Source organism: Fredinandcohnia onubensis (assembly GCF_002734285.1).
In the GTDB taxonomy this organism is placed as follows: domain Bacteria; phylum Bacillota; class Bacilli; order Bacillales; family Bacillaceae_L; genus Ferdinandcohnia; species Ferdinandcohnia onubensis_A.
On sequence record NZ_NSEA01000006.1, the window covers coordinates 1 to 56,568 of the forward strand.

Annotated in this window: 68 protein-coding genes, 1 rRNA gene, 1 pseudogene and 2 other annotated features (1 of these 72 only partly in view); all 70 genes and pseudogenes read left to right on the forward strand. The window is 39.0% G+C overall.

The annotated features are described in order from the left end of the window. Positions 1–70: 70 nt before the first annotated feature. Positions 71–186 (forward strand): 5S ribosomal RNA (gene rrf, locus CKJ95_RS07050). Positions 187–1,224: 1,038 nt separating this feature from the next. Continuing rightward, positions 1,225–1,926 carry an MgtC/SapB family protein gene (locus CKJ95_RS07055; RefSeq protein WP_099352711.1) on the forward strand — a complete coding sequence of 234 codons (702 nt, stop codon included), beginning with the start codon at positions 1,225–1,227 and terminating at the stop codon, positions 1,924–1,926. A gap of 185 nt (positions 1,927–2,111) precedes the next feature. Then, on the forward strand, positions 2,112–2,573 hold the full coding sequence (locus CKJ95_RS07060) for a CtsR family transcriptional regulator (RefSeq protein WP_099352712.1): 462 nt from the start codon (positions 2,112–2,114) through the stop codon (positions 2,571–2,573). Positions 2,574–2,601: 28 nt separating this feature from the next. Further along, positions 2,602–3,147 carry a UvrB/UvrC motif-containing protein gene (locus tag CKJ95_RS07065; RefSeq protein ID WP_099352713.1) on the forward strand — a complete coding sequence of 182 codons (546 nt, stop codon included), beginning with the start codon at positions 2,602–2,604 and terminating at the stop codon, positions 3,145–3,147. 3 nt (positions 3,148–3,150) lie between these two features. Then, on the forward strand, positions 3,151–4,239 hold the full coding sequence (locus tag CKJ95_RS07070; protein WP_099352714.1) for a protein arginine kinase: 1,089 nt from the start codon (positions 3,151–3,153) through the stop codon (positions 4,237–4,239). A 6-nt stretch (positions 4,240–4,245) separates the two neighbouring features. Further along, positions 4,246–6,699, forward strand: a complete 2,454-nt coding sequence (clpC, locus tag CKJ95_RS07075) for an ATP-dependent protease ATP-binding subunit ClpC (RefSeq protein WP_099352715.1) — start codon at positions 4,246–4,248, stop codon at positions 6,697–6,699. Positions 6,700–6,905: 206 nt separating this feature from the next. Then, positions 6,906–8,273 carry a DNA repair protein RadA gene (radA, locus tag CKJ95_RS07080; protein WP_099352716.1) on the forward strand — a complete coding sequence of 456 codons (1,368 nt, stop codon included), beginning with the start codon at positions 6,906–6,908 and terminating at the stop codon, positions 8,271–8,273. A gap of 279 nt (positions 8,274–8,552) precedes the next feature. Further along, the gene (locus CKJ95_RS07085; RefSeq protein ID WP_099352717.1) at positions 8,553–9,644 is read left to right on the forward strand and encodes a PIN/TRAM domain-containing protein; all 1,092 of its coding nucleotides are present in this window, start codon (positions 8,553–8,555) and stop codon (positions 9,642–9,644) included. 34 nt (positions 9,645–9,678) lie between these two features. After that, positions 9,679–10,365 (forward strand): 2-C-methyl-D-erythritol 4-phosphate cytidylyltransferase, encoded by a 687-nt coding sequence (gene ispD / locus CKJ95_RS07090; protein ID WP_099352783.1) that lies wholly within the window; start codon positions 9,679–9,681, stop codon positions 10,363–10,365. 43 nt (positions 10,366–10,408) lie between these two features. After that, a complete protein-coding gene (ispF, locus tag CKJ95_RS07095) occupies positions 10,409–10,891 on the forward strand; it encodes a 2-C-methyl-D-erythritol 2,4-cyclodiphosphate synthase (protein ID WP_099352718.1) in 483 nt (160 codons plus the stop codon). Positions 10,892–10,959: 68 nt separating this feature from the next. Then, positions 10,960–12,417, forward strand: a complete 1,458-nt coding sequence (gltX, locus tag CKJ95_RS07100; RefSeq protein WP_099352719.1) for a glutamate--tRNA ligase — start codon at positions 10,960–10,962, stop codon at positions 12,415–12,417. 46 nt (positions 12,418–12,463) lie between these two features. After that, positions 12,464–12,724, forward strand: a binding site (T-box leader). Between the two features lie 181 nt (positions 12,725–12,905). After that, positions 12,906–13,574, forward strand: a complete 669-nt coding sequence (gene epsC / locus CKJ95_RS07105; protein WP_099352720.1) for a serine O-acetyltransferase EpsC — start codon at positions 12,906–12,908, stop codon at positions 13,572–13,574. Then, entirely contained in the window at positions 13,555–14,952 is a 1,398-nt protein-coding gene (cysS, locus tag CKJ95_RS07110) for a cysteine--tRNA ligase (RefSeq protein ID WP_099352721.1), read from the forward strand. Before epsC ends, cysS begins: the two co-directional genes overlap by 20 nt. Before the next feature lie 3 nt (positions 14,953–14,955). Beyond that, positions 14,956–15,363, forward strand: coding sequence for a Mini-ribonuclease 3 (locus CKJ95_RS07115; RefSeq protein ID WP_099352722.1), 408 nt, complete (start codon positions 14,956–14,958; stop codon positions 15,361–15,363). Positions 15,364–15,380: 17 nt separating this feature from the next. Beyond that, the gene (rlmB, locus tag CKJ95_RS07120; RefSeq protein ID WP_099352723.1) at positions 15,381–16,124 is read left to right on the forward strand and encodes a 23S rRNA (guanosine(2251)-2'-O)-methyltransferase RlmB; all 744 of its coding nucleotides are present in this window, start codon (positions 15,381–15,383) and stop codon (positions 16,122–16,124) included. 5 nt (positions 16,125–16,129) lie between these two features. After that, the gene (locus tag CKJ95_RS07125; RefSeq protein ID WP_099352724.1) at positions 16,130–16,639 is read left to right on the forward strand and encodes an NYN domain-containing protein; all 510 of its coding nucleotides are present in this window, start codon (positions 16,130–16,132) and stop codon (positions 16,637–16,639) included. A gap of 131 nt (positions 16,640–16,770) precedes the next feature. After that, positions 16,771–17,424, forward strand: coding sequence for an RNA polymerase sporulation sigma factor SigH (gene sigH / locus CKJ95_RS07130; protein WP_010284984.1), 654 nt, complete (start codon positions 16,771–16,773; stop codon positions 17,422–17,424). A gap of 385 nt (positions 17,425–17,809) precedes the next feature. After that, the gene (gene rpmG / locus CKJ95_RS07135) at positions 17,810–17,956 is read left to right on the forward strand and encodes a 50S ribosomal protein L33 (RefSeq protein WP_099352725.1); all 147 of its coding nucleotides are present in this window, start codon (positions 17,810–17,812) and stop codon (positions 17,954–17,956) included. 36 nt (positions 17,957–17,992) lie between these two features. Beyond that, complete coding sequence (secE, locus tag CKJ95_RS07140) at positions 17,993–18,175, forward strand: preprotein translocase subunit SecE (protein WP_099352726.1); 183 nt, start codon at positions 17,993–17,995, stop codon at positions 18,173–18,175. Between the two features lie 150 nt (positions 18,176–18,325). Beyond that, positions 18,326–18,859, forward strand: a complete 534-nt coding sequence (gene nusG, locus CKJ95_RS07145; RefSeq protein WP_099352727.1) for a transcription termination/antitermination protein NusG — start codon at positions 18,326–18,328, stop codon at positions 18,857–18,859. A 168-nt stretch (positions 18,860–19,027) separates the two neighbouring features. Then, positions 19,028–19,453: a 50S ribosomal protein L11 gene (rplK, locus tag CKJ95_RS07150; protein WP_010285014.1), complete on the forward strand. Its 426-nt coding sequence runs from the start codon at positions 19,028–19,030 to the stop codon at positions 19,451–19,453. 157 nt (positions 19,454–19,610) lie between these two features. Beyond that, positions 19,611–20,300, forward strand: coding sequence for a 50S ribosomal protein L1 (gene rplA / locus CKJ95_RS07155; protein WP_099352729.1), 690 nt, complete (start codon positions 19,611–19,613; stop codon positions 20,298–20,300). A 62-nt stretch (positions 20,301–20,362) separates the two neighbouring features. After that, positions 20,363–20,491: a sequence feature (ribosomal protein L10 leader region), on the forward strand. A gap of 76 nt (positions 20,492–20,567) precedes the next feature. After that, entirely contained in the window at positions 20,568–21,068 is a 501-nt protein-coding gene (gene rplJ, locus CKJ95_RS07160; protein WP_099352730.1) for a 50S ribosomal protein L10, read from the forward strand. A gap of 61 nt (positions 21,069–21,129) precedes the next feature. Further along, positions 21,130–21,492 carry a 50S ribosomal protein L7/L12 gene (gene rplL / locus CKJ95_RS07165; protein ID WP_099352731.1) on the forward strand — a complete coding sequence of 121 codons (363 nt, stop codon included), beginning with the start codon at positions 21,130–21,132 and terminating at the stop codon, positions 21,490–21,492. A gap of 105 nt (positions 21,493–21,597) precedes the next feature. Continuing rightward, positions 21,598–22,203 carry a class I SAM-dependent methyltransferase gene (locus CKJ95_RS07170; RefSeq protein ID WP_099352732.1) on the forward strand — a complete coding sequence of 202 codons (606 nt, stop codon included), beginning with the start codon at positions 21,598–21,600 and terminating at the stop codon, positions 22,201–22,203. A 449-nt stretch (positions 22,204–22,652) separates the two neighbouring features. Next, complete coding sequence (gene rpoB / locus CKJ95_RS07175) at positions 22,653–26,222, forward strand: DNA-directed RNA polymerase subunit beta (RefSeq protein ID WP_099352733.1); 3,570 nt, start codon at positions 22,653–22,655, stop codon at positions 26,220–26,222. A gap of 67 nt (positions 26,223–26,289) precedes the next feature. Beyond that, entirely contained in the window at positions 26,290–29,886 is a 3,597-nt protein-coding gene (gene rpoC, locus CKJ95_RS07180; protein WP_099352734.1) for a DNA-directed RNA polymerase subunit beta', read from the forward strand. 141 nt (positions 29,887–30,027) lie between these two features. Then, entirely contained in the window at positions 30,028–30,276 is a 249-nt protein-coding gene (locus tag CKJ95_RS07185) for a 50S ribosomal protein L7ae-like protein (protein WP_099352735.1), read from the forward strand. A gap of 106 nt (positions 30,277–30,382) precedes the next feature. Then, positions 30,383–30,805: a 30S ribosomal protein S12 gene (gene rpsL / locus CKJ95_RS07190; protein ID WP_099352736.1), complete on the forward strand. Its 423-nt coding sequence runs from the start codon at positions 30,383–30,385 to the stop codon at positions 30,803–30,805. Between the two features lie 38 nt (positions 30,806–30,843). Further along, complete coding sequence (gene rpsG / locus CKJ95_RS07195; protein ID WP_099352737.1) at positions 30,844–31,314, forward strand: 30S ribosomal protein S7; 471 nt, start codon at positions 30,844–30,846, stop codon at positions 31,312–31,314. A gap of 138 nt (positions 31,315–31,452) precedes the next feature. Further along, on the forward strand, positions 31,453–33,531 hold the full coding sequence (gene fusA / locus CKJ95_RS07200; protein ID WP_099352738.1) for an elongation factor G: 2,079 nt from the start codon (positions 31,453–31,455) through the stop codon (positions 33,529–33,531). Positions 33,532–33,650: 119 nt separating this feature from the next. After that, positions 33,651–34,841 (forward strand): elongation factor Tu, encoded by a 1,191-nt coding sequence (gene tuf, locus CKJ95_RS07205; RefSeq protein WP_099352739.1) that lies wholly within the window; start codon positions 33,651–33,653, stop codon positions 34,839–34,841. A 365-nt stretch (positions 34,842–35,206) separates the two neighbouring features. Next, complete coding sequence (gene rpsJ, locus CKJ95_RS07210; protein ID WP_003354783.1) at positions 35,207–35,515, forward strand: 30S ribosomal protein S10; 309 nt, start codon at positions 35,207–35,209, stop codon at positions 35,513–35,515. 44 nt (positions 35,516–35,559) lie between these two features. After that, positions 35,560–36,189 (forward strand): 50S ribosomal protein L3, encoded by a 630-nt coding sequence (gene rplC / locus CKJ95_RS07215; RefSeq protein WP_099352740.1) that lies wholly within the window; start codon positions 35,560–35,562, stop codon positions 36,187–36,189. A gap of 25 nt (positions 36,190–36,214) precedes the next feature. Then, the gene (gene rplD, locus CKJ95_RS07220) at positions 36,215–36,838 is read left to right on the forward strand and encodes a 50S ribosomal protein L4 (RefSeq protein ID WP_099352741.1); all 624 of its coding nucleotides are present in this window, start codon (positions 36,215–36,217) and stop codon (positions 36,836–36,838) included. Further along, entirely contained in the window at positions 36,838–37,125 is a 288-nt protein-coding gene (rplW, locus tag CKJ95_RS07225) for a 50S ribosomal protein L23 (protein WP_099352742.1), read from the forward strand. The genes rplD and rplW overlap by 1 nt, the downstream gene beginning before the upstream one ends. A gap of 26 nt (positions 37,126–37,151) precedes the next feature. Next, complete coding sequence (gene rplB, locus CKJ95_RS07230; protein WP_099352743.1) at positions 37,152–37,982, forward strand: 50S ribosomal protein L2; 831 nt, start codon at positions 37,152–37,154, stop codon at positions 37,980–37,982. 57 nt (positions 37,983–38,039) lie between these two features. Continuing rightward, positions 38,040–38,318: a 30S ribosomal protein S19 gene (gene rpsS / locus CKJ95_RS07235; RefSeq protein ID WP_099352744.1), complete on the forward strand. Its 279-nt coding sequence runs from the start codon at positions 38,040–38,042 to the stop codon at positions 38,316–38,318. A 17-nt stretch (positions 38,319–38,335) separates the two neighbouring features. Further along, positions 38,336–38,677, forward strand: a complete 342-nt coding sequence (gene rplV, locus CKJ95_RS07240) for a 50S ribosomal protein L22 (protein WP_010285059.1) — start codon at positions 38,336–38,338, stop codon at positions 38,675–38,677. A 3-nt stretch (positions 38,678–38,680) separates the two neighbouring features. Continuing rightward, complete coding sequence (rpsC, locus tag CKJ95_RS07245; RefSeq protein ID WP_099352745.1) at positions 38,681–39,337, forward strand: 30S ribosomal protein S3; 657 nt, start codon at positions 38,681–38,683, stop codon at positions 39,335–39,337. Position 39,338: 1 nt separating this feature from the next. Then, complete coding sequence (rplP, locus tag CKJ95_RS07250; RefSeq protein ID WP_099352746.1) at positions 39,339–39,773, forward strand: 50S ribosomal protein L16; 435 nt, start codon at positions 39,339–39,341, stop codon at positions 39,771–39,773. Further along, positions 39,763–39,960: a 50S ribosomal protein L29 gene (gene rpmC, locus CKJ95_RS07255; protein WP_010285065.1), complete on the forward strand. Its 198-nt coding sequence runs from the start codon at positions 39,763–39,765 to the stop codon at positions 39,958–39,960. The genes rplP and rpmC overlap by 11 nt, the downstream gene beginning before the upstream one ends. Before the next feature lie 28 nt (positions 39,961–39,988). Next, positions 39,989–40,252 carry a 30S ribosomal protein S17 gene (rpsQ, locus tag CKJ95_RS07260; protein WP_099352747.1) on the forward strand — a complete coding sequence of 88 codons (264 nt, stop codon included), beginning with the start codon at positions 39,989–39,991 and terminating at the stop codon, positions 40,250–40,252. A 47-nt stretch (positions 40,253–40,299) separates the two neighbouring features. Then, the gene (rplN, locus tag CKJ95_RS07265; protein WP_058000134.1) at positions 40,300–40,668 is read left to right on the forward strand and encodes a 50S ribosomal protein L14; all 369 of its coding nucleotides are present in this window, start codon (positions 40,300–40,302) and stop codon (positions 40,666–40,668) included. 37 nt (positions 40,669–40,705) lie between these two features. Beyond that, positions 40,706–41,017, forward strand: coding sequence for a 50S ribosomal protein L24 (gene rplX, locus CKJ95_RS07270; RefSeq protein ID WP_099352748.1), 312 nt, complete (start codon positions 40,706–40,708; stop codon positions 41,015–41,017). 24 nt (positions 41,018–41,041) lie between these two features. After that, positions 41,042–41,581 carry a 50S ribosomal protein L5 gene (rplE, locus tag CKJ95_RS07275; RefSeq protein WP_099352749.1) on the forward strand — a complete coding sequence of 180 codons (540 nt, stop codon included), beginning with the start codon at positions 41,042–41,044 and terminating at the stop codon, positions 41,579–41,581. Positions 41,582–41,594: 13 nt separating this feature from the next. After that, on the forward strand, positions 41,595–41,780 hold the full coding sequence (gene rpsN, locus CKJ95_RS07280; RefSeq protein WP_010285078.1) for a 30S ribosomal protein S14: 186 nt from the start codon (positions 41,595–41,597) through the stop codon (positions 41,778–41,780). A gap of 30 nt (positions 41,781–41,810) precedes the next feature. Further along, the gene (gene rpsH / locus CKJ95_RS07285; protein ID WP_099352750.1) at positions 41,811–42,209 is read left to right on the forward strand and encodes a 30S ribosomal protein S8; all 399 of its coding nucleotides are present in this window, start codon (positions 41,811–41,813) and stop codon (positions 42,207–42,209) included. Between the two features lie 28 nt (positions 42,210–42,237). Next, positions 42,238–42,774: a 50S ribosomal protein L6 gene (gene rplF / locus CKJ95_RS07290; protein ID WP_099352751.1), complete on the forward strand. Its 537-nt coding sequence runs from the start codon at positions 42,238–42,240 to the stop codon at positions 42,772–42,774. 32 nt (positions 42,775–42,806) lie between these two features. Next, entirely contained in the window at positions 42,807–43,169 is a 363-nt protein-coding gene (rplR, locus tag CKJ95_RS07295) for a 50S ribosomal protein L18 (protein WP_099352752.1), read from the forward strand. Between the two features lie 22 nt (positions 43,170–43,191). Then, positions 43,192–43,692, forward strand: a complete 501-nt coding sequence (rpsE, locus tag CKJ95_RS07300) for a 30S ribosomal protein S5 (RefSeq protein ID WP_099352753.1) — start codon at positions 43,192–43,194, stop codon at positions 43,690–43,692. A 12-nt stretch (positions 43,693–43,704) separates the two neighbouring features. After that, entirely contained in the window at positions 43,705–43,887 is a 183-nt protein-coding gene (gene rpmD / locus CKJ95_RS07305; RefSeq protein ID WP_010285086.1) for a 50S ribosomal protein L30, read from the forward strand. Positions 43,888–43,920: 33 nt separating this feature from the next. Continuing rightward, complete coding sequence (rplO, locus tag CKJ95_RS07310) at positions 43,921–44,361, forward strand: 50S ribosomal protein L15 (RefSeq protein ID WP_099352754.1); 441 nt, start codon at positions 43,921–43,923, stop codon at positions 44,359–44,361. Continuing rightward, positions 44,361–45,653: a preprotein translocase subunit SecY gene (gene secY / locus CKJ95_RS07315; RefSeq protein ID WP_099352755.1), complete on the forward strand. Its 1,293-nt coding sequence runs from the start codon at positions 44,361–44,363 to the stop codon at positions 45,651–45,653. Before rplO ends, secY begins: the two co-directional genes overlap by 1 nt. Before the next feature lie 60 nt (positions 45,654–45,713). Next, the gene (locus CKJ95_RS07320) at positions 45,714–46,364 is read left to right on the forward strand and encodes an adenylate kinase (protein ID WP_099352756.1); all 651 of its coding nucleotides are present in this window, start codon (positions 45,714–45,716) and stop codon (positions 46,362–46,364) included. Further along, entirely contained in the window at positions 46,365–47,111 is a 747-nt protein-coding gene (gene map, locus CKJ95_RS07325) for a type I methionyl aminopeptidase (RefSeq protein WP_099352757.1), read from the forward strand. Positions 47,112–47,141: 30 nt separating this feature from the next. Next, positions 47,142–47,305: pseudogene (locus tag CKJ95_RS23765) on the forward strand (KOW domain-containing RNA-binding protein); the annotation flags it as partial. Beyond that, positions 47,283–47,501 (forward strand): translation initiation factor IF-1, encoded by a 219-nt coding sequence (gene infA, locus CKJ95_RS07335; protein WP_010285101.1) that lies wholly within the window; start codon positions 47,283–47,285, stop codon positions 47,499–47,501. The pseudogene CKJ95_RS23765 and the gene infA, both read left to right, overlap by 23 nt. 32 nt (positions 47,502–47,533) lie before the next feature. Further along, positions 47,534–47,647, forward strand: coding sequence for a 50S ribosomal protein L36 (gene rpmJ / locus CKJ95_RS07340; protein ID WP_003156543.1), 114 nt, complete (start codon positions 47,534–47,536; stop codon positions 47,645–47,647). A 23-nt stretch (positions 47,648–47,670) separates the two neighbouring features. Further along, positions 47,671–48,036 carry a 30S ribosomal protein S13 gene (gene rpsM / locus CKJ95_RS07345; protein ID WP_099352758.1) on the forward strand — a complete coding sequence of 122 codons (366 nt, stop codon included), beginning with the start codon at positions 47,671–47,673 and terminating at the stop codon, positions 48,034–48,036. Between the two features lie 19 nt (positions 48,037–48,055). Beyond that, a complete protein-coding gene (rpsK, locus tag CKJ95_RS07350) occupies positions 48,056–48,445 on the forward strand; it encodes a 30S ribosomal protein S11 (protein ID WP_099352759.1) in 390 nt (129 codons plus the stop codon). A 313-nt stretch (positions 48,446–48,758) separates the two neighbouring features. Then, positions 48,759–49,703 carry a DNA-directed RNA polymerase subunit alpha gene (locus tag CKJ95_RS07355; RefSeq protein WP_099352760.1) on the forward strand — a complete coding sequence of 315 codons (945 nt, stop codon included), beginning with the start codon at positions 48,759–48,761 and terminating at the stop codon, positions 49,701–49,703. 119 nt (positions 49,704–49,822) lie between these two features. Continuing rightward, positions 49,823–50,185 carry a 50S ribosomal protein L17 gene (gene rplQ, locus CKJ95_RS07360; RefSeq protein WP_099352761.1) on the forward strand — a complete coding sequence of 121 codons (363 nt, stop codon included), beginning with the start codon at positions 49,823–49,825 and terminating at the stop codon, positions 50,183–50,185. Positions 50,186–50,582: 397 nt separating this feature from the next. Beyond that, positions 50,583–51,422 carry an energy-coupling factor ABC transporter ATP-binding protein gene (locus tag CKJ95_RS07365; protein ID WP_099352762.1) on the forward strand — a complete coding sequence of 280 codons (840 nt, stop codon included), beginning with the start codon at positions 50,583–50,585 and terminating at the stop codon, positions 51,420–51,422. Then, positions 51,398–52,273: an energy-coupling factor ABC transporter ATP-binding protein gene (locus CKJ95_RS07370; protein WP_099352763.1), complete on the forward strand. Its 876-nt coding sequence runs from the start codon at positions 51,398–51,400 to the stop codon at positions 52,271–52,273. Before CKJ95_RS07365 ends, CKJ95_RS07370 begins: the two co-directional genes overlap by 25 nt. Next, positions 52,270–53,061 carry an energy-coupling factor transporter transmembrane component T family protein gene (locus tag CKJ95_RS07375; RefSeq protein ID WP_099352764.1) on the forward strand — a complete coding sequence of 264 codons (792 nt, stop codon included), beginning with the start codon at positions 52,270–52,272 and terminating at the stop codon, positions 53,059–53,061. Before CKJ95_RS07370 ends, CKJ95_RS07375 begins: the two co-directional genes overlap by 4 nt. Positions 53,062–53,072: 11 nt before the next feature. Then, positions 53,073–53,825 (forward strand): tRNA pseudouridine(38-40) synthase TruA, encoded by a 753-nt coding sequence (truA, locus tag CKJ95_RS07380; protein ID WP_099352765.1) that lies wholly within the window; start codon positions 53,073–53,075, stop codon positions 53,823–53,825. 171 nt (positions 53,826–53,996) lie between these two features. After that, complete coding sequence (rplM, locus tag CKJ95_RS07385; protein ID WP_099352766.1) at positions 53,997–54,434, forward strand: 50S ribosomal protein L13; 438 nt, start codon at positions 53,997–53,999, stop codon at positions 54,432–54,434. 20 nt (positions 54,435–54,454) lie between these two features. Next, a complete protein-coding gene (gene rpsI, locus CKJ95_RS07390; RefSeq protein ID WP_099352767.1) occupies positions 54,455–54,847 on the forward strand; it encodes a 30S ribosomal protein S9 in 393 nt (130 codons plus the stop codon). A gap of 1,117 nt (positions 54,848–55,964) precedes the next feature. Continuing rightward, positions 55,965–56,568: the 5' portion of a squalene/phytoene synthase family protein gene (locus CKJ95_RS07395; RefSeq protein ID WP_099352768.1), read on the forward strand. It continues 209 nt past the right edge of the window; the window shows 604 of its 813 coding nt (coding positions 1–604); it begins with the start codon at positions 55,965–55,967; the stop codon falls past the right edge of the window.

Sequence of the window (56,568 nt, forward strand, 5' to 3'; positions counted from 1 at the left end):
ACCAAAATACTTCGAAAACATGAATGCACGTACGTTATCTAGTTTTGAAGGAATGAATCCTTCAACATAGTCTAGTGGCGATAGCGAAGAGGTCACACCCGTTCCCATACCGAACACGGAAGTTAAGCTCTTCAGCGCCGATGGTAGTTGGGGCATTGCCCCTGTGAGAGTAGGACGTCGCTAGGCAACTAAAAGATCAACCGTTATGGTTGGTCTTTTTTTGTGCATAGAAAAATAGTAAAGAATCGGATCTATTAATGGTATATCGTAAACGGTCTAATCGGTATATTGTCATTTTGAAAAATGATAAGTGCTATACTGCAAATGGCCTAATCGGTATATCGCCATATTGAGAAACGATAAATGCTATACCGTAAACAGCCTAATCGATATATCACCAACTCGAGAAACAATAAATGCTATACCGCAAACGTCTTAAATGGTATATTGTCATATCGAGAAACAATAAGTGCTATACCGTAAACAGCCTAATCGGTATATCACTAACCCGATAAACGATAAATGCTATACCGCAAACAGCTTAAACGGTATATCACTAACCCGATAAACGATAAGTGCTATACCGCAAACAGCCTAATCGGTATATCACTAATCCGATAAACGATAAATGCTATACCGTAAACAGCTTAAACGGTATATCACTAACCCGATAAACAATAAGTGCTATACCGCAAACAGCCTAATCGGTATATCACTAACCCAAGAAACGATAAATGCTATACCGTAAACAGCTTAAACGGTATATCACCAACCCAGAAACAATAAATACTATACCGCAAACAGCCTAATCAGTATATCGCTAGCTCGCAAAAACGATAAATACTATATCGCAAGCAGCATATAAACGATAAACCAGCAGTACCATCGAAGCCTCTATTGATTTACTTTAAACATACTATAAAATATTCCTCAGCTCCTCCAAAAAACCGACCCTTTTTAATCTTAACTCCCCATAACCATGTTAAATTTTACATACTCATGAATATCAATAATTTATATCAGTTTGTTTATGATAAAAATGTCTTATTTATAAGTATTAATTACTATTCTAAAAAAATGGGTCCTCAGAAATCATAATTTAATTGATGAATCGTATACTTATAAAACACTAAATTTTTTTCTTGTTTAAAAAAGGGGATTTAGATTGCCTATCGAATAACTAATAAAAGGTTTTTGCATATATATAAAAGGGGAGGATGTAACATGATTGATTTTATTGCATCGTTCCAAACAGAAGAATTTTTAACGATGTCGATACGGATTTTTTTAGCGGCGTTATTGTGCGGGTTAGTTGGATTGGAGAGAGAGGTACATAAACACCCTGCTGGGTTTCGTACACATTTGCTAGTTGGGGTCGGCTCTTGTTTAATGATGTTGATGTCTATTTATGGGTTCCAGCCTTATTTAGAAATGAGTACAAACGTACGTTTTGATCCAGCGCGAATTCCTTCCTATGTTATTAGTGGTATTGGATTTTTAGGTGCTGGTACCATTCTTGTTAGGGATGCAACTGTACGGGGGTTAACGACTGCTGCTTCCATTTGGGTGGTTGCTGGTTTAGGGTTAATTATCGGTTTAGGCATGTATGCTCCTGCCATATTAACAACAATAGTTGTTTTATTGAGCCTAATTTTTCTTAATCGATTTGAGGAATTCTTCTTTAAATCCAGAAAAAGAAAAGTTGTTCATATCATTATCAATGAAGATATATCTTCATTTTCTTCAATCCTACAACTATTTAAAGATAATGATTTTCGGGTAAGGGATTTTAATATTAAGTACTCGAAGGATAAAATTAATAATAATTGCCAGTACACGATTGATGTTGAAGTCGGAAGTAAAAATGAACGTTTGCGATTGTATGAAGAAATGTCAAAACAAGAAATGGTGCAAAAAATTTTCTAATTTGGTGTTTAGGGGAGTACTAGATTTGGAAAGTATAGGATAGTAAATGCCTTGAAAATGATTGCCTAAATAATTTTGACGTTCAATTTGAAAAGCGAAACAGTTGAAAAATTAGTGCGGTCATTTTATATTATAGTTATAGTCAAATATAGTCAAAGTCAAGGTCAAGGTGAGGTGTGGTCATAATGAGGAATATATCTGATATCATCGAACACTATCTAAAAAGTGTTCTTGATACAAGTGATCGAGCTATAGTTGAAATAAAAAGAAGTGAGATTGCCGATAAATTTGAATGTGTCCCATCTCAAATTAACTATGTAATAAATACACGATTTACGCTAGAGAGAGGCTATTTAGTTGAAAGTAAACGTGGTGGTGGGGGTTATATTCGTATTATGAAGGTAAAAACGAATAATGATTCTCAGTTGATTAATCAACTCGTTCGCCTTATAGACAAACGGATTTCTCAAACGAGTGCTGAAGATGTGATTTTGCGTTTAATTGAGGAGGAAGTGATCTCGAAAAGAGAGGCGAAGATCATGCTAAGTGTAATTGACCGTTCCGTCCTGTTTCTTGAGCTTCCTCATCGGGATGAGTTGAGAGCACGTATGTTAAAGGCAATGCTAACATCCCTCATGTATAGATAATAAGGTTAGAAGTAGGAAGGTGCTTAACATGATATGCCAAGAATGCAATCAACGTCCTGCGACATTACATTTTACAAAGATTATTAACGGTGAAAAGACAGAGGTTCATATATGTGAACATTGTGCTCAAGAAAAAAGTGAGATGTTTATGTTTCCAGGCACATCTGGTTTTTCAATAGATAACTTATTAGCAGGACTTCTACAATTTGAACCACTTGCAGGTTCAAAGCAAAATGCTTTTCAACAAAATGAGGTTTTACAATGTCAAAACTGTAAAATGACTTTTCAACAATTTGCAAAGGTAGGTCGGTTTGGCTGCTCGCATTGCTATCCAACCTTTGAAAAACAACTTACCCCAATCTTAAAACGTCTGCATAGTGGTAATACACATCATACAGGGAAAATTCCAAAACGAATCGGAGGCTCCTTCCATATCCGGAAAGAGATTGAACAATTAAAGCAAAAGATGCAGGAATATATTTCCCTAGAGGAATTTGAAAAGGCTGCAGAAGTTCGTGACCACGTAAGGGCTTTAGAGAAAAAGCTAAGTGGTTACAAAGAGGGGGAGGTTTAATCAATGTCACTTGAGCATTTTATCAATCAAGCCTTAAGCTCTTGGATGAGTCAAGAAGGGCCGGATTCGGATATTGTCTTAAGTTCAAGGATCAGGCTTGCTCGAAATTTGAAAAATGTCCCCTTTTCAACGGTTTATTCGAATGAAGAAGCTCAGCAAATTGTGGAAGTCTTCCAAAAGGGCTTTTCAGGGAAGCGGTTTCCGTCAAATGGAGAAATGGAGTTATTAAAAATGATGGAGCTTCAGCCTATTGAAAAGAGGGTGCTTGTTGAAAAACATTTGATAAGTCCACATTTAGCTGAGGACTCTCCGTTTGGGGCTTGTCTTTTATCTGAAAATGAAGAAATTAGCATTATGATTAATGAAGAAGACCATATTCGAATACAATGTTTATTCCCAGGGTTACAATTAACTGAAGCTTTACGGGTTGCAAATAACCTGGATGATTGGATTGAAGAGCATGTCGATTACGCGTTTGATGAAACAAGAGGTTATTTAACCAGTTGTCCGACGAATGTAGGGACTGGGATACGTGCTTCTGTGATGATGCATCTGCCAGCACTTATCTTAACTCATCAAATGAGTCGAATTATCCCGGCAATCAATCAACTTGGCCTTGTCGTAAGGGGAATATATGGTGAAGGCAGTGAAGCGTTAGGAAATATCTTTCAAATTTCTAATCAGATTACGCTTGGAAAGACGGAAGAAGATATTGTTGAAGATTTAGAGAGTGTTGTTGCCCAGCTAATTGCGCAAGAACGTTCTGCACGAGAAGCTTTGGTAAAAACCTCTAATATTCAGTTGGAGGACCGAGTATTCCGTTCCTATGGGGTTTTAGCTAATAGTCGGATCATTGAATCGAAGGAAGCAGCTAAGTGTTTATCAGATGTCCGATTAGGTATAGATCTAGGCTATATAAAAGATATATCAAGAAGTATCCTTAATGAACTCATGATTTTAACACAACCTGGTTTCCTACAATCATATGCTGGTGGGGCATTAAGGCCTAATGAAAGAGACGTTAAAAGAGCGTCTATCATTCGAGAAAGATTGAAGCTAGAAAATAATAAGACTACTGACCATGGAGGGTGATGGGTTATGATGTTTGGCAGATTTACTGAGCGTGCACAGAAGGTATTAGCGTTAGCTCAAGAGGAAGCTGTGCGATTAGGGCATAACAATATTGGAACTGAACATGTATTATTAGGTCTTATTCGAGAAGGCGAAGGAATCGCTGCAAAGGCCTTACTTGCACTAGGATTAGGACCTGAAAAAATTCAAAAAGAGGTTGAGGCTTTAATCGGCCGTGGTCAAGAGGGATCACAGACAATTCATTATACCCCACGTGCCAAAAAGGTAATCGAGTTATCCATGGATGAGGCTCGTAAGCTTGGTCACTCCTATGTGGGTACAGAGCACATCCTCCTGGGTTTAATTCGTGAAGGGGAAGGCGTAGCTGCACGAGTATTAAACAATCTTGGAGTGAGCTTAAATAAAGCTCGACAGCAGGTTCTTCAGCTATTGGGAAGCAATGAGTCATCATCAGGACATCATGGTGGAGGTTCTGCAAATGCCAATACCCCAACCCTTGATAGTTTAGCACGTGACTTAACTGCGATTGCAAGAGAAGGCAGCCTTGATCCAGTTATCGGCCGTAGTAAAGAAATTCAACGTGTAATTGAGGTACTTAGCCGTCGTACGAAAAACAACCCGGTACTAATCGGGGAGCCTGGTGTTGGTAAAACGGCAATTGCAGAAGGATTAGCTCAACAAATTATCAATAATGAAGTACCGGAAACGCTTCGTGATAAACGAGTAATGACCCTTGATATGGGTACAGTGGTTGCGGGTACTAAATACCGTGGGGAATTTGAAGACCGCCTAAAAAAGGTAATGGATGAAATTCGTCAAGCTGGCAATATCATTCTATTTATAGATGAACTTCATACCCTAATCGGAGCAGGTGGAGCCGAAGGGGCAATTGATGCGTCAAATATCTTAAAACCATCACTTGCTCGTGGTGAACTACAATGTATTGGTGCTACAACATTAGACGAATATCGAAAATATATTGAAAAGGATGCTGCTTTAGAGCGACGCTTCCAACCAATTCAAGTGGATGAACCAACTGTAGAAGAATCTATTTTAATTTTAAAAGGATTACGCGATCGTTATGAAGCGCATCATAGAGTATCAATCTCAGATGAGTCTATCGTTCAAGCTGTTAAACTGTCAGATCGCTATATTTCAGACCGCTTTCTGCCAGATAAAGCAATTGACTTGATTGATGAGGCTGGTTCAAAGGTTCGTCTTCGTTCATACACTGCACCACCAAATTTAAAGGAGCTTGAACAAAAGCTTGAAGAGGTTCGAAAGGAAAAGGATGCAGCGGTTCAAAGTCAAGAGTTTGAAAAAGCGGCATCATTACGTGATTCCGAGCAACGCCTTCGTGAGCAGTTAGAAGAAACGAAGAAAAACTGGAAAGAAAAACAGGGGCAAGAGAATTCTGAGGTTACAGTAGATGATATCGCAATGGTCGTATCAAGCTGGACTGGGGTCCCTGTATCAAAGCTAGCACAAACTGAAGCGAATAAATTATTAAACATGGAAGAAATCCTCCACTCACGTGTAATCGGTCAGGAAGAGGCAGTTAAAGCAGTTTCCAAGGCAGTTAGACGTTCACGTGCAGGATTAAAAGATCCGAAGCGCCCAACGGGTTCATTTATTTTCCTTGGCCCAACAGGTGTAGGTAAGACAGAACTGGCTCGTGCTCTAGCTGAATCTATTTTCGGCGATGAAGATGCAATGATTCGTGTGGATATGTCTGAGTACATGGAGAAGCATTCTACATCTAGACTAGTGGGTTCACCTCCAGGGTATGTCGGCTATGAAGAGGGCGGTCAATTAACTGAAAAGGTCCGTCGTAAGCCATACTCTGTCGTCCTACTAGATGAGATTGAAAAAGCACATCCAGATGTGTTTAATATTTTACTTCAAGTGCTTGAGGACGGCCGTTTAACTGATTCCAAGGGGCGCACCGTAGATTTTAGAAATACGATATTGATTATGACTTCAAACGTCGGAGCTAGCACATTAAAACGCAACAAGTATGTTGGTTTTGCACTTGAAGATGAAAAACAAGATTATAAAAACATGAAGGATAAGGTAATGGAGGAATTGAAGAAAGCATTCCGTCCAGAATTCCTCAATCGTATTGACGAAATCATCGTCTTCCACTCACTAGAGAAGAAGCATCTGAAGGAAATTGTAACACTCATGTCAGATCAGTTAACGAAACGTCTAAAAGAGCAAGACTTTGAGCTTGAGTTAACAGAAGCCGCTAAAGATCGAATTGCTGAGGAAGGCTATGATCCTGAATATGGGGCACGTCCATTACGCCGTGCAATTCAAAAACAAATTGAAGACCGTTTGTCTGAAGAGCTATTACGCGGTAAAATAGAAAAAGGAAAGAAAATTGTAATGGACTTTGATAACGGAGAATTTGTTATTCAAACGAAGGAAGTCGAAGAAACAAAAGAAACAGTGAAATAACATGTAATTTGTAAAAGAGGTATACATTAAATTGTTTGTGTATACCTCTTTTTTCTAAACAATGTCTAGCTCCTGACGCCATCGGCTCGAGGTCACAAGCTTATCGCTTCTGAAGGCAAAAAGCGCCTTCTTTCAGCGCTTATCTTGTGCTTGTCGCCGATTAACGGGCGTCTTGCGCTTTTCTAATAAAGAAAGGATTAATGACGATGGCAAAAACAAAAACGAAATTCACCTGTCAATCCTGTGGCTATGAAACACCGAAATGGATGGGAAAATGTCCAGGATGCGGTGCGTGGAATTCATTGGTCGAGGAAACCTTGCATAAGCCAGCTAGAAAAGGTGCTTTTACTCATTCAAGTCCCACAGTTCAACGAAAGCCTTCACCAATCACTTCAATCGAGTCAGAAAATGAACCAAGAATGTATACAGCAAACCAAGAATTTAATCGCGTACTTGGTGGCGGAATCGTAAGAGGTTCACTTGTCCTAATTGGGGGAGACCCAGGTATAGGAAAGTCTACCTTACTGCTACAAGTATCCTCTCAATTAGCCAAACAAGACAAAGTTTTATATATTTCCGGAGAAGAATCGGTCAAGCAAACTAAGCTACGTTCTGATCGCCTAGGTGTTTCCTCTGATCAATTGTATGTCTTAGCGGAAACGGACCTCGAATTTATTTCCCAGACAATTTCTGAGCTTAAACCTTCTTTTGTAGTCATTGACTCCATTCAGACGATTTATCACTCTGATATTGCCTCTGCTCCTGGTAGTGTGTCACAGGTGCGTGAATGTACAGCAGAGTTAATGCGAATTGCAAAAACAAATGGGATTGCTATTTTTATCGTTGGTCATGTTACGAAAGAGGGAAATATTGCAGGCCCACGTTTATTGGAGCATATGGTTGATACTGTTCTTTACTTTGAGGGGGAACGTCATCATACATACCGAATTTTACGTGCGGTGAAAAACCGTTTTGGTTCAACCAATGAAATGGGTATTTTTGAGATGAAGGAAACAGGCCTTGAAGAGGTCGCAAATCCATCTGAAATTTTTCTAGAAGAGCGTTCTGCAGGATCTGCAGGATCAACGGTTGTTGCCTCAATGGAAGGGACGCGACCAGTCCTCGTTGAAATTCAGGCATTAATTTCACCAACTAGCTTTGGAAATCCACGACGAATGGCAACTGGAATTGACCAAAATAGGGTTTCGTTATTAATGGCTGTATTAGAAAAAAGAGCAGGTTTTCTTTTGCAAAACCAAGATGCCTATTTGAAGGTCGCAGGTGGAGTGAAATTAGATGAACCAGCAATAGATTTAGCTGTTGCTTTAAGTATTGCTTCAAGTTTCAGAGATCAAGCAACAAATCCGGCAGACGTTATTATTGGAGAGGTTGGTCTAACCGGTGAGGTAAGAAGAGTTTCTCGTATCGAGCAGCGGGTCCAGGAAGCAGCAAAGCTGGGTTTTAAGCGAGTAATCCTTCCTGAACGTAATCTTGGTGGATGGACCATTCCAAAGGGCATTGAAGTTATCGGCGTAAGTGATATTAGGCAGGCTATTCAACATACACTAGGATAGCTTAAATATTGGTATAAAAAAATCTAGTGAAAATGAAACATCTTTGCTTCTTTTTACGTATAGTAAGTGTGAACAAATGGACATACCACTTTCTTGACGTGCCGCTTATACTGATTAAATTTTTTTTACAGGAGCAGTAATAATTTTAGTAGGATTTTAAAATAATATATAGGTATCGTTTACACGTCTATGTCATTCTGTTTACATTTTGAAAAAAGCTATTTATTGTAGGTTTCAATTATTATAAAGTGATTATAATGAATAGGAGGAGGTGAAGGAATGTTAAAACGTATTGTGCAGCTATTTTTTCTAATCGTCGGAGGTATGATAGGAATTGTATATCTACCGGATTTACTTAAGCTGTTAAATATCGACAATATTCCATACTTAAATAACTCATATACGCTTGCGATTTTAGGTGCTATTATATTATTTATTGTTACTTTTTGGTTAGTAGATTATATCGTAGGTCTAATTAAATGGCTTGAAGAGTCATTGATCAAAGCTCCTGTTACAGATGTGTTATTTGGAAGCCTAGGTTTAATTTCAGGATTAATTGTTGCATTTTTAATTGTGATTCCATTAGACCGTATTACATTTTCAGTCGTAAATACAGTGCTTCCTATTTTCATAACCCTGCTTTTGGGATACTTAGGTTTCCAGGTTGGTTTTAAAAAGCGGGATGAGCTTGTGAACTTATTCTCTATTAACCGTGCTGGGAAGAAAAAGGGCTTAGAGGACGAGGAAGTTAACCAACAGGCCAAAAAACTTAAAATTTTGGATACAAGTGTAATTATTGATGGACGTATTGCAGATATTTGCCAAACCGGGTTTCTTGAAGGAACTATTGTCATTCCACGATTTGTTTTAGAGGAACTTCAGCATATTGCGGATTCTTCAGACGTGTTAAAGCGAAACCGTGGTAGAAGAGGTTTGGATATTTTAAACCGAATTCAAAAAGAACTATCAATCAAGGTAGATATTTATGAAGGTGACTTTGACGATATACAAGAGGTTGATAGTAAGTTAGTGAAACTTGCAAAATTAACGATGGGTGTAGTCGTGACAAATGACTTTAACCTTAACAAGGTTTGTGAGTTGCAAAATGTAGCAGTATTGAACATTAATGACTTAGCAAATGCTGTAAAACCTGTTGTGTTACCGGGTGAAGAATTGAGTGTGCAGGTCATTAAGGATGGAAAAGAACATAATCAAGGTGTTGCTTACTTAGATGACGGCACAATGATTGTCGTTGAAGAAGGTCGTGATTATATCGGAAAACGCATTGATGTACTTGTAACGAGTGTGTTACAAACATCAGCGGGTCGAATGATATTCGCAAAACCAAAGCTGCTTGAAAAAGCTTTATAATTGAATACTTAAACATCGATAGGGGCGCTACATGGTGAATTATCAGGTTATAATTCCTGCTGCTGGTCAAGGAAAGAGAATGAATGCAGGAAAGAATAAACAATTCATCGAATTGCAATCAATACCAGTAATTGTTCATACTTTAAGAGTTTTTGAACAGGATCCAATGTGTTCAGGAATCATTCTAGTGATCAACAAGGATGAACAGCTAATCTTTGAAGAATTGCTTCAAACATATCGCATTCAAAAGGTTGTTTCTTTGGTTCAGGGTGGCAGTGAACGACAGTATAGTGTTTATAATGGCTTACTAGCAGCGAAAAATACAGATATTGTGTTGGTTCATGATGGTGCCAGACCTTTTCTGAAACAAGAGCATGTTCATGAGTTAGTAAGTTTGGCAGCAGAAAAGGGAGCGGCTGTTCTAGCGGTTCCCGTAAAGGATACAATTAAACGCGCCTCTAGTGATTTATATGTGGAAGAGACAGTTGAACGTTCTAGCTTGTGGGCAATCCAAACCCCACAAGCTTTTCATGTTTCTATCTTACAAGAAGCACATGAATTAGCTAGAAAAGAAGATTTTCTCGGCACAGATGAAGCGAGTCTCGTTGAAAGAATTCCGAAACAAGTTTATATTGTTAGAGGCGATTACTTAAATATTAAACTTACGACTCCAGATGACTTAATTTTTGCTGAAGCAATCTTACAAAACTGGACAAGCTAAATTTTTTCTGGAGTAAACAACTTGATAAAAAGGGGGAGAACCCATGTTTCGTATTGGGCAGGGCTTTGATGTTCACCAATTGGTTGAAGGACGCCCGTTAATTATAGGTGGAATTACAATCCCATATGAAAAAGGATTATTAGGCCATTCTGATGCAGATGTATTGTTGCACACAGTATCTGATGCCTGTCTTGGTGCGATTGGTGAAGGAGACATAGGCAGGCATTTTCCGGATACAGACCCGAATTTTAAGGATGCTGATTCTGCAAAACTTCAACAGCATGTATGGGAGCTGGTGAGGAAAAAAGGGTATAGGCTTGGAAATATCGACTGTACCATTATTGCTCAAAAGCCTAAAATGGCACCGTATATTGAACAAATCAGAGGACGAATTGCCGAATTGTTAGAAGCAGACCCATCACAGGTGAATGTAAAAGCCACAACAACTGAAAAATTAGGCTTTGCGGGTCGTGGTGAGGGAATTGCAGCACAAGCTACAGTGCTATTGTTAAAGGAGGATAACTAATTCTTTGACAGTAAACAAAGTGGTGTTAAAATATCAATGATATAAAGGTCGTAACGGAGGGTACATAAATGTCAAATAACGTTCGAGTGCGATATGCACCAAGTCCAACAGGACATTTACATATTGGAAATGCAAGAACGGCTTTATTTAATTATCTCTATGCTAGAAACCAAAATGGAAAATTCATTATCCGTATTGAAGATACAGATAAGAAGCGAAATATTGAAGGTGGCGAAGAGAGCCAGCTTAAATATTTAAAATGGCTTGGCATTGATTGGGACGAAGGACCAGATGTTGATGGTGAGTATGGCCCATACCGTCAATCAGAGCGTAATGAGATTTATCAAAAGTATTATACAGAGTTACTAGATAAAGGACTCGCTTATAAATGCTATTGTACGGAAGAAGAGATTGAAAAAGAGCGTGAAGAGCAAATTGAACGTGGCGAGACTCCTCATTATTCAGGAAAATGTCGTCACTTAACAAAGGACCAACAACAAGCGTTAGAAAATGAAGGAAGTCAACCAAGTATTCGTATCATCATTCCTGAAGGAAAGGTGTTCACGTTTCATGATATGGTTAAAGGCGAGATTTCTTTTGAATCTGAAGGCATGGGCGATTATGTAATCGTGAAAAAGGATGGAACACCTACTTATAATTTTGCCGTAGTTATTGATGATCACTTAATGGAGATTTCACATGTGTTACGTGGAGAAGACCATATTTCAAATACACCGAAGCAAATGGTGGTGTATGAGGCATTTAACTGGGATATCCCAACCTTTGGGCACATGACATTGATTGTAAATGAAAGCCGTAAAAAGCTTAGTAAGCGTGATGAGTCGATTATTCAATTTATTGAACAGTATGAAGAACTTGGATATCTTCCTGAAGCTTTGTTTAACTTCATAACTCTATTAGGATGGTCACCGGTTGGAGAAGAAGAGCTTCATACAAAAGAGGAGTTTATTGAGATCTTTGATCCGGCACGTCTTTCAAAATCACCTGCTGTATTCGATACACAAAAGCTTACTTGGATGAACAACCAGTATATGAAAAATATAGAACTAGATCGCCTAGTTGAACTATCATTGCCACACTTAATTAAAGCTGGTAGATTGAGTGAGTCATTAAGTGACATTGACAAGCAATGGGCACAAGATTTAATTGCACTTCATCAAGAAAAGATGAGCTACGGTGCTGAGATTGTTGAATTAACAGAGCTTTTCTTTAGAGATGAGTTAACGATTGAAGAGGATGCTAAGGAAGTTCTTGCAGGTGAAACAGTTCCTGAAGTTTTAAAGGCGTTTTTACAAGAGGTTGAAGGTCTTGAAACATTTGGTGCTGCTGAAATTAAGGCGGCGATTAAAGCTGTTCAAAAAGGAACTGGACAAAAAGGTAAGAATCTTTTCATGCCAATTCGTGCGGCTGCAACAGGTCAACTTCATGGACCTGATTTACCTCAAGCAATCCATCTATTAGGAAAAGAAAAAATAATTTCACGCCTAAATAGTTTAATTAGTTAACATCTTGTTGAAAATGTAATATAGTATAGTTAATCAATTATATAATTTAAAAGTGTTGATAAGGAGAGTAAATAAGTGATTGACATTAAAGTATTTGCACGACTCGGGCAAATATGAACAGAGAGAACCATCACCGGCTGAAAGTGGTTTATGGGAAACGCTTATTGAAATGCACCTTTGAGTCTTTTATCGAACCATATATGTAGTAGATAAAAGCGGAGTCTCACCGTTACGAGATTAAGTTGAGGTAATGAGATACCATTTATTACCTAAACAGAGTGGAACCGCGCGATTGAGCGTCTCTGTGTTTTTACACAGAGGCGCTTTTTATTTTTGAAAAAAATGTCTAATGTCTAGCTTCAGCGCCTAGCCCCTCGAGGTCACAATCCAATCGCTTTGAAGGCAAAGAGTGCCTTCTGTCAGCGCTTGTCTTGTGCTTGTCGGGGCTGAGCAAGGCGCTTACGCTTTTCTTATAAGGAGGGTTGATTGTGTTTAAGCGAATGAAAGAGGATATCGAAGTTGTGTTTGAACAGGACCCGGCTGCAAGAACTCATTTTGAGGTGATGCTGACATACTCCGGATTGCATGCAATTTGGTCACACCGAGTGGCACATTTTCTTTTTAAACGAAAATTGTTTTTCTTAGCTAGAACTGTTTCGCAAATAAGTCGTTTCTTCACAGGAATTGAAATTCACCCTGGTGCTAAAATTGGCCGTCGCTTTTTCATTGACCATGGGATGGGCGTAGTGATTGGCGAGACCTGTGAAATTGGGGACAATGTGACAGTATTTCAGGGCGTAACCCTAGGTGGAACAGGGAAAGAAAAAGGGAAGCGACACCCAACGATTAAGGACAATGCACTGATTGCAACAGGAGCCAAAGTATTAGGATCGATTACAATTGGAGAGAATTCAAAAGTAGGAGCGGGTTCGGTTGTTCTGCAAGATGTTCCTCCGAATTCAACCGTCGTCGGGATCCCCGGTAGGGTTGTAATCCAGGATGGTATCAAAGTTAGAAATAGCAAGGATTTAAATCACCGTGATTTACCAGATCCGGTTTTAGATAAAATCAGAGAACTAGAAAACGAAATTGAAAACCTAAAAAAGGTAATCCAACACAAGGAAGGAGCAAAGGATAATGTCCATTCACCTTTATAATACGCTAACTCGGAAGAAGGAAGAGTTTAAACCAATTGAAGCAAACAAAGTAAAAATGTATGTATGTGGTCCAACTGTTTATAACTATATCCATATTGGGAATGCACGGCCTGCCATTGTATTTGACACAGTTCGTCGTTATTTTGAATTTAGAGGCTATGATGTTCATTATGTATCCAATTTCACAGATGTTGATGATAAATTAATTAAAGCAGCAAATGAGTTAGGTGAAGAGGTGCCAACTATTGCAGAGCGATTTATCGATGCTTACTTTGAGGACGTGTCTGCATTAGGTTGTAAAAAGGCGGATGTTCATCCGAGAGTTACAGAGAATATGGATATTATTATTGATTTTATCCAAGCTCTTATCGAGAAAGGCTTTGCCTATGAATCTGAAGGTGATGTTTACTATCGTACGAGAGAATTCAAGGAGTATGGAAAGCTCTCGCACCAGTCCATTGACGAACTACGTGTGGGTGCGAGAATTGAAGTGGGAGATAAGAAGCAGGATGCCCTTGACTTTGTCTTATGGAAAAGTGCCAAGCCGGGAGAGATTTATTGGGAAAGCCCATGGGGCAATGGTCGCCCAGGTTGGCACATCGAGTGCTCGGCAATGGCCAAAAGATATTTAGGTGAAACAATTGATATTCACGCAGGTGGCCAGGACTTAGCGTTTCCACACCATGAAAATGAAATTGCACAATCTGAAGCAGTGAGTGGAAAAACTTTTGCAAATTATTGGATGCACAATGGCTATATTAATATCGATAATGAAAAAATGTCAAAATCTCTTGGAAACTTTGTATTAGTTCACGATATTATCAAGGACGTTGACCCACAGGTATTACGCTTTTTTATGCTGTCTGTCCATTATCGACACCCAATTAACTATAGTGTTGAATTACTAGAAAGCACAAAAAATGCCTTAGAACGATTACGTACTTCATACGCAAACTTAAAGCATCGTCTGCAAAGCAGTACGAATCTAACGAATGATGATGAAACATGGCTAGAAAAAATCACAGCTTTTCGCAATGGTTTCATTGAGGCAATGGATGATGATTTTAATACAGCAAACGCAATATCTGTTTTGTTTGAGTTATCGAAACAGGCCAATTATTACTTGCAGGAAAAAAACACGGCAGAAAAGGTTCTCGAAGCCTTTATCCAAGAATTCGAGGTATTATTTAATACACTAGGTCTTAAATTAGAAGATGAACAATTACTTGATGAGGAAATCGAAGAACTAATTGCAAAGCGAAACCAAGCACGAAAAGATCGCGACTTTGCTTTATCTGACCAAATTCGTGACCAATTAAAAGCTATGAATATTATTCTAGAAGACACTCCTCAAGGTACAAGATGGAAAAGAGGATAATGAATGAAGTTTTTATCAGACAATCAAATTGATAGTCATCAATTAAACAGTCTTGCCCTAGCATATATGGGGGATGCCGTATACGAAATGTACGTACGGCATTACCTCTTGCAAAAGGGGAGTGTCAGACCCAATCAACTCCATAATCAGGCAAAGCATTATGTATCGGCTAAAGCGCAGTCGGCCGTTATCCATGAGATGCTAGATGAAGAGTTTTTTTCAGAGGAAGAAAAAGCAGTAATCAGAAGGGGTCGCAACGCAAAGAGTGGAACAGTTCCTAAAAATACAGATGTCCAGACATACCGATACAGTACCGCATTTGAAGCGTTGCTCGGCTTTCACTTTTTACAAAACGATACAGACAGAATCCATTCGATTATTGAAGAGGCTTTTCGAATTATCGAATCTTAAGAAAGGAGGAAAAAGAAATGGCTAGTGATTATATTATTGGAAAAAATCCTGTGATTGAAGCATTGAAATCTGAGCGTGATATCAATAAAATTTGGATTGCAGAGGGGTCCAACAGAGGGCAAATGAACCAGATTACTTCTCTTGCTAAAGAGGGGAACGTATTGGTTCAATTTGTTCCGAAAAAAAAGATCGACCAGATGGTTGACGGCAACCACCAAGGAGTTGTTGCACAGGTAGCGGCGTATGAATATGCGGAAGTTGATGATATTTTAGCAGCTGCCGAAAAACGAAACGAAGCTCCTTTTATCATCTTGTTAGATGAACTAGAGGACCCTCATAACCTTGGTTCAATCCTTCGTACAGCTGATGCAGTTGGGGCGCATGGGGTAGTTATTCCCAAAAGAAGAGCAGTAGGATTAACAGCAACCGTTGCAAAAGCTTCAACAGGGGCGATTGAATATATACCAGTTGCACGAGTAACAAACCTAGCGAGAACGATTGATGAATTAAAGGACCGTGGGGTATGGATTGTTGGTACAGATGCGAAGGGAAAAGAGGATTATCGAAATGTCGATGGTAAAATGCCGATTGGCTTAGTTATTGGCAGTGAGGGTAGAGGCATGGGACGACTTGTGAAAGAAAAATGTGATTTTCTTTTACATTTACCGATGCAGGGAAAAGTAACCTCATTAAATGCTTCTGTTGCTGCTAGTCTACTTATGTATGAGGTTTATCGTAAGCGGAATCCGTTAGGAGAGTAAATCAAATGGATATCCTGTTGGTAGATGGCTACAACATTATAGGTGCATGGCCAGAACTACGTCATCTTAAAACAAAGGACTTTTCGGCAGCGCGTGATTTGTTAATCGAGAAGATGGCTGAATATCAGGCGTACACAGGATATAAGGTGATCGTTGTATTTGATGCACACCTCGTACCAGGAATTGAATCAAAGATGAAAAGTCGAAAAATCGAAGTTATTTTTACGCGTGAAAATGAGACGGCGGATGAACGGATAGAAAAGCTAGCACAACAATTAAATAATATTAAAACACAAATCCATGTAGCAACTTCTGATTTTACCGAGCAATGGCAGATATTTGGACAAGGGGCCCTAAGGAAATCGGCTAGAGAATTACTAACTGAGATGGAAGTAGTAGAGTCAGGTATTCAAAAGGACGTCAAGAAAACGTATCAAGAAAAAAGTGTTTCAAAAATCCCACTTTCTGACGAAATTGCAGAAATATTTGAAAAATGGCGTCGAGGACAGCAATGAGCGGTTGACGCTTGGAAAAGCACTCCTGTATAATATTTCTAGATAAAGAATTTTACGAACATTACGTATTAACTTTATTCATTAGCGTTTTTGGTAGGAAACAACTTCTAAGGTAGGTCGGAGGGATCGGTGTGAGTTCAAGCTTCGATGATTATGGCAACAGATTATATTATGACCGACTAGAGGATGAGGAAGTCGTGGAATTGGTCCATGCTGGCGAAAGTGAAGCATTGGATTATTTAATTAATAAATATAGAAATTTTGTGCGTGCAAAAGCCAGATCATACTTTTTAATTGGAGCAGATCGTGAAGATATTGTTCAAGAAGGTATGATCGGGCTATACAAGGCAATTCGTGATTTTAAGGAGGACAAACTTTCTTCTTTTAAAGCGTTTGCAGAACTTTGTATTACACGTCAGATTATTACTGCGATTAAAACTGCGACAAGACAGAAGCACATACCTCTTAATTCTTATGTTTCGTTGGACAAGCCGATATATGATGAAGAATCTGACCGTACATTAATGGATGTTATTTCAGGTGCGAAGATTTTAGATCCTGAAGAATTAATCATCAACAGGGAAAAGTTTGATGACATTGAATTAAAAATGGCAGAGCTCCTAAGTGATTTAGAGCGAAAGGTGTTATCCTTATATTTAGACGGAAGATCCTATCAGGAAATTTCAGAGGATCTAAATCGTCATGTAAAATCAATTGATAATGCGCTCCAACGTGTAAAACGTAAATTAGAACGGTACTTAGAAATTCAAGAGATTAAGTTATAAACGTAACCGTTTTTAACCATTATTTACAGTCAGGTCCTAGTATTGACATATAAATCAAGCCTGTGTTACATTTTTAAGGAAATTGAGACATTTTTTTATAAAATAGGATGCAAGCTGCATTTTAACTTTATTCAGAAGGCCCTATCTTTTTAAGTTAAGGGACGATATAGTAATGATAATCAATGCAGTGGGATACACGTACCATGGCTGAATAAAGTTAAGCCTCCGGCGGATGCCACGATTTTTCAAAGGTAACTTTTCGAGGGTAAGATCAAAGACTAAGAGCGCAACATCCTGTTGCAACGTCTTTGTGACCCACATCGTGTGGGCCTAAAAAAATCGGGCGCAAATACGCCAAGGCGTATTTGATAGTGTAGGTGATAAAATGCGTAAAAAGGTAATTTTAGCCTGTGTGGAATGTGGTAGTAGAAATTATACGACCATGAAGAATAGCACTTCAGCTGAACGGCTTGAAATGAAGAAATTTTGTAAGACTTGCAATTCTCACACGAATCATCGTGAAACGAAATAGATTAGGATTGTTTTGATAAAGTTGGAGGTTACATGGATGAAAAACATAACCAAGTTTTTTCGTGAAGTAGTTCGAGAAATGAAGAAAACAAGCTGGCCGAAAAGAAAAGAACTCACACGTTATACAATTGTTACATTAACAACGGTAATTTTTGTATCCGTATTTTTTGCAGTGATTGATCTTGGAATTTCTGAATTAATTCGTTTAGTACTTGAATAAACCCTGTTCACTCATGGTATAATGATGAATAGAGAACAAAGAGTGTTTACGAGAAAGCCCGGTTACGGGTTTTTTTAATTGCAAAAAAATTGAATGCCAAGACGGTGTTTAAACCCAGTAAAGGGAGGGAAGGACAAGCAGTCCTAACTTATGGAAAAGAATTGGTATGTTGTTCATACGTATTCAGGGTATGAAAATAAAGTAAAAGCAAATCTAGAGAAACGTGTCGAATCAATGGGCATGCAAGATAAAATCTTCCGCGTTATTGTTCCGGAAGATGAAGAAACTGACATCAAGAACGGAAAAAAGAAAATCGTAAAGAAGAAGGTATTCCCTGGTTATGTTTTAGTTGAATTAATCATGACAGATGATTCTTGGTATGTAGTACGTAACACTCCTGGAGTTACAGGTTTCGTTGGTTCAGCGGGTTCAGGCTCAAAACCAACACCACTTTTACCTGAAGAAGTAACATTCATCCTTAAGAGAATGGGAATGGATGAAAGACCTATTGACGTTGATTTTGAATTAAAAGAAACAGTTCGTGTAAAAGAGGGCCCATTCACAAACTTCACAGGTGCAATCGAAGATCTAGATGTGGATAAGCAAAAGGTAAAAGTTCTTGTCAATATGTTCGGTCGTGAAACACCAGTTGAATTGGACTTTACACAAATTGAAAAAATCTAATGAAGAAAAACTTGATATTATAAATCAAAAGTGGTAATATTGCATAGGTCAGTATGTCTCAAAATATTGAGACTAACTATGCTAACGTTCTTTATTGATTATAAAGAATAGATGAGTGGGAGGGTAAAACCCTATTACCACATCACGGACTTTAAGGAGGTGTGTCTCGTGGCTAAAAAAGTAATTAAAGAGGTTAAATTACAAATTCCAGCGGGTAAAGCAAACCCAGCGCCACCAGTTGGGCCAGCATTAGGTCAAGCAGGTGTTAACATTATGGGATTCTGTAAAGAGTTCAATGCTCGTACAGCAGAACAAGCTGGTTTAATTATTCCTGTTGTAATCACAGTTTATGAAGATCGTTCATTTACATTTATTACAAAAACTCCTCCTGCTGCAGTTCTTTTAAAGAAAGCGGCTGGAATTGAGTCTGGTTCTGGTGAACCAAACCGTAATAAAGTTGCAACAGTTAAGCGTGATAAAGTACGCGAGATTGCAGAAACAAAAATGCCTGATTTAAATGCAGCAAATGTTGAATCTGCAATGCGTATGGTTGAAGGTACTGCTCGTAGCATGGGAATTGTCATCGAAGACTAATTTCAATTTGTTACAATTTGTTCGGGGGTTGCGGATGGAACATCACTTTTCTTTCGTTCGCAACCTTTGTTCTGTCTAGCGTCAGTGCATAACATGTACTGTCTCGCTTGGCGTGGGAGGTTATTCCGTTAAAACCACAATTGAGGAGGAAATTAAAATGGCAAAAAGAGGTAAAAAGTACGTAGAAGCTGCTAAATTAGTAGACCGTACAAAAGCTTACTCAGTTGCAGAAGCAATTGAATTAGTAAAGAAAACAAATACAGCTAAATTTGATGCGACTGTAGAAGTTGCATTCCGTTTAGGAGTAGACCCTAAGAAAGCTGACCAACAAATTCGTGGTGCAGTTGTTCTACCAAACGGTACTGGTAAAACTCAACGTGTATTAGTTTTCGCTAAAGGTGAAAAAGCAAAAGAAGCAGAAGCTGCTGGAGCTGATTATGTTGGCGATAGCGAGTTCATCAACAAAATCAACCAAGGTTGGTTTGATTTCGATGTAATCGTAGCTACTCCTGACATGATGGGTGAAGTTGGTAAGCTTGGTCGTGTATTAGGGCCTAAAGGTTTAATGCCAAACCCTAAAACAGGAACTGTTACTTTTGATGTAACAAAAGCAATAAATGAAATCAAGGCTGGTAAAGTTGAATACCGCGTTGATAAATCTTCTAACATTCATGTTCCAATCGGTAAGATCTCATTTGATGATCAAAAACTAATTGAGAACTTCACTACAATTTATGAAACTATGCTTAAGGTTAAACCATCTGCAGCAAAAGGAACATACATGAAAAACGTTGCTGTATCTTCTACAATGGGACCTGGCGTAAAAGTTGACGCTTCTACATTCTAATTAGAAAATAGTGGATATTGACTTTTACAAAAGCATTTCATATAATAGATTTTGTTGTTAACAAATGAATAGCATTTGTACCGTAGACAGTAGGTGCGTTAATAGCTTAATTTCCTACCGAGGTGTAGTATATATTACTTGATCATTACTACCTCTGTGTCTACTTGGCATAGAGGTTTTTTAATCTAGAAACGTGTTCATCTTGAACGCCCTCTAACACCGATCGGTTTCAAGTGTTGCGAAATTACTCACAGGAGGTGTAAAAGAATGAGTCATGCAGTAGAACAAAAGAAACAAATCGTAACTGAAATTGCAGACAAATTACGTGAAAGTAAATCAACTATCGTTGTTGACTATCGCGGTCTATCTGTTGCGGAATTAACAGAACTACGTAAGCAACTTCGTGATGCAGGCATTGAGTTTAAAGTGTACAAAAACACATTAACTCGCCGCGCTGCAGAACAAGCTGAGCTTGCTGGTTTAAATGATGCATTAACAGGACCAAACGCAATTGCGTTCAGTAATGAAGACGTAGTTGCTCCTGCTAAAATTCTTAATGATTTTGCGAAAAAGCATGAAGCATTAGAAATCAAAGCGGGTGTTATCGAAGGAAATGTTGCAACTCTTGAGGAAGTTAAGGCTCTTGCTGATTTACCATCACGCGAAGGTTTACTTTCTATGTTGCTTAGCGTACTTCAAGCTCCAATTCGTAACCTTGCACTTGCTACTAAAGCAGTTGCAGAACAAAAAGAAGAGCAAGGCGCTTAATCGTAATAAAATAAAACAATTCGAAATTCAAATAGGATAATTATTTAAGGAGGATTTTCTAATGACTAAAGAACAAATCATTGAAGCAGTTAAAAGTATGACTGTTTTAGAACTAAATGACCTAGTAAAAGCAATTGAAGAAGAATTTGGTGTAACTGCTGCTGCTCCTGTAGCTGTAGCTGCTGGTGGCGGAGCTGAAGCTACTGCTGAGCAAACTGAATTTGATGTTGTATTATCAGATGCTGGTGCACAAAAAATCAAAGTTATCAAAGTTGTACGTGAAATCACTGGTCTTGGCTTAAAAGAAGCTAAAGAACTTGTTGACAACACTCCAAAAGCAATCAAAGAAGGCGTTTCTAAAGAGGAAGCTGAAGAAGTTAAAGCTAAACTTGAAGAAGTTGGAGCTGGCGTAGAAGTTAAGTAATCTTAAGTAACGTATGAAAAAGCTCGCTATCAAGCGAGCTTTTTTTATCAAGTATGAATGAAATGGGTATACTGTTCATATACTCTTATGTTGGGAGATATATTAATGGCCGAACATTATTATACTAGTAAACCCACTGTGGCAAGTAATCAAAAAACTCAGGTATTTGTCTTAAAAGGAAATTCGTTTTCTTTTACAAGCGATAGTGGAGTTTTTTCAAAAAATGAAGTTGATTTTGGATCGCGGTTATTAGTGGAGGAGTTTGAAGCTCCAGAAGTTACCGGTCCATTTTTAGATGTTGGTTGTGGGTATGGGCCGATTGGTCTTGCACTCGCAAAAGTACATAATGAACGTCTTGTTGAAATGATCGACGTGAACGAACGGGCAATCGAGCTTTCAATTAAGAATGCGGAAATAAATAAGGTCACAAATGTTGATATACATCAAAGTGATTTATTTACAAATGTAGAAAAACGAGGCTTTGCGGCTATTATTTCAAATCCTCCAATTCGCGCAGGGAAAAAAGTGGTACATCATATTTTAGAAGAGAGCTATCAATATTTAGTTCCTGGCGGTGAATTGTGGGTAGTGATTCAAAAGAAGCAAGGAGCCCCGTCTGCGATTGAGAAGCTTGAGATGATCTTCGAAGAGGTAGAGATTGTTGAAAGAAAAAAAGGCTACCATATTATTAAAGCTAAGAGAACGAAATAGCTCAAATGAAAATTTCCACTTGACAAATGAAAAAATGAGTTGACTGCGTATTTCTCGTGTGGTAGCATTATATAATGCCGATATGTAATTTTTCCATGTATAACTAAAAAATTAAATATATGTATAAATATAGTATGTATGGAAAAACTGATAAAATCAATAGTTTGTTTTTTAGAAATGTGGTTTTCATAGTAGAAACCCTTTTTCTTTTTGTCTATAAAAGAGGCTTTTTTCGGCTTTAAAAAGCTTGCAAACATCTTTCTAGACAAAGAAAATCAGTATTTATTTGACTTGAAAAAGTCGGGTTTGATAGGCTCTTTGTGTGTCCTATCATTTTGATTTGCGGTTTACTTCTTACTATTTATATTAGTTTATAAGTAGGCTTTTATAACTAGTAAGTATTTATAAAATAGCAAGATTAATAACGCTTGATATGAGGGGTGAATGGGTTGATAGGTCAACTAGTTCAGTATGGACGACACCGCCAACGAAGAAGTTATGCTCGTATTAGTGAAGTTTTAGAATTACCAAATCTTATTGAGATTCAAACCTCTTCTTATCAGTGGTTTCTTGATGAGGGTCTTCGGGAAATGTTCCAAGATATTTCTCCGATTGAAGATTTTACAGGTAACCTATCTCTAGAGTTCATTGATTACAGTTTAGGTGAGCCAAAGTATTCTGTAGAGGAATCAAAGGAAAGAGATGTTACTTATTCAGCGCCACTTAGAGTAAAGGTGCGTTTGATCAATAAAGAAACTGGTGAAGTAAAAGATCAAGATGTATTTATGGGTGACTTCCCACTCATGACAGAAACAGGTACGTTCGTTATCAATGGTGCAGAACGTGTAATTGTTTCTCAATTGGTTCGTTCACCAAGTGTTTATTTCAGTGGTAAAGTTGATAAGAATGGTAAACGCGGCTTTACAGCAACGGTAATTCCAAACCGTGGTGCATGGTTAGAGTATGAAACAGATGCGAAGGATGTTGTGTACGTTCGTATCGACCGTACTCGTAAATTGCCGGTAACGGTTCTTTTGCGCGCGCTTGGGTTTGGCTCTGATCAAGAAATCATCGATTTATTTGGTGAAAATGAATATTTACGCAACACACTCGAGAAAGACAACACAGAAAGCACAGAAAAAGCTTTACTAGAAATATATGAACGTCTACGTCCTGGAGAACCGCCAACAGTCGAAAACGCAAAAAGTTTATTGGAATCACGCTTTTTTGATCCAAAACGTTACGACCTTGCAAGTGTAGGACGCTACAAAATCAATAAAAAACTTCATATTAAGAACCGTTTGTTTAATCAGCGTATAGCAGAAACACTTGTTGATCCTGAAACTGGTGAGATTATCGTGGAAAAAGACACGCTCCTCGACCGCAGAACGTTAGACCGCATCATTCCATATTTAGAGAATGGTATTGGTTTTAAATCACTTCAGCCAGCAGGTGGCGTTATAGATGAAGAAATCACACTTCAGTCTATAAAGATTTACGCTCCAAATGACCCAGATGGCGAACAAGTCATTAACGTCATTGGTAATGCCTATATCGAAGAAGGTGTTAAGAATATTACACAAGCGGATATTCTATCTTCAATTAGCTATTTCTTTAACTTGTTACATCAAGTTGGAGATACAGATGATATCGACCATTTAGGTAATCGTCGTTTACGTTCAGTTGGTGAGCTTCTACAAAACCAATTCCGTATTGGACTATCAAGAATGGAACGTGTTGTTCGTGAGAGAATGTCAATTCAAGATACGAATACGATTACTCCACAACAATTAATCAATATCCGTCCAGTGATCGCTTCTATAAAAGAGTTCTTTGGTAGCTCTCAGCTTTCACAATTTATGGACCAGACAAATCCATTAGCAGAATTAACACATAAACGAAGATTATCAGCATTAGGACCTGGTGGTTTAACACGTGAACGTGCAGGATTCGAAGTTCGTGATGTTCATTACTCTCACTATGGTCGTATGTGTCCGATTGAAACACCAGAAGGCCCAAACATCGGTCTAATTAACTCATTATCATCCTATGCAAAGGTGAATCGATTTGGGTTTATCGAAACTCCGTATCGAAGAGTTGACCCTGATACAGGCAAAGTTACAGATAGAATTGATTACTTAACAGCGGATGAAGAGGATAACTATGTAACTGCTCAGGCGAATTCACGTTTAGGTGAAAATGGAGAATTTTTAGACGAAGATGTAGTTGCTCGTTTCAAAGGTGAGAACACTGTTGTACACCGTGACCGAATTGATTACATGGATGTATCGCCAAAGCAAGTTGTTTCTGCAGCGACTGCATGTATTCCTTTCTTAGAAAATGATGACTCAAACCGTGCACTAATGGGTGCGAACATGCAACGTCAAGCTGTTCCTCTAATGCAGCCGGAAGCGCCGTTCGTCGGTACAGGTATGGAGTATGTATCTGGTAAGGACTCAGGTGCCGCGGTAATTTGTAAACATCCTGGTATTGTTGAGCGAGTTGAAGCAAAACAAATATGGGTACGCCGCTATCAAGAAGTTGATGGTCAAAAGGTGAAAGGCGACCTTGATAAATACCGTTTACTAAAATTTATTCGTTCGAACCAAGGTACATGTTATAACCAACGCCCGATTGTTACAGAAGGGGATGAAGTTGTTAAAGGAGAAATCCTTGCAGATGGTCCTTCTATGGAAAAGGGTGAACTGGCGTTAGGACGTAACGTTCTTGTTGGTTTTATAAATTGGGATGGATATAACTATGAAGATGCCATCATCATGAGTGAAAGACTTGTAAAAGATGATGTGTATACATCTATTCATATTGAAGAATACGAATCTGAATCACGTGATACAAAATTAGGACCAGAGGAAATCACACGTGATATTCCAAACGTTGGAGAAGACGCATTACGCAATCTCGACGAGCGTGGAATTATCCGTGTTGGTGCCGAAGTAAAAGACGGTGATTTACTTGTGGGTAAAGTTACACCAAAAGGGGTAACGGAACTTACAGCTGAAGAACGTCTATTACACGCAATCTTTGGTGAAAAAGCACGTGAAGTGCGTGATACTTCCCTTCGTGTACCACATGGTGGTGGAGGAATTGTTCTTGATGTGAAGGTGTTCAACCGAGAAGATGGAGATGAATTACCGCCAGGTGTAAATCAGCTTGTTCGTGTATATATCGTTCAAAAACGTAAAATACACGAAGGAGATAAGATGGCTGGTCGTCACGGAAACAAAGGGGTAATTTCAAGAATTCTTCCGGAAGAAGATATGCCATACCTTCCAGATGGAACGCCAATCGACATCATGTTAAACCCACTAGGGGTTCCGTCACGTATGAACATCGGTCAGGTTTTAGAGCTACACTTAGGTATGGCTGCTAGACAACTGGGTATTCATGTTGCATCACCAGTATTTGACGGTGCAACTGAAGAAGATGTTTGGGATACTTTAGAAGAAGCTGGAATGTCTCGTGATGCGAAAACAGTTTTATATGATGGAAGAACGGGTGAACCGTTTGATAATCGAGTATCTGTTGGTATCATGTATATGATTAAACTAGCACACATGGTTGATGACAAACTTCATGCTCGTTCAACTGGACCTTATTCTCTTGTTACACAGCAACCACTTGGTGGTAAAGCTCAGTTCGGAGGACAACGTTTCGGTGAAATGGAAGTTTGGGCGCTTGAGGCTTATGGTGCTGCATACACGTTACAAGAGATCCTTACAGTTAAATCCGATGATGTTGTTGGTCGTGTGAAGACATACGAAGCGATTGTTAAGGGTGAAAATGTACCTGAACCAGGTGTTCCTGAATCGTTCAAAGTATTAATTAAAGAACTACAGTCACTGGGATTAGATGTGAAGATTCTCTCGGGTGATGAAGAAGAGATTGAAATGCGTGATTTAGAAGATGACGAGGAAGCAAGTCAATCAGAGGGAATATCTCTTGATTCTGACCAACAAGTCGACTCAGAACTAGAAAAGAACGCAGTAGTTAAGGAATAGAGTTAACAGTCATGAAAAGCAAAGGTCAATAAGGGTAATCCTGTAGATCAAAAGGGAGGTAGGCCCCTTGCTAGATGTTAATAATTTTGAATACATGAGCATTGGCCTCGCTTCTCCAGATAAGATCCGTTCATGGTCTTTCGGTGAAGTGAAGAAGCCAGAAACAATTAACTATCGTACATTAAAACCCGAAAAAGATGGGTTATTCTGTGAACGAATCTTTGGTCCTCAAAAGGACTGGGAATGTCACTGTGGTAAATACAAACGTGTTCGTTACAAAGGTGTAGTCTGTGATCGTTGCGGCGTAGAGGTTACTCGTGCAAAAGTTCGTCGTGAACGCATGGGGCATATTGAACTTGCAGCACCTGTATCGCATATTTGGTACTTTAAAGGAATTCCAAGCCGAATGGGACTTGTTTTAGACATGTCCCCTCGGGCTCTTGAAGAAGTAATTTACTTTGCTTCTTACGTTGTAACAGAAACTGGAGATACTCCTTTAGATAAAAAGCAATTGCTTTCCGAAAAGGAATATCGTGCATACCGTGAAAAATACGGAAACACATTCCATGCTGCAATGGGAGCTGAAGCGATTAAAAAGCTTCTACTTGATATCGATCTAGAAAAAGAAGTTGACGGCTTAAAAGAAGAGTTGAAAACTTCTCAAGGACAAAGAAGAACTCGTGCAATTAAACGACTTGAGGTACTAGAGGCATTCCGTAACTCAGGCAATGAGCCTTCATGGATGATTCTTGATGTACTACCAGTTATTCCTCCTGAACTACGACCAATGGTTCAGCTTGATGGTGGTCGTTTTGCAACTTCAGATTTAAACGACTTATATCGTCGTGTAATTAACCGTAACAATCGCTTAAAGCGTCTTTTAGATTTAGGGGCACCAAGCATCATTGTCCAGAATGAAAAGCGTATGCTTCAAGAAGCGGTTGATGCACTAATCGACAACGGACGTCGTGGCAGACCTGTTACAGGACCTGGTAACCGTCCATTAAAATCACTCTCACATATGCTAAAAGGGAAGCAAGGTCGTTTCCGTCAAAACCTATTAGGTAAACGTGTTGATTACTCTGGTCGTTCTGTAATCGTTGTTGGTCCGAACCTTAAGATGTATCAATGTGGTTTGCCAAAGGAAATGGCGTTAGAATTATTCAAACCATTTGTGATGAAAGAGCTAGTTGAAAAAGGTCTAGCTCATAACATTAAGAGTGCAAAAAGGAAGATTGAACGTGTGCAGCCTGAAGTTTGGGATGTACTCGAGTCTGTAATTAAGGAGCATCCGGTTCTCTTAAACCGTGCCCCTACATTACACCGTTTAGGTATTCAAGCATTTGAACCAACATTAGTTGAAGGACGCGCAATTCGTCTTCACCCACTTGTGTGTACGGCGTATAATGCAGACTTTGACGGTGACCAAATGGCGGTTCACGTACCACTTTCTTCAGAAGCACAAGCTGAAGCGAGACTATTAATGTTAGCAGCACAAAACATTCTAAATCCGAAAGATGGAAAGCCAGTAGTTACACCATCACAGGATATGGTATTAGGTAACTATTACTTAACTATGGAGCGTCCTGGGGCAGTCGGAGAAGGAATGGTTTTTAAGGATACAAATGAAGCTATTCTTGCATATCAAAATGGGTATGTACATCTTCATACTAGAGTTGCGGTAGATGCGGGTTCCTTAATGAACCCAACATTTACAGAAGAACAAAATAATATGTTGCTAATGACAACAGTAGGTAAGTTGATTTTTAATGAGATTTTACCAAGATCATTCCCATATATTAACGAGCCTACAAAAACAAACCTAGAAGTGAAAACACCTGAAAAGTATTTCGTTCCTAAGGGTGCGAATGTTAAAGAACTAATTCAGAGTCAAGAACAGATCGATCCGTTCAAGAAGAAAATACTCGGTAATATTATTGCTGAAATCTTTAAACGTTTTAAAATTACTGAAACCTCTAAAATGCTTGATCGCATGAAGGATCTTGGATTTAAGTATTCAACAAAGGCTGGTATTACTGTTGGTGTAGCAGACATTGTTGTATTAGCTGAAAAAGAAGAGATTCTAACACAAGCACAAGCAAAAGTAGATAACGTATTAAAACAATTTAGACGTGGTTTAATTACAGAAGATGAGCGTTATGACCGTGTTATCTCAATTTGGAGTGCGGCGAAAGACACAATTCAAGGTAAGCTAATGGCTTCACTTGATAAACGAAACCCAATCTTCATGATGAGTGATTCCGGTGCCCGTGGTAACGCATCTAACTTTACACAGTTAGCTGGTATGCGTGGACTCATGGCGAACCCGGCTGGTCGTATCATTGAACTTCCAATTAAATCTAGTTTCCGTGAAGGTTTAACGGTATTAGAGTATTTCATTTCTACACATGGTGCTCGTAAAGGTCTTGCAGATACTGCCCTTAAGACAGCTGACTCTGGTTACCTAACAAGACGTCTAGTTGACGTAGCTCAAGACGTAATTGTGCGTGAAGACGACTGTGGTACAGATCGCGGCTTACTTGTTAGGTCGTTAAAAGAGGGAACAGAAATTATCGAACCTCTTGAAGAGCGTCTAGATGGCCGTTATGCAAGAAAGAAAGTTGTTCACCCAGAGACTAATGAAGTATTAGTAGCAGAAAACGAATTAATTACAGAAGATATCGCAAAGATAATTGTCGATGCTGGTGTTGAAGAAGTTACAATTCGCTCTGCATTCACATGTAATACTCGCCACGGCGTATGTAAAAAATGTTATGGCCGTAATCTAGCAACAGGATCAGAGGTTGAAGTTGGTGAAGCGGTTGGTATCATCGCTGCTCAATCAATCGGTGAACCAGGAACTCAGCTTACAATGCGTACGTTCCATACTGGTGGGGTTGCAGGAGACGATATAACTCAAGGTTTACCTCGTATTCAAGAACTATTTGAAGCGAGAAATCCAAAAGGTCAAGCTGTAATTACAGAAATCAACGGTGTTGTTTCTGCAATTAATGAAATAAAAGACAGACAGCAAGAAGTTGTAATCCAAGGTGATGTAGAATCTCGTTCTTACACTGCACCATATGGCGCTCGCTTGAAGGTCGCTGAAGGCCAACAAGTTGAGAGTGGTCAGGTATTAACTGAAGGTTCTGTTGATCCGAAAGAATTATTAAAGGTTACTAATACTACTGCTGTTCAGGAATACCTCTTAAAAGAAGTTCAAAAAGTATATCGTATGCAGGGTGTTGAAATTGGTGATAAACACGTCGAAGTGATGGTAAGACAAATGCTTCGTAAGGTTAGAGTTACTGATGCTGGTGAGACAGATGTATTACCAGGATCATTACTTGATATACATCAGTTCACGGATGCCAACACTAAGGTTTTACTTGATGGTAAAGCTCCAGCTACTGGTAGACCAGTACTTCTAGGTATTACTAAAGCATCACTTGAAACTGATTCATTCCTATCTGCTGCGTCATTCCAGGAGACAACTCGTGTCCTAACTGATGCTGCAATTAAAGGAAAACGTGATGAGTTACTAGGACTAAAAGAAAATGTAATTATTGGTAAACTTGTTCCTGCAGGTACAGGTATGAATCGTTATCGACGAGCAGAGCCAGTAGTTGTAGAGCAACAAGAAGACACCGTTGGTGTTGAATAAAGGTTAGAAGAGCAAATCTAAGACAGTGGATGTCTACTACGAGCCCAAATAATTTTATTTACTTGTAGTTGACATCCTTCTCTTAGGGTGTTAATATATCTAAGGTGCTCCTTAAACCTGTTACTTTGGAGGATATTTTAGATGTCTTATGAAAAAGTATTACAGGCAAAGAAGATTATTATAGGTACTAAGCAGGCAGTAAAGGCTATCCAAACTGATAAGGTAACGGAGATAGTTGTGGCAGAAGATGCTGATCGGCGTGTGATCAACAAAGTATTGCAATTAGCCGAGGCACAACAAATTCCAATATCAAAGGTAGACTCGATGAAAAGGCTAGGAAAAGCATGTGGAATCGAGGTAGGAGCTTCTACTGTTGCAATAATTAATTGAAAACTGTTTTTGTGGAGAAATGAATCTACAAGAACTTTGTTTTTTGTAAAAAAATGAACCACCTGGATATGTGGTCTTGATGAAAGAAGAAGGGAGGAAACAAATAATGCCTACAATTAACCAATTAATTCGTAAGGGTCGCGAAAGCAAAGTTCAAAAATCCGACTCTCCAGCATTAAATAAAGGTTACAACAGCTTCAAAAAGTCACAAACTAATGCTACTTCACCTCAAAAGCGTGGTGTTTGTACTCGTGTTGGTACTATGACTCCTAAGAAGCCAAACTCAGCACTTCGTAAGTATGCTCGTGTACGTTTAACGAACGGAATTGAGGTTACTGCTTACATCCCAGGAATTGGTCACAACTTACAAGAGCACAGTGTTGTACTAATTCGTGGTGGACGTGTTAAGGACTTACCGGGGGTACGTTATCACATCGTTCGTGGTGCGCTTGACACTGCTGGTGTTAATAACCGTATGCAAGGTCGTTCTAAATATGGTACTAAGAGACCAAAAGCAGCTAAGAAATAATAGACTAACATATTTAAGATTGAAAGGAGGAAATAATAATGCCTCGTAAAGGACCTGTTTCTAAAAGAGATGTATTACCAGATCCAATTTATAATTCTAAGCTTGTAACTCGTTTAATCAACAAAATGATGGTTGATGGAAAAAGAGGTAAATCACAAGCGATTTTATATAATGCGTTTGAATTAGTTCAACAACGTTCGGGTAAAGATGCAATGGAAGTGTTTGAACAAGCACTTAAAAACATCATGCCTGTACTAGAAGTAAGAGCACGTCGTGTAGGTGGTGCAAACTATCAAGTTCCTGTTGAAGTTCGCCCTGACCGTCGTACTACTCTAGGATTACGTTGGTTAGTAAACTATGCTCGTCTTCGTGGTGAAAAAACGATGGAAGAGCGTTTAGCTAACGAAATTCTTGATGCAGCTAACAACTCTGGTGCATCAGTTAAGAAACGTGAAGATACACACAAAATGGCAGAAGCAAACAAAGCATTTGCTCACTATCGTTGGTAATAATTTAATTCAGCTTTATGCTGAATTAAATTATAACTACGAAGAAGGCCATAGAACTAAACAGCTCTGTTAAGTAGATTAACAGAGCCATTCTTACAATAAAAATTATACTTAACATTAGGAAGGAGAAAGACCCAAATGGCAAGAGAGTTCTCCTTAGAAAAGACTCGTAATATTGGTATCATGGCCCACATTGATGCTGGTAAAACAACAACTACTGAGCGCATCCTTTATTACACTGGTAAAATCCATAAAATCGGTGAAACACATGAAGGTGCTTCTCAAATGGACTGGATGGAGCAAGAACAAGAGCGCGGTATTACGATTACATCTGCAGCAACAACTGCATCTTGGAAGAATCACCGCGTTAACATCATCGACACACCTGGACACGTAGACTTCACAGTTGAGGTTGAACGTTCACTTCGTGTACTTGATGGTGCAGTAACAGTTCTTGATGCACAGTCAGGCGTAGAGCCACAAACAGAAACAGTTTGGAGACAGGCTACTACTTATGGTGTTCCACGTATCGTATTCGTAAATAAAATGGACAAGATTGGTGCTGACTTCTTATACTCTGTAAGCACATTACACGATCGTCTACAAGCGAATGCACACCCAATTCAATTACCGATTGGTGCAGAAGATCAATTCAGAGGTATTATTGACCTAGTTGAGATGAATGCAACATTCTATGGTAATGACTTAGGTACTGATATTGAAGTAGGTGAAATTCCTGAGGAATTTCAAGACCAAGCAAATGAATATCGCGAAAAGCTTGTAGAAGCGGTAGCGGAATTAGATGAAGAATTGATGGAAAGATACCTTGGTGGAGAAGAAATTTCTAACGAGGAATTACGTGCAGCTATTCGTACAGCTACACTAAAGGTAGAATTCTACCCAGTAACATGTGGTACTGCATTCAAGAACAAAGGTGTTCAAAAAGTACTTGATGCGGTTATCGATTATCTACCTGCTCCAACAGATGTTGCATCTATTCAAGGTCACCTGCCAGATACAGGTGAAGAAGTTGAACGTCATTCAGATGACAGTGAGCCGTTCTCAGCTCTTGCGTTTAAAGTAATGACTGACCCATATGTTGGTAAATTAACATTCTTCCGTGTATATTCTGGTACATTAAATTCAGGGTCATATGTACAAAACTCAACTAAAGGGAAGCGTGAGCGTATCGGACGTATCCTTCAAATGCATGCGAATAGCCGTGCGGAAATCTCAACTGTTTATGCAGGGGATATCGCTGCAGCTGTAGGTTTAAAAGATACAACAACTGGTGATACATTATGTGATGAGAAAGAATTAGTAATTCTTGAGTCTATGACATTCCCTGAACCAGTTATTCAACTTTCTGTTGAGCCAAAATCAAAAGCTGACCAAGACAAAATGTCTACAGCTTTACAAAAGCTTCAAGAAGAAGATCCGACATTTAGAGCACATACTGATCAAGAAACAGGTCAAACGATTATTGCAGGTATGGGTGAGCTACACTTAGACATCCTAGTAGATCGTATGAAGCGTGAGTTCAAAGTAGAAGCTAATGTTGGTGCACCACAAGTTGCGTATCGTGAAACTTTCCGTCAATCTGCACAGGTTGAAGGTAAATTCGCTCGTCAATCTGGTGGACGCGGACAATTCGGACACGTTTGGATTGAGTTCTCACCAAATGAAGAAGGAAAAGGTTTTGAATTCGAAAACGCGATTGTTGGTGGGGTAGTTCCTCGTGAATATATTCCTGCTGTACAAGCTGGTTTAGAAGACGCTCTTGATAGAGGGGTTTTAGCTGGTTATCCATTAGTTGATATCAAAGCTAAACTTTATGATGGTTCATACCATGATGTTGACTCAAGTGAAATGGCGTTTAAAATTGCCGCATCTATGGCGCTTAAGAACGCTGCATCAAAATGTCAGCCTGTAATTCTTGAACCTGTTATGAGGGTTGAAGTTGTTATTCCTGAAGAATACATGGGAGACATTATGGGAGGAATCACTTCTCGTCGTGGACGCGTTGAAGGTATGGAAGCACGCGGTAATGCGCAAGTAGTACGTGCGATGGTTCCACTATCTGAAATGTTTGGATATGCTACTTCTTTACGTTCTAACACACAAGGTCGTGGGGTATTCACAATGCACTTCGATCATTATGAAGAAGTACCAAAATCAATTTCTGAAGAAATTATCAAAAAAAATAAAGGTGAATAATTGATTTTCGCCTTTACATCAAGTATAACTACTTATGTAGGCCCTGAAAGTGGGACATACTCACTTTCGGGATATCATACTTACTATAAAAATAACTAATACTTAAGGAGGCTTTTCAAATGGGAAAAGAGAAATTTGACCGTTCGAAACCACATGCTAATATTGGTACAATTGGACACGTTGACCATGGTAAAACAACTTTAACAGCAGCTATCACTTCTGTTCTTGCTAAAAGAAGCGGAAAAGGTACTGCAATGGGCTATGACCAAATCGATGGAGCTCCTGAAGAGCGTGAGCGTGGAATCACAATCTCAACTTCGCACGTTGAGTATGAAACTGACAATCGTCACTATGCACACGTTGACTGCCCAGGACACGCTGACTACGTAAAGAACATGATTACTGGTGCTGCTCAAATGGACGGTGGAATCCTAGTAGTATCTGCTGCTGATGGTCCAATGCCACAAACTCGTGAGCACATTCTTCTTTCCCGTCAAGTAGGTGTTCCATACCTAGTAGTATTCATGAACAAATGTGACATGGTTGACGACGAAGAATTATTAGAATTAGTAGAAATGGAAGTACGTGACCTTCTTTCTGAATATGAATTCCCTGGTGACGACATTCCTGTAATTAAAGGTTCTGCTCTTAAAGCTCTTGAAGGAGAAGCAGACTGGGAAGAAAAAATTATCGAATTAATGGCGGCTGTTGACGAGTACGTTCCAACACCAACTCGTGACACTGAAAAGCCATTCATGATGCCAGTTGAGGATGTATTCTCAATCACTGGTCGTGGTACAGTTGCTACAGGTCGTGTTGAGCGTGGACAAGTTAAAGTTGGTGATGTAGTTGAAATCATCGGTTTAACTGAAGAACCAAAATCAACTACTGTAACAGGTGTTGAAATGTTCCGTAAGCTTCTTGACTATGCTGAAGCTGGTGACAACATCGGTGCACTACTTCGTGGTGTTGCTCGTGAAGATATCCAACGTGGTCAAGTACTTGCTAAGCCAGGTACAATCAAGCCACACACAAAGTTTAAAGCAGAAGTTTATGTATTATCAAAAGAAGAAGGTGGACGTCACACTCCATTCTTCTCTAACTATCGTCCTCAGTTCTACTTCCGTACAACTGATGTAACTGGAATTTGTAACCTTCCAGAAGGCGTTGAAATGGTAATGCCTGGCGACAACATCGAAATGACTGTTGAACTAATCGCTCCAGTAGCTATCGAAGAAGGAACTAAGTTCTCTATTCGTGAAGGTGGACGTACAGTAGGCGCTGGCGTTGTTGCTACAATCCAAGAGTAATATTTCCAATATGTTTAAAAAACGGGCGGCTAATACCGCCTGTTTTTTTATGAGATATTTTCTATATATAATAGAAGGAAGATCAAACTATATTAGTTTCCAAAATCTAACGTAAAAATATATTAGGACTTTTGTTGAAATGTATACTGATGGTGTGTATAATTGAAAAAGTGCGAAAGACATGCATAAAACGAAGAATTATGTTGCATTTCGTATTTTGTTTCTGTATAATAGACAATGTTGGTCTTTGACTGCGATGATGTGGAAGGTTGCTGATACACCCGGCCGCTTTGCCATGGCGAGTGTAAGGAAATTTCCACGGAGAAGGTCTATTTTTAAAAGTAGGCGATAAAGGAGGGAAAATAATGGCAAAACAAAAAATTCGTATTCGTTTAAAAGCTTATGATCACAGAATTCTTGATCAATCTGCAGAAAAAATCGTAGAGACAGCAAAACGATCTGGAGCAGCTGTATCTGGTCCGATTCCACTTCCAACTGAGAAGTCTGTATATACGATTCTTCGTGCTGTTCACAAGTATAAAGATTCTCGTGAACAATTCGAAATGCGTACACATAAACGCTTAATCGACATCGTAAACCCAACACCACAAACTGTTGATTCATTAATGCGTTTGGATTTACCATCTGGTGTTGACATTGAAATCAAACTTTAATTTTAAAATGAAATAAATTGTAAATATATTAGGAGGTGTGACTAATGACCAAAGGAATCTTAGGAAGAAAAATTGGTATGACTCAAGTATTCGTAGGTAACGGTGAGCTTATCCCTGTAACTGTTATCGAAGCTGCTCCGAACGTAGTACTTCAAAAGAAATCAGTTGAGACTGATGGATATGAAGCTGTTCAAATAGGTTTTGATGATAAGAGAGAAAAGCTTTCAAATAAACCTGAAAAGGGTCATGCTGCAAAAGCAAACACTGCACCTAAGCGCTTCGTACGTGAATTACGTGGAGTTAACTTAGATGAGTTTGAAGTTGGTCAGGAAGTCAAAGTTGATATCTTCGCAGAGGGAGATATTGTAGATGTAACAGGAATTTCAAAAGGTAAAGGATTCCAAGGTGCAATCAAGCGCCACGGACAATCTCGCGGACCTATGAGTCACGGTTCACGTTATCACCGTCGTCCTGGTTCAATGGGACCTGTAGCTCCAAACCGTGTATTCAAAAACAAACTACTACCTGGTCGTATGGGTGGAGAACGTATCACAGTACAAAACTTAGAGATTGTGAAAGTAGATACAGAGCGTAATCTTCTTCTAGTAAAAGGTAATGTACCTGGTGCGAGAAAATCTGTTATTACAGTAAAAAGTGCTGTAAAAGTAAAATAATTTACTAGGAAAGGAGGACATTTGAATGCCTAAAGTATCATTGTATAACCAATCTGGTTCAGCTGTAGGAGAAATCGAACTAAACGATTCTATATTCGGTGTTGAACCAAATAAACAAGTATTATTCGATGCAGTAATCATGCAAAGAGCTTCCTTACGTCAAGGAACTCACAAAACTAAAATCCGTTCTGAAGTAGCTGGCGGAGGACGTAAACCATGGCGTCAAAAGGGTACTGGTCGTGCTCGTCAAGGTTCTATTCGTTCACCACAATGGCGTGGCGGTGGAACAGTATTTGGTCCAACTCCAAGAAGCTATAGCTACAAATTACCTAAAAAAGTACGCCGTTTAGCAATCAAATCAGCATTATCTACTAAGGTATTAGAGGAAAACATTCTAGTATTAGACAATCTAGTATTAGAAACTCCTAAAACTAAAGAAATGGTTGCGGTACTGAAAGGATTAAACGTTGATCGTAAGGCGTTAATCGTAACTGCAGATGCAAATGAAGCAGTAGAACTTTCAGCACGTAATATTCCTGGTGTAACAGTTGTTGTTGCAAATGGAGTAAATGTTCTTGATGTTCTTAACCATGATAAGCTTGTGATTACTAAAGCTGCGGTGGAAAAAGTAGAGGAGGTGCTCGCATAATGAAAGATCCTCGTGATATTATTAAGAGCCCTGTTATTACTGAACGTTCATCAGACCTTATGGCTGAAAAGAAATACACATTTGATGTTGACGTGAAAGCTAATAAAACCGAAGTAAAAGATGCTATTGAGCAAATTTTCGGTGTGACAGTTGAAAAAGTAAACATCATGAACTACAAAGGTAAGTTCAAGCGTGTAGGACGTTACAGTGGATATACAAATCGTCGCAGAAAAGCAATCGTTAAGTTAACTGCAGATAGCAAAGAAATCGAATTCTTTGAAGTTTAATTTTATAGAGAAGGAGGGAAATTGAGATGGCGATTAAAAAATACAAACCAACCTCTAACGGTCGTCGTGGTATGACAACATTAGACTTTGCTGAAATTACTACTGACAGACCAGAGAAATCATTACTTGCGCCTTTACACAAAAAAGGTGGTCGTAATAACCAAGGTAAAATCACAGTACGTCATCAAGCTGGCGGACACAAGCGTCAATATCGTGTAATTGACTTTAAACGCGATAAAGATGGTATACCAGGACGCGTTGCTACGATCGAATACGATCCAAACCGTTCAGCAAATATTGCGCTAATTAACTACGCAGATGGAGAAAAACGTTACATTCTTGCTCCTAAAAACCTACAAGTAGGTATGGAGGTAGTGTCAGGTACTGATGCCGACATTAAAGTAGGTAACGCACTTCCATTAGCTAACATTCCAGTAGGTACAGTAATCCACAACATCGAGTTAAAGCCTGGTAAAGGTGGACAATTAATTCGTTCGGCTGGAACTTCTGCACAAGTACTTGGTAAAGAAGGTAAATATGTTCTTGTTCGTTTAAATTCAGGTGAAGTTCGCATGATCCTTGCTACTTGCCGTGCGACAGTAGGTCAAGTAGGTAACGAGCAACATGAACTAGTTAACATTGGTAAAGCAGGTCGTTCACGTTGGTTAGGTAAACGCCCAACAGTTCGTGGATCTGTAATGAACCCTAACGATCACCCACACGGTGGTGGTGAAGGTAAAGCACCAATCGGACGTAAGTCACCTATGACTCCTTGGGGTAAACCAACTCTTGGATTCAAGACTCGTAAGAAGAAAAACAAATCAGATAAATTTATCGTACGTCGTCGTAAAAAATAACGGGATTGTGCTACGGTTCATCGGAACCGTAGGTCAATCACGAAGGGAGGTTCACTTATGGGACGCAGTTTGAAAAAAGGACCTTTTGTAGATGACCACTTAATGAAAAAGGTTGAAAATCAAAATGGATCTGAGAAGAAACAAGTTATTAAAACTTGGTCACGTCGTTCTACGATTTTCCCTCAATTCATCGGTCATACAATTGCGGTATATGATGGTCGTAAACATGTACCTGTCTATGTTACTGAAGATATGGTAGGTCATAAACTTGGTGAATTCGCACCAAGCCGTACTTATAAAGGCCACGCAAATGATGATAAGAAAACAAGACGCTAATGAGAGGAGGATTATCTATGCAAGCTAAAGCTGTTGCGAGAACAGTTCGTATTGCTCCTCGTAAAGTTCGTTTAGTAGCAGATTTAATTCGAGGCAAGCAAGTAGGTGAAGCAATCGCGATCCTACGACACACACCAAAGGCTGCTTCTCCTGTTGTAGAAAAGGTATTAAATTCTGCGATTGCGAATGCAGAGCATAACTACGAAATGGACGCTAATAACCTAGTTATTACTGAAGCATATGTAAATGAAGGTCCAACATTAAAAAGATTCCGTCCAAGAGCTATGGGACGTGCAAGTCAGATCAATAAGCGCACTAGCCACATTACAATCGTGGTATCAGAAAAGAAGGAGGGATAAGTAGTGGGTCAAAAAGTTAATCCAGTCGGATTGCGTGTCGGCATCATTCGTGATTGGGAGTCAAAATGGTACGCAGGCAAAGACTATGCAGATTTATTACACGAAGACCTTAAAGTTCGCGAATATATCGCAAAACGTTTAAGTGATGCTTCTGTATCTAAAATTGAAATCGAACGTGCAGCTAATCGTATTAACGTTACTGTCCATACTGCAAAACCAGGTATGGTTATTGGTAAAGGTGGTACAGAAGTTGAAGCACTTCGTAAAGCATTAAACCAATTAACTGGCAAGAGAGTACACATCAACATCCTTGAAATCAAGAGAGCTGATGTAGATGCAACTCTTGTAGCTGAAAATATTGCTCGTCAATTAGAAAACCGTGTTTCATTCCGTCGTGCACAAAAGCAAGCTATCCAACGTGCTATGCGTGCTGGTGCTCAAGGTATTAAAACACAAACTTCAGGTCGTTTAGGCGGAGCTGATATCGCTCGTGCAGAACACTACAGTGAAGGTACAGTTCCACTTCATACACTTCGTGCAGATATCGACTATGGTACTGCTGAAGCTGATACAACTTATGGAAAGATCGGCGTAAAAGTATGGATCTATCGTGGAGAAGTCCTTCCTACTAAGAAGAAGACTGTGGAAGGAGGAAAATAATATGTTATTACCAAAACGTGTGAAATACCGCAGAGAACACCGTGGAAAGATGCGTGGTCAAGCAAAAGGTGGTACTGAAGTACATTTCGGAGAATACGGTTTACAAGCTCAAGAAGCTTCTTGGATTACAAACCGTCAAATCGAATCTGCTCGTATCGCGATGACACGTTATATGAAACGTGGCGGTAAAGTTTGGATTAAAATTTTCCCATCAAAACCATATACAGCAAAACCTCTTGAAGTACGTATGGGTTCCGGTAAAGGTGCTCCTGAAGGATGGGTAGCTGTTGTTAAACCTGGAAAAGTTATGTTTGAAATCGCTGGTGTATCTGAAGAGATCGCTCGTGAAGCTCTACGCCTAGCAGCTCATAAACTACCAGTTAAAACTAAGTTCGTAAAACGTGAAGAAATTGGTGGTGAATCAAATGAAAGCTAATGAAATTCGTGACCTTACCACTGCCGAAATAGAACAAAAAGTAAAATCATTAAAAGAAGAGTTATTTAACCTTCGCTTTCAATTAGCTACTGGCCAACTTGAGAATACTGCACGTATTCGTGAAGTACGTAAATCAATCGCTCGTATGAAGACAGTAGTCCGCGAAAGAGAAATCGGTCGTAAATAATCGATAACCAGGAAGGAGGTCTACGATAGTGAGTGAACGTAACCAACGTAAAGTCTACACTGGACGTGTTGTATCCGACAAAATGGATAAAACAGTCACTGTTCTAGTAGAAACCTATAAGAAACATTCTCTTTACGGTAAACGCGTAAAGTATTCTAAAAAATTCAAAGCACATGATGAAAACAATGTTGCAAAAATCGGCGACGTCGTTAGAATTATGGAGACTCGCCCATTATCTGCTACAAAACGCTTCCGTCTTGTTGAAGTAGTAGAAAAAGCAGTTATTATCTAAATATATATTGTTCGGATCAATCAATAATCCGAAGGGAGGTTTCATGAATGATTCAACAAGAAACTCGTTTGAAAGTTGCTGACAATTCTGGAGCACGTGAAGTACTAACTATTAAAGTATTAGGTGGTTCAGGTCGTAAAACAGCAAATATTGGTGATGTTATCGTATGTACAGTAAAACAAGCAACACCAGGTGGCGTTGTTAAAAAAGGTGATGTTGTTAAAGCTGTAATCGTACGTACTAAGCGTGGTGTGCGTCGTAATGACGGTACTTACATCCGTTTTGATGAAAATGCCTGCGTTATTATCCGTGATGACAAGAGTCCACGTGGAACTCGTATCTTCGGTCCAGTGGCACGTGAATTACGTGATAGCAACTTTATGAAAATTGTTTCATTAGCTCCAGAAGTATTATAATTCGAAATCGATTAGCCTTTAAGGAGGTGCGAAATAGATGCATGTAAAAAAGGGTGACAAGGTACAGGTTATTTCAGGTAAAGATAAGGGTAAACAAGGTGTGATCCTTGAAAGCTTTCCAAAGAAAGACCGTGTTCTTGTAGAAGGCGTTAATATCGTAAAGAAACACTCAAAACCGTCTCAAGTGAATCCACAAGGTGGAATCATTAGCCAAGAGGCACCTATTCATGTATCAAATGTAATGCCATTAGATCCTAAATCTGGTACTCCAACACGTGTTGGTTACAAAGAAGTTGATGGCAAAAAGGTACGTGTAGCAAAAAAATCTGGTGAAGTTTTAGATAAATAGTAAACAAAGAAAGGAGGTACTTACATGAACCGCCTAAAAGAAAAATTTCAAAAAGAAATCACACCTGCTCTAATGAGCAAGTTTAACTATAAGTCTGTTATGCAGGTTCCGAAAGTAGAAAAAATCGTGATCAACATGGGTGTTGGTGACGCAGTTCAAAACTCTAAAGTATTAGATAACGCAGTAGAGGAGTTAGCTGCTCTAAGTGGTCAAAAGCCAGTTGTAACTAGAGCGAAGAAATCTATCGCTGGTTTCCGTCTTCGTGAGGGTATGCCAATCGGTGCGAAAGTTACATTACGTGGTGAACGTATGTATGATTTCTTAGATAAGCTTGTTTCTATCTCACTTCCTCGTGTACGTGACTTCCGTGGCGTATCAAAGAAATCTTTTGATGGTCGTGGTAACTACACTTTAGGTGTGAAAGAACAATTAATTTTCCCTGAAATTGATTACGATAAAGTAAGTAAAGTTCGTGGTATGGATATCGTTATCGTAACAACTGCAAATACTGACGAAGAAGCTCGTGAGTTATTAACAGCGTTCGGTATGCCGTTCCAAAAGTAAAGGAGGCGAAAACGTGGCTAAGAAATCAATGATTGCGAAACAAAAACGCACACAGAAATTTAAAGTACAAGAGTACACTCGTTGCGAACGTTGCGGCCGTCCACACTCTGTATTACGTAAATTTAAATTATGCCGTATTTGTTTCCGTGAACTAGCTTATAAGGGTCAAATTCCTGGTGTAAAAAAAGCAAGTTGGTAAACCCCGAATTGGGAAGGAGGTAAAAATACTATGGTGATGACAGATCCAATTGCAGATATGCTTACTCGCATCCGTAATGCGAACATGGTTCGTCATGAGAAACTTGAAATCCCTGCGTCAAATATCAAAAGGGAAATCGCTGAAATTCTAAAGCGTGAAGGTTTCGTTCGTGACGTTGAATATATTGAGGATGATAAACAAGGTATTATCCGTATCTTCTTAAAGTACGGTGCAAACAATGAGCGCGTAATTACTGGTCTTAAGCGTATTAGTAAGCCTGGTCTACGTGTTTATGCAAAATCTAACGAAGTACCACGTGTGTTAAACGGTTTAGGAATCGCGATCGTTTCAACTTCACAAGGTGTGTTAACTGATAAAGAAGCTCGTCAAAAGCAAGCCGGCGGAGAAGTATTAGCTTACGTTTGGTAATAGCTTGAAAAGAATGGAGGTGTAGTACATGTCACGTATTGGTAAAAAACCAATCGAAATACCATCAGGTGTTACTGTAACTTTCAACGGTAATACTGTTACTGTTAAGGGACCAAAGGGCGAGTTAACTCGTGCTTTCCATCCTGATATGCAAATCAATGTTGAAGAGAACGTAATTAACGTTACTCGTCCAACTGATAATAAAGAACACCGTGCTCTTCACGGCACAACTCGTAGTCTTCTAGGAAACATGGTTGAAGGTGTATCCAAAGGGTTTGAAAGAGGTTTAGAGCTAATCGGGGTCGGATACCGTGCTCAAAAATCTGGTAACAAACTTGTCCTAAACGTTGGATATTCTCATCCAGTAGAAATCGTTCCTGAGACTGGCGTAGAAATCGATGTACCTTCTAACACAAAGATCGTTATTAAAGGTATCGACAAAGAACGCGTTGGAGCGTTAGCTGCTAATATTCGTGGTGTACGTCCGCCTGAGCCTTATAAAGGAAAAGGTATTCGCTACGAAGGTGAATTTGTTCGTCGTAAGGAAGGTAAAACTGCGAAGTAAGCCTTTTTAGGTAAAAGAAAGGAGAGACGTAAATGATTACGAAACAGGATAAAAATGCAGTTCGTAGAAAAAGACATGCTCGTGTTCGTTCTCGTGTTTCAGGAACTGCTACTCGTCCTCGCTTAAATGTGTTCCGTTCAAATAAACACATTTACGCTCAATTAATCGATGATGTGAACTCAGTAACAATCGCTAGTGCTTCTACATTAGATAAAGAACTTTCTGTTGAAGGTGCTGGAAACGTAGATGCTGCTACAAAGGTTGGCGAACTAGTTGCTAAACGTGGAATTGAAAAAGGAATCAAAGAGGTTGTATTCGACCGCGGTGGTTACCTATATCACGGACGTGTTAAAGCACTAGCAGAAGCTGCTCGTGAAGCTGGATTACAATTTTAATAAAAAAGGAGGGACATTATAGATGCGTCGCATTGATCCAAATAAATTAGAACTTGAAGAACGCGTAGTTACCGTTAACCGTGTAGCTAAGGTTGTTAAAGGTGGTCGTCGTTTCCGCTTTGCAGCACTAGTTGTTGTCGGTGATAAGAACGGACATGTTGGTTTTGGAACTGGTAAAGCTCAAGAAGTTCCAGATGCAATTCGTAAAGCAATTGAAGATGCTAAAAAGAATCTTGTTTCTGTACCAATGGTCGGAACAACAATTCCTCACCAAGTAATTGGTCAATTTGGAGCAGGTGAAGTACTATTAAAACCTGCATCTGAAGGTACTGGAGTTATCGCTGGTGGACCAGTTCGTGCGGTATTAGAACTTGCTGGTGTTGGTGATATCCTTTCTAAGTCATTAGGAACAAATACTCCTGTAAATATGATTCGTGCTACAATAGAAGGATTAACTCAATTAAAGCGTGCTGAAGAAGTAGCTAAGTTACGTGGTAAATCAGTAGAAGAACTGTTAGGATAGGAGGGAAAACACATGTCAAAGAAATTAGAAATCACCCTCACTCGCAGTGTCATTGGACGTCCTGAAGACCAACGTGTAACTGTTCGTACTCTTGGATTGAAAAAATTACATCAGACTGTTGTTCATGATGATAATGCTGCGATTCGCGGTATGATTAATAAAGTTGCTCACCTAGTTACGGTTAAAGAACAATAATCGAATTTTTTTCTGAAATAAGGAGGTGCCCAAATGAAACTTCATGAATTACAACCGGCTGAAGGTTCTCGTAAAACACGTAATCGTGTAGGACGTGGAACTGGTTCAGGTAATGGTAAAACATCTGGTAAAGGTCATAAAGGTCAAAAAGCGCGTTCAGGTGGCGGTGTTCGTCCTGGATTTGAAGGTGGTCAAACACCTCTATTCCAACGCTTACCAAAACGTGGTTTTACAAACATCAATCGCAAAGACTTTGCAATTGTTAACCTTGAAACATTAAATCGTTTCGAAGACGGAACAGAAGTTACACCTGAACTTTTAATTGAAACTGGCGTTGTAAGTAAACTTAATGCTGGTGTTAAGATCCTTGGAAAAGGTACTCTTGACAAAAAGCTAACAGTTAGAGCTCACAAATTCTCCTCTACTGCTCAACAAGCTATTGAAGCTGCTGGCGGAAAAACTGAGGTGATTTAATGTTTCAAACAATCTCCAATTTTATGCGCGTTGGTGATATAAGAAACAAGATTATATTCACCTTACTAATGTTAGTAGTATTTCGAATCGGCACCTTTATTCCAGTACCAAATGTAAATGCCGATGTTTTAAAAGCGACTGACAGTAATACAGCGTTTGGCCTTTTAAATACATTTGGTGGTGGAGCACTGTTTAACTTCTCAATCCTTGCAATGGGGATCATGCCTTACATTACTGCTTCAATTATTATTCAATTGTTGCAAATGGACGTTGTTCCTAAATTTACGGAATGGTCCAAGCAAGGAGAAGTTGGACGTCGTAAATTGGCTCAATTTACTCGTTATGGCACTATCGTGCTTGGCTTTATCCAAGCATTAGGTATGTCATATGGTTTTAACAATATGTCAAACGGGATGTTAATTGAAAATCCAAACATTGGTACTTACCTGCTTATTGCTGTAGTTCTAACCGCCGGAACAGCATTTTTAATGTGGTTAGGTGAACAGATTACAGCTAAAGGTGTTGGTAACGGAATTTCAATTATTATCTTTGCTGGTATTGTTGCCGCAATTCCTACGGCTGTAAATCAATACTATGTACAACAATTTGAAGATGCTGGAGACCAATTATTCTTACGGATCATCACTGTTGTATTATTGTTAATTGCCGTTATAGCTGTTGTTGTAGGTGTAATATTTGTACAACAAGCTTTACGAAAAATTCCAATCCAATATGCAAAGCGATTAGCTGCTAATAGCCCGGTTGGAGGACACTCTACTCATTTACCGTTAAAAGTAAATGCGGCTGGTGTTATTCCTGTAATCTTTGCAGTTTCCTTCATTATTACGCCACCAACGATTGCTTCGTTCTTTGGTCCTAATGCGGTAACTGAATGGATTCAAAAATATTTTGATTATACTCAGCCTGTTGGGATGATCATATATATCGCACTAATCATTGCGTTCACATATTTCTATACTTTTGTTCAAGTTAATCCTGAACAAATGGCAGATAATTTGAAAAAGCAAGGCGGCTATATTCCAGGGATTCGCCCAGGAAGAAATACGCAAGAGTATGTAACGAAAATTCTGTATCGATTAACATTTGTTGGTTCTATTTTCTTAGCAGCTATTTCTGTTCTTCCTGTATTCTTTATAAAATTTGCGAATTTACCGGAGTCTTTACAAATTGGTGGAACGAGCTTGCTCATCGTTATCGGTGTTGCACTTGAGACAATGAAGCAACTTGAAAGTCAACTTGTAAAACGCCATTATAAAGGATTTATCAAATAAGGTACTGGGAATACAATTTCCCAGCACCTCTAAGATAAAGAGGCTGAGGGGGCAAATCACTTGAACTTAGTATTAATGGGGCTTCCGGGTGCCGGTAAAGGTACTCAAGCCGAAAAAATCGTAGAAAAGTACAATATCCCTCATATCTCTACGGGAGATATGTTCCGTGCTGCAATAAAAGATGGAACAGAACTAGGGCTTCAGGCAAAGTCTTTTATGGATAAAGGCGAGCTTGTTCCTGATGAAGTTACGATCGGAATTGTCCGTGAGCGATTAAGCAAAGAAGATTGTAATAATGGTTTCTTACTTGATGGATTTCCACGTACCGTTCCACAAGCAGAAGCACTTGAGGCAATTCTTACTGATCTCGATAAAAAAATTGACTATGTGATTAACATTGAAGTCAATTCTGAAATCTTACTTGAGAGATTAACAGGTCGACGAATTTGTAAAGAATGTGGTTCTACGTACCACCTAGTATTTAACCCACCTAGCCAGGAGGGTAAATGTGATAAATGTGGCGGTGAACTTTATCAACGTGCTGATGATAACGAGGAAACAGTTGGAACTCGTCTACAAGTAAATATCGAGCAATCTAAGCCACTTCTTGACTTTTATCAGGAAAAGGGATATCTTCGCAATATCAATGGACAACAAGATATAAACAAAGTTTTTGGTGATGTAGAGGAGCTTCTTGGGGGATTAAAATAGATGATTATTTGCAAGTCACCAAGAGAGATCGAAATTATGCGCGAGGCTGGAAAGATCGTTGCATTGACACACCAAGAATTACAACAATATATTACTCCAGGGATTTCTACGAAAGAACTGGATACAATTGCTGAAAAGTTTATTCGTGGATTTGATGCAATTCCTTCTTTTAAAGGGTATAATGGTTTTCGCGGTAGTATCTGTACCTCTGTTAATGAAGAGTTGGTTCATGGTTTGCCAGGTGATCGCGTGTTACAAGATGGAGATATTATTAGTATTGATATCGGAGCGCAATACAACGGCTATCATGGTGATTCAGCTTGGACATATCCAGTAGGTACGATTCATGACGAAAATCAAAAACTTCTTAATGTAACAGAAGAATCCCTTTATCGAGGATTAGAGGAAGCAAAACCTGGTGTGCGTCTTTCAAATATTTCTCATGCAATCCAAGTTTATGTCGAAGCGAACAATTTCTCGGTCGTACGAGAATATGTTGGTCACGGTGTGGGCAAAGAATTACATGAGGAGCCGCAAATTCCACATTATGGTCCGCCTAATAAGGGACCACGTTTAAAACCAGGAATGGTACTTGCCGTTGAACCGATGGTAAATGCAGGTAGTCGATACGTGAAGACGTTAGCAGATAACTGGACTGTTGTAACAGTCGATGGCAAAACGTGTGCGCATTTTGAACATACGATTGCTATTACAGAAACAGGGTATGAGATCTTAACAAAATTGTAAGGCACAAACCCTATTCATTAGAATAACATTCATCTAATTTTTGATTACGTATCTCCGGAAGTTCAGAGCAGTATTAAGGAAACTGGTCGATGGCAAACGTAAAGCAATGTTAGTGTGTATCGAAGTTTGTCAATGAGCAAGTTACTGATTTGAAGAAGGGAGAACATTCCAATGGCGAAAGACGATGTAATTGAAGTTGAAGGTACTGTTGCTGAAACATTACCTAATGCAATGTTTAAAGTTGAATTAGAGAATGGTCATACTGTTTTGGCCCATGTTTCTGGTAAAATTCGCATGCACTTTATTCGTATTTTACCCGGAGACAAGGTAACGGTTGAATTATCACCTTATGACTTGACTCGCGGTAGGATTACGTACCGTTTTAAATAAATGCGCTCCGAACTATCAAGGAGGTTTGAAAAATGAAAGTGAGACCATCAGTAAAACCTATCTGCGAAAAGTGTAAAGTTATTCGTAGAAAAGGTAAAGTAATGGTAATTTGTGAAAACCCAAAACATAAACAAAAACAAGGCTAAATAATAAGGAGGTGTACGTCTAAATGGCACGTATTGCTGGTGTTGATATTCCGCGTGAAAAACGTGTAGTAATATCTTTAACATATATTTTTGGAATCGGACGTCCAACTGCACAAAAAATCTTAGCAGAAGCTGGTGTTTCTGAAGATACTCGAGTTCGTGATCTTACTGAAGACGAATTAAACAAGATTCGTGAAATCGTTGACCGTTACAAAGTAGAAGGTGACCTTCGTCGTGAAGTATCACTTAACATCAAACGTTTAATCGAAATCGGTTCTTACCGCGGTCTACGTCATCGTCGTGGATTACCTGTAAGAGGTCAAAATACAAAAAATAACGCTCGTACACGTAAAGGACCTCGTCGTACTGTAGCAAACAAGAAGAAATAGTAAGGGAGGTAATGGATAAATGGCACGTAAAACGAATACTCGTAAACGTCGTGTAAAAAAGAATATTGAATCTGGTGTTGCACACATCCGTTCAACATTCAACAACACGATCGTAACAATTACAGATGCACACGGAAATGCAATCTCTTGGTCAAGTGCTGGTGCTCTTGGTTTCAAAGGTTCACGTAAGTCTACTCCATTCGCTGCACAAATGGCTGCTGAAACAGCTGCAAAAGCATCAATGGAACATGGTATGAGAACTCTTGAAGTAACTGTAAAAGGCCCTGGTGCAGGACGTGAAGCTGCAATTCGTGCTCTTCAAGCTGCTGGTCTTGAAGTTACAGCTATTAAAGATGTTACTCCAGTACCACATAACGGATGTCGCCCGCCAAAACGTCGTCGTGTATAACCTAATTACAAATACGACAAGACGTATTTGATCTTTTTCTGTATAAGATTTTTTATCCATGGCTATAATGGATTAATGGGTTTTGATAAACTTTTTTACTGTGTAAGGAAGCTTCAAATACACTCTTATCTTATAAGTGTAACAAAGGCGTGAGTGAGTATTACTCACAAATCGCCGTGTTTTCTTTATAAGTTCTTTACAGAATAATCGAGTTGTTGTGCACAGTTAGGGAACTTAACTTTTGGGAATTTCGGTTAGACGTCTTTGATCATGGTCTAGCCGAGGTTTCGACGTTTTGAAGGAGGGTTTATAAATGATCGAAATTGAAAAACCAAAAATCGAAACGGTTGAAATCAGCGAAGATGCCAATTATGGTAAATTCGTCGTCGAGCCACTTGAGCGTGGATATGGAACTACTTTGGGTAACTCCTTACGTCGTATCCTATTATCTTCTCTCCCTGGTGCCGCTGTTACGTCTATCCAAATAGATGGGGTACTGCATGAGTTCTCAACAATCGAAGGCGTCGTCGAAGATGTAACATCTATTATCTTAAATGTGAAGAAATTAGCTCTTAAAATCTACTCAGATGATGAGAAGACTCTTGAGATTGATGTTCAAGGTGAAGGTCCAGTTAAAGCTTCTGACATCACACATGACAGTGATGTTGAAATCTTAAACCCAGATCTACACATTGCAACACTTGCTAAAGATGCACATTTTCGTGTGAGATTAACTGCAAAGCGCGGACGAGGATATTCTCCAGCTGATGCAAACAAGCGTGATGATCGACCAATCGGTGTTATTCCGATTGACTCCATCTATACACCAGTTGCACGTGTTAATTACCAAGTGGAAAATACACGTGTTGGACAGGTCGCGAACTTTGACAAACTGACTTTTGATGTTTGGACAGACGGCAGTACTGGTCCGAAAGAAGCGATTGCACTAGGTGCGAAAATCCTTACAGAACATTTAAATATTTTTGTAGGATTAACAGATGAAGCTCAAAATGCAGAAATTATGGTTGAAAAAGAAGAGGATCAAAAAGAGAAAGTCCTCGAGATGACAATTGAAGAATTGGATCTCTCAGTTCGTTCATATAACTGCTTAAAGAGAGCAGGAATTAATACGGTTCAAGAGCTTGCTCATAAAACTGAAGAAGATATGATGAAGGTACGTAACCTTGGTCGTAAATCTTTAGAAGAAGTTAAGGCTAAACTAGAAGAGCTTGGTTTAGGCTTACGTAAAGATGACTGACTCGGTTTGAATTATGCGAATTAGAGGCATCTTTCTCATCACGAAAGTCTATTGTTACAAGAGCCTAGTTATCTAATGCTTTGTCTTTCATAATAATTCAACAAAGGAGGGAATACCTCATGTCATACCAAAAATTAGGACGTACAAGCGCGCAACGTAAGGCGTTATTACGTGATCTTACTACTGACTTAATCATCAACGAGCGTATCGAAACGACTGAAGCTCGCGCGAAGGAATTAAAATCAGTTGTAGAAAAAATGATTACATTAGGTAAGCGTGGTGACCTTCACGCTCGTCGTCAAGCTGCATCTTACATCCGTAACGAAGTAGCAAACGAAGAGACTGGTCAAGATGCGCTACAAAAATTATTCAGTGACATTGCAACTCGTTATGAAGAGCGTCAAGGTGGATACACTCGTATCATGAAAATCGGACCTCGTCGTGGTGACGGTGCTCCAATGGTTATCATTGAATTAGTTTAATTTTTATTTTTCTTATAAGGGCGGGACAGTTTTACAAACTGGTCTAAGCCCTTTTTGTTTTACTTTCATTATTTTTCAAAAAAGATAGAATTATCTATGAATAGTATTTTGCAATCCTTTTTGATTGAACACAATGAATGAACTACTACTTGAAGATAGGAATAACGCGTTCTTATTCCCTGACAGATAAGGAAGAAAAGAATTCTTTTTAAGGTAGTAAATTGGATTAAGAAATAGTATTATTTCTATGGAAATAATTTTTTCGGCCCTTTGGTCGAATAAATTTAAGGCGTCCAGCGGATGTCGCAGATTATTAAATTGAGTGTTTCGAGTAAGATCAAGATGTTTGTGTGAAATACGCCCATGTATATTGATAAGAAGGTAGAGGGGGATGAGAATGAGCGAGAACCTATTAGTCGTTGACCAGATAAGCTATCAATATGCAGAAAATGCGAGTCCCGCACTAGAAAATCTATCATTCTCTGTTCAAAAAGGAGAGTGGCTTGCGATTGTAGGTCACAATGGTTCTGGTAAATCAACCCTAGCACGTATCCTCAATGGGTTATTGTTGCCTCAAACTGGAACGGTAACAATTGAAGGAGTACAGCTTAATGAAGATTCAATTTGGGATATTCGAAGAAAGATTGGGATGGTGTTTCAAAATCCGGATAATCAATTCGTTGGAACAACTGTTAAAGATGATATTGCCTTTGGAATGGAAAACAACGGGATCCCACGAGAAACGATGGCTTCTCGAATTGAAAGAGTTATTGATATGGTAAATATGAGAGATTTTCTAGAGCATGAACCGCACCAACTTTCAGGTGGACAAAAACAGAGAGTTGCAATTGCTGGTGTTCTTGCGGTCCAACCGGATTTAATCATCTTGGATGAGGCGACCTCTATGTTAGATCCAATCGGTCGTACAGAGGTTTTAGAAACGATAAGAGAAATTAAAAATGAGAGTCAGATAACGGTTATGTCAATTACCCATGACTTAGAGGAAGCAGCAAGAGCCGATCGAATTATTGTAATGAACCAGGGACAATTGTTCGCAGAAGGAAAACCCGAGGAGATCTTTGCGTTAGATGATAAGCTTGTAGAAATTGGTTTGGATTTACCCTTTTCTGTAAAAGTATCTAAAAAACTACGAGCAATCGGTGTTCCTCTATCGAAGAATCATATAACAGAAGAAGGCTTGGTGGATGAGTTATGGACATTACAATCGAAAATTTAGAACATCGCTATCAGATTCGTTCACCATTTGAAAGACTAGCCTTATATGATGTTAATGCGCAAATCAAATCTGGTTCATATACCGCTATAATCGGTCATACGGGTTCTGGAAAATCAACCATCCTCCAGCATTTAAATGGTCTCTTACAGCCAACCTCAGGATCTATCACCATTGGAGAACGTACAATAAGTTCCAAACAAAAAGAAAAAAACCTTAAGGCGTTACGAAAGAACGTTGGGGTTGTATTCCAATTTCCTGAACATCAACTTTTTGAGGAAACGGTCGAGAAAGATATTTGTTTTGGACCGCTAAATTTTGGGGTCCCATTAGAAGAAGCTAAGGAAAGAGCTAGACAAACGATAAACATGGTCGGTCTATCTGATGAATACTTAACGAAGTCACCCTTTGATTTAAGCGGAGGACAAATGCGGCGGGTTGCGATTGCAGGAATTTTGGCGATGAATCCACAGGTTTTAGTATTGGACGAGCCTACTGCAGGGCTAGATCCTAGGGGACGGTTTGAAATTATGGAGATGTTTTACAAACTCCATAAAGAAAACGGTCTGACAACAATCCTTGTAACCCATAGTATGGAGGATGCCTCCCGTTACGCTGATCAAATACTTGTCATGGAAAAAGGAACGATCAAATTCCAAGGAAGTCCTGTAGAGATATTCTCAAAACCTGAACAAGTTCTTCATTTAGGATTGGATGTCCCTGAGGCAGTTAGATTAAAAGGACTGCTCGAAGAAAAGTTAGGAATTGAGATCCCACGGTCAGCTAGTTTGTCAGTGGATGAAATTGTTCAATATGTAGGAAATGCCCTGAAAGAAAAGGGGGTACCGAAATGAACATTATTATAGGTCGTTATATACCTGGTCATTCTCTAATTCATCAAATGGATCCTAGAGCAAAGTTATTATTAATTTTCTTCTATGTGTTTATTGTCTTTTTAGCCAATTCAGTTCTTACCTATGCATTATTAGGGATTTATACTTTAGGTATTGTTCTATTAACAAAAGTCCAATTACGCTACATTTTGTCAGGATTAAAACCAATTTTATGGGTTATTCTGTTTACATTTATCCTTCATGTCTTTTTAACCAAAGAAGGAGACTTGTTAGTTGACTTTGGATGGCTTCAAATTTATGAAGGTGGCGTAACACAAGGGGTTTTTATTTCATTAAGGCTATTATATTTAATTATTATGACTACAATATTAACATTAACAAGTACTCCGATTGAAATCACCGATGGCATGGAAAGCTTATTAGCTCCATTCAAAAAAATCGGTCTCCCTACACACGAACTTGCGTTAATGATGTCGATTTCACTTCGATTTATACCAACATTAATGCAAGAAACAGAGAAAATAATGAAGGCACAGGCTGCAAGAGGAGTCGAATTTACGAGTGGACCGATAAAAGATCGCATGAAGGCTGTTGTTCCTTTATTAATTCCATTGTTTATAAGTTCATTTAAACGGGCAGAAGAACTTGCTATTGCGATGGAAGCAAGAGGTTATCGAGGTGGAGAAGGACGTACTAAATTACGTGTGTTACAGTGGCGTGGTCTTGATACACTAATGTTAGTCTTACTATTTGCAATGGCAATAGTTTTATTTTTACTACGAGGATAATGAGGAGAAAAATGAGACGGTATAAATGCATCATATCCTATGATGGAACCCATTTCTCAGGGTACCAGGTACAACCGAATAAACGAACAGTACAATCTGAATTCGAACATGCTCTACAGAAAATGCATAAAGGAGAACTGGTGAAAACAGTTGTTTCTGGTCGAACAGATGCTACTGTACATGCACGTGGACAGGTTGTTCATTTTGATTCACCATTATCTATTCCAGTCGAAGGGTGGAAACGAGCCCTAAATTCGTTGCTCCCAGCAGATATTCAGGTTCGTTCTGTTGAGGAAGTTGATCCAGACTTTCACGCACGTTTTGATGTGGAGGCGAAGGAGTACCGGTATCGATTGTTAATTAGTGAAGAGCCTTGCGTTTTTAAACGTAATTATACTCATCATTATACTTTCCCAATAGATCTACGTGCGATGAGAGAAGCTACGTTACGATTGGTAGGCACACATGATTTTACGAGTTTCTGTGCTTCTAAGACGGAAGTACAGGATAAAGTTCGAACCATATACGAGATTAATATTGAGAAACAGGATGATGAACTCATATTTTCGTTTATAGGTAATGGGTTTTTATATAATATGGTAAGAATATTAGTAGGCACTTTACTAGAAGTTGGAAGAGGTCAAAAAGACCCAAGTATGATGGATACCATTCTTTCTGGAAAAGACAGATCGCTTGCAGGAAAGACCGCTCCAGGTCAGGGATTATACCTATGGCAAGTGTACTACGAAGAGTGGAAGGTTTAGGAAACCTTCATATTGCTATAACAACTAATCCTGGTGTAACATTTCCTTGACATTACATCCTGAAAGTTATATTATATTTTAGTATGATATTTAAACACCACGTTAAAGCCCCGGAACTTTAATCGTGATTAAATACAAAATGAAACGTTAGTGAAATTAGGAGGGAAATTCATGCGTACAACATTTATGGCTAATGCTAGCAATATAGAGCGCAAATGGTATGTTGTAGATGCTGCAGGCAAAACTTTAGGTCGTTTATCAACTGAAGTTGCAACATTACTTCGTGGAAAACACAAACCAACTTACACACCACATGTTGACACTGGTGATAATGTAATCATCATCAATGCTGAAAAAATCGAATTAACTGGTAATAAATTAAATGACAAGATTTACTACCGTCACAGTCAATTCCCAGGCGGATTAAAATCAAGAACGGCATTAGAAATGCGTACAAACTATCCAACAAAAATGCTTGAACTTGCAATCAAAGGAATGCTTCCAAAAGGTTCACTTGGTCGTCAAATGGGTAAGAAATTGCACGTTTATGCTGGAAGCGAACATCCACATCAAGCACAACAACCTGAAGTTTACGAACTTCGCGGTTAATTAATAAGGAGGGTATTAATTTGGCACAGGTACAATATTATGGCACTGGTCGTCGTAAAAGCTCTGTTGCGCGTGTACGTTTAGTTCCTGGCGACGGACGCATTGTAATCAACGGTCGTGACATTGCAGACTATATTCCATTCGAAGCTTTAAGAGAAGTTGTAAAACAACCTCTAAACGCTACTGAAACTTTAGGTAATTATGACGTTCTTGTTAACGTTAATGGCGGAGGATACACTGGTCAAGCTGGAGCTATCCGTCACGGTATCGCTCGTGCATTGCTACAAGCTGATCCTGAATTCCGTCCAGCATTAAAATCTGCAGGACTATTAACACGTGATCCGCGTATGAAAGAACGTAAAAAATACGGTCTTAAAGGCGCTCGTCGTGCACCTCAGTTCTCAAAACGTTAATTTTTGGCGTTTCAAGGCTCTTTTCACTTTTGTGGAAAGGGTTTTTTTTATGTTTTGATTTAATGTTGCGGCATTGAAAAATCATTTCAAGCATGAGTTCGATTTGAACAGGTTCTATTCGGACACGGCCAAAGGATTTCATTATGCTGTGTCAGAATCAAGTGCGTATTGGGACAGAGAGTAATGGATATAGTCGAGAATGAGTCAGAATAAAGGTGGTATTTTGACAGTTATTTCAGGATTTTATCAAGCGGTGTTCAAATCAAATAGGTATTCTGACAGAGAGGTTGGATGTAGTCGAGAATGAGTCAGAATCAAGGTGGTATTTTGACTCGGCCCCCAAGATTTCATCAAGCGGTGTCCAAATGAAGTATGTATTCTGACAGAGCCCTTGGATATAGTCGAGGATAAGTCAGAATCAAGGTGGTATTTTGACTCGGCCGCCAAGATTTTATCAATCAGTGTCCAAATGAAGTATGATTCTGACAGAGCCCTTGGATGTAGTCGAGAATGAGTCAGAATCAAGGTGGTATTTTGACTCGGCCCCCAAGATTTCATCAATCGGTGTCCAAATGAAGTAGGTATTCTGACAGAGCCCTAGGATATTGTCGAGGATAAGTCAGAATCAAGGGTGTATTTTGACTCGGCCCCCAAGATTTCATCAATCGGTGTCCAAATGAGGTATATATTCTGACAGAGCCCTAGGATATAGTCGAGAATGGGTCAGAATCAAGGGTGTATTTAGACACGAATCCTAGTATTTCATCAAATAATGTCCGAATCAAGAACCTATTCGGAAATCAGAGCTTTGATCTTACTAATCATTCTATAAGAGTAGCTATAATAAAGCTTGACGATGTGGTGTACCACTAAGGATGGATTTAAAAAGTCACTAGTTATGGGAATAATACCATTAGACTTGTTAGATTGGCGAGGATTATTATTACAAATAGGCAAGTTAAAGAGAACACACAATAAATCTAAATACTTTTATCGGATGGATGGTCATTAGTAAAAAAAGTCTCCACTTTTTAATTTGGTAGTTCTTACAATGACCAACTTTCATGAATGTTATGTATAATGAATGTTAAAGGCTTGTAAATAGGAGGTATGAAATATGAGTGGGTTTCCTAAAGATGCGATGCGTATGCTAAAAGAGACAAGTCGTACATTTTATATACCGATTACTTTTTTACAGAAGGAATTAAAGTATTCGGTTGCATCTGCTTATTTAGTATTTCGTGCGATTGATGAAATTGAAGACCATGAAGAGATCGATAATGATGTGAAATATACAGTTTTAACAAAGTTAAGCGAATTATTTAAACAACCATTTGATAATGAAGAATATCTAAGAATACTTGGACCAATAAATGATAAAATGCCTGAAGTGACAATTCGTTTAGAAGAATGGTTAGAGGCTTGTCCGAAGGAAGCTTTGACGATAGTTACAAACGCTGTTTGTGAGATGGCATCGGGAATGGCAAAATGGTCAAAAGCAAATTGGAGTATTCGTACACGTGAAGATTTGGATGACTATACATATTACGTTGCAGGACTTGTTGGGGTGATGCTATCAGACCTTTGGGAGCATTACGGCGGAGAAAAAACGGATCGGGAATTAGCGATTGGTTATGGTCGTGGACTTCAGGCTGTAAACATTTTGCGCAATCAGAAGGAAGATTTGGACGAACGTGGTGTAAGCTTTGTTCCTGACGGTT

Excerpts from the sequence above, each read along its gene's own strand:
- rplQ (WP_099352761.1), top strand. The coding sequence starts at position 49,823 with ATGTCATACCAAAAATTAGGACGTACAAGCGCGCAACGTAAGGCGTTA.
- rplC (WP_099352740.1), top strand. The coding sequence starts at position 35,560 with ATGACCAAAGGAATCTTAGGAAGAAAAATTGGTATGACTCAAGTATTC.
- rpsM (WP_099352758.1), top strand. The coding sequence starts at position 47,671 with ATGGCACGTATTGCTGGTGTTGATATTCCGCGTGAAAAACGTGTAGTA.
- rpsH (WP_099352750.1), top strand. The coding sequence starts at position 41,811 with ATGGTGATGACAGATCCAATTGCAGATATGCTTACTCGCATCCGTAAT.
- CKJ95_RS07085 (WP_099352717.1), top strand. The coding sequence starts at position 8,553 with ATGTTAAAACGTATTGTGCAGCTATTTTTTCTAATCGTCGGAGGTATG.
- CKJ95_RS07070 (WP_099352714.1), top strand. The coding sequence starts at position 3,151 with ATGTCACTTGAGCATTTTATCAATCAAGCCTTAAGCTCTTGGATGAGT.
- rpsE (WP_099352753.1), top strand. The coding sequence starts at position 43,192 with ATGCGTCGCATTGATCCAAATAAATTAGAACTTGAAGAACGCGTAGTT.
- rplJ (WP_099352730.1), top strand. The coding sequence starts at position 20,568 with ATGAGTCATGCAGTAGAACAAAAGAAACAAATCGTAACTGAAATTGCA.
- rpsJ (WP_003354783.1), top strand. The coding sequence starts at position 35,207 with ATGGCAAAACAAAAAATTCGTATTCGTTTAAAAGCTTATGATCACAGA.
- rplN (WP_058000134.1), top strand. The coding sequence starts at position 40,300 with ATGATTCAACAAGAAACTCGTTTGAAAGTTGCTGACAATTCTGGAGCA.
- infA (WP_010285101.1), top strand. The coding sequence starts at position 47,283 with ATGGCGAAAGACGATGTAATTGAAGTTGAAGGTACTGTTGCTGAAACA.
- rpmC (WP_010285065.1), top strand. The coding sequence starts at position 39,763 with ATGAAAGCTAATGAAATTCGTGACCTTACCACTGCCGAAATAGAACAA.
- tuf (WP_099352739.1), top strand. The coding sequence starts at position 33,651 with ATGGGAAAAGAGAAATTTGACCGTTCGAAACCACATGCTAATATTGGT.
- rplA (WP_099352729.1), top strand. The coding sequence starts at position 19,611 with ATGGCAAAAAGAGGTAAAAAGTACGTAGAAGCTGCTAAATTAGTAGAC.
- rpsS (WP_099352744.1), top strand. The coding sequence starts at position 38,040 with ATGGGACGCAGTTTGAAAAAAGGACCTTTTGTAGATGACCACTTAATG.
- CKJ95_RS07370 (WP_099352763.1), top strand. The coding sequence starts at position 51,398 with ATGGACATTACAATCGAAAATTTAGAACATCGCTATCAGATTCGTTCA.
- CKJ95_RS07365 (WP_099352762.1), top strand. The coding sequence starts at position 50,583 with ATGAGCGAGAACCTATTAGTCGTTGACCAGATAAGCTATCAATATGCA.
- rplR (WP_099352752.1), top strand. The coding sequence starts at position 42,807 with ATGATTACGAAACAGGATAAAAATGCAGTTCGTAGAAAAAGACATGCT.
- radA (WP_099352716.1), top strand. The coding sequence starts at position 6,906 with ATGGCAAAAACAAAAACGAAATTCACCTGTCAATCCTGTGGCTATGAA.
- rpsL (WP_099352736.1), top strand. The coding sequence starts at position 30,383 with ATGCCTACAATTAACCAATTAATTCGTAAGGGTCGCGAAAGCAAAGTT.
- rpmJ (WP_003156543.1), top strand. The coding sequence starts at position 47,534 with ATGAAAGTGAGACCATCAGTAAAACCTATCTGCGAAAAGTGTAAAGTT.
- CKJ95_RS07065 (WP_099352713.1), top strand. The coding sequence starts at position 2,602 with ATGATATGCCAAGAATGCAATCAACGTCCTGCGACATTACATTTTACA.
- truA (WP_099352765.1), top strand. The coding sequence starts at position 53,073 with ATGAGACGGTATAAATGCATCATATCCTATGATGGAACCCATTTCTCA.
- CKJ95_RS07055 (WP_099352711.1), top strand. The coding sequence starts at position 1,225 with ATGATTGATTTTATTGCATCGTTCCAAACAGAAGAATTTTTAACGATG.
- cysS (WP_099352721.1), top strand. The coding sequence starts at position 13,555 with ATGTCCATTCACCTTTATAATACGCTAACTCGGAAGAAGGAAGAGTTT.
- rpsK (WP_099352759.1), top strand. The coding sequence starts at position 48,056 with ATGGCACGTAAAACGAATACTCGTAAACGTCGTGTAAAAAAGAATATT.
- CKJ95_RS07355 (WP_099352760.1), top strand. The coding sequence starts at position 48,759 with ATGATCGAAATTGAAAAACCAAAAATCGAAACGGTTGAAATCAGCGAA.
- rplM (WP_099352766.1), top strand. The coding sequence starts at position 53,997 with ATGCGTACAACATTTATGGCTAATGCTAGCAATATAGAGCGCAAATGG.
- rpmG (WP_099352725.1), top strand. The coding sequence starts at position 17,810 with ATGCGTAAAAAGGTAATTTTAGCCTGTGTGGAATGTGGTAGTAGAAAT.
- rplV (WP_010285059.1), top strand. The coding sequence starts at position 38,336 with ATGCAAGCTAAAGCTGTTGCGAGAACAGTTCGTATTGCTCCTCGTAAA.
- clpC (WP_099352715.1), top strand. The coding sequence starts at position 4,246 with ATGATGTTTGGCAGATTTACTGAGCGTGCACAGAAGGTATTAGCGTTA.
- nusG (WP_099352727.1), top strand. The coding sequence starts at position 18,326 with ATGGAAAAGAATTGGTATGTTGTTCATACGTATTCAGGGTATGAAAAT.
- CKJ95_RS07170 (WP_099352732.1), top strand. The coding sequence starts at position 21,598 with ATGGCCGAACATTATTATACTAGTAAACCCACTGTGGCAAGTAATCAA.
- rplD (WP_099352741.1), top strand. The coding sequence starts at position 36,215 with ATGCCTAAAGTATCATTGTATAACCAATCTGGTTCAGCTGTAGGAGAA.
- rplF (WP_099352751.1), top strand. The coding sequence starts at position 42,238 with ATGTCACGTATTGGTAAAAAACCAATCGAAATACCATCAGGTGTTACT.
- ispF (WP_099352718.1), top strand. The coding sequence starts at position 10,409 with ATGTTTCGTATTGGGCAGGGCTTTGATGTTCACCAATTGGTTGAAGGA.
- CKJ95_RS07375 (WP_099352764.1), top strand. The coding sequence starts at position 52,270 with ATGAACATTATTATAGGTCGTTATATACCTGGTCATTCTCTAATTCAT.
- rplL (WP_099352731.1), top strand. The coding sequence starts at position 21,130 with ATGACTAAAGAACAAATCATTGAAGCAGTTAAAAGTATGACTGTTTTA.
- rplE (WP_099352749.1), top strand. The coding sequence starts at position 41,042 with ATGAACCGCCTAAAAGAAAAATTTCAAAAAGAAATCACACCTGCTCTA.
- rpsG (WP_099352737.1), top strand. The coding sequence starts at position 30,844 with ATGCCTCGTAAAGGACCTGTTTCTAAAAGAGATGTATTACCAGATCCA.
- CKJ95_RS07060 (WP_099352712.1), top strand. The coding sequence starts at position 2,112 with ATGAGGAATATATCTGATATCATCGAACACTATCTAAAAAGTGTTCTT.
- CKJ95_RS07115 (WP_099352722.1), top strand. The coding sequence starts at position 14,956 with ATGAAGTTTTTATCAGACAATCAAATTGATAGTCATCAATTAAACAGT.
- secY (WP_099352755.1), top strand. The coding sequence starts at position 44,361 with ATGTTTCAAACAATCTCCAATTTTATGCGCGTTGGTGATATAAGAAAC.
- rplO (WP_099352754.1), top strand. The coding sequence starts at position 43,921 with ATGAAACTTCATGAATTACAACCGGCTGAAGGTTCTCGTAAAACACGT.
- rplP (WP_099352746.1), top strand. The coding sequence starts at position 39,339 with ATGTTATTACCAAAACGTGTGAAATACCGCAGAGAACACCGTGGAAAG.
- map (WP_099352757.1), top strand. The coding sequence starts at position 46,365 with ATGATTATTTGCAAGTCACCAAGAGAGATCGAAATTATGCGCGAGGCT.
- rplB (WP_099352743.1), top strand. The coding sequence starts at position 37,152 with ATGGCGATTAAAAAATACAAACCAACCTCTAACGGTCGTCGTGGTATG.
- rplW (WP_099352742.1), top strand. The coding sequence starts at position 36,838 with ATGAAAGATCCTCGTGATATTATTAAGAGCCCTGTTATTACTGAACGT.
- CKJ95_RS07185 (WP_099352735.1), top strand. The coding sequence starts at position 30,028 with ATGTCTTATGAAAAAGTATTACAGGCAAAGAAGATTATTATAGGTACT.
- CKJ95_RS07125 (WP_099352724.1), top strand. The coding sequence starts at position 16,130 with ATGGATATCCTGTTGGTAGATGGCTACAACATTATAGGTGCATGGCCA.
- secE (WP_099352726.1), top strand. The coding sequence starts at position 17,993 with ATGAAAAACATAACCAAGTTTTTTCGTGAAGTAGTTCGAGAAATGAAG.
- gltX (WP_099352719.1), top strand. The coding sequence starts at position 10,960 with ATGTCAAATAACGTTCGAGTGCGATATGCACCAAGTCCAACAGGACAT.
- rlmB (WP_099352723.1), top strand. The coding sequence starts at position 15,381 with ATGGCTAGTGATTATATTATTGGAAAAAATCCTGTGATTGAAGCATTG.
- rplX (WP_099352748.1), top strand. The coding sequence starts at position 40,706 with ATGCATGTAAAAAAGGGTGACAAGGTACAGGTTATTTCAGGTAAAGAT.
- fusA (WP_099352738.1), top strand. The coding sequence starts at position 31,453 with ATGGCAAGAGAGTTCTCCTTAGAAAAGACTCGTAATATTGGTATCATG.
- rpmD (WP_010285086.1), top strand. The coding sequence starts at position 43,705 with ATGTCAAAGAAATTAGAAATCACCCTCACTCGCAGTGTCATTGGACGT.